The organism is Janthinobacterium breve, from assembly GCF_051380895.1.
Classification (GTDB): Bacteria; Pseudomonadota; Gammaproteobacteria; order Burkholderiales; family Burkholderiaceae_D; genus Janthinobacterium.
Genome location: NZ_JBNYXY010000004.1, coordinates 226,943 through 282,846, shown reverse-complemented (window position 1 = coordinate 282,846; position 55,904 = coordinate 226,943). Strand labels below are relative to the sequence as shown.

At 60.0% G+C, this 55,904-nt stretch carries 60 protein-coding genes and 1 pseudogene (2 of these 61 running past the window's edge); 8 read left to right on the top strand and 53 right to left on the bottom strand.

Annotation, left to right across the window (positions count from 1 at the left end):
* The 4 genes in view from ACQ4W0_RS09295 to ACQ4W0_RS09280 are tightly spaced (at most 19 nt apart) and all read left to right on the top strand, a layout consistent with a single transcriptional unit that may run on beyond the window.
* A protein-coding gene (locus tag ACQ4W0_RS09295; protein WP_436576467.1) for a dynamin family protein crosses the window boundary here: on the top strand, positions 1–260 show its final stretch. 1,642 nt of this gene lie to the left of the window's left edge; only the last 260 of its 1,902 coding nucleotides appear in the window; its start codon lies off the left edge, out of view; it ends in the stop codon at positions 258–260.
* 19 nt (positions 261–279) lie between these two features.
* Entirely contained in the window at positions 280–1,443 is a 1,164-nt protein-coding gene (mutY, locus tag ACQ4W0_RS09290; protein ID WP_436576466.1) for an A/G-specific adenine glycosylase, read from the top strand.
* The gene (locus ACQ4W0_RS09285; protein WP_436576465.1) at positions 1,443–3,236 is read left to right on the top strand and encodes a sensor histidine kinase; all 1,794 of its coding nucleotides are present in this window, start codon (positions 1,443–1,445) and stop codon (positions 3,234–3,236) included. Before mutY ends, ACQ4W0_RS09285 begins: the two co-directional genes overlap by 1 nt.
* Entirely contained in the window at positions 3,233–3,856 is a 624-nt protein-coding gene (locus ACQ4W0_RS09280; protein WP_436576464.1) for a response regulator transcription factor, read from the top strand. Before ACQ4W0_RS09285 ends, ACQ4W0_RS09280 begins: the two co-directional genes overlap by 4 nt.
* Positions 3,857–3,978: 122 nt before the next feature.
* Here the strand turns inward: ACQ4W0_RS09280 and ACQ4W0_RS09275 are convergent, their stop codons facing one another.
* The 10 genes and pseudogenes from ACQ4W0_RS09275 to pilM all read right to left on the bottom strand — a co-directional run bounded on the left by ACQ4W0_RS09275 (position 3,979) and on the right by pilM (position 17,955).
* The gene (locus ACQ4W0_RS09275) at positions 3,979–7,200 is read right to left on the bottom strand and encodes a molybdopterin-dependent oxidoreductase (protein ID WP_436576463.1); all 3,222 of its coding nucleotides are present in this window, start codon (positions 7,198–7,200) and stop codon (positions 3,979–3,981) included.
* Between the two features lie 10 nt (positions 7,201–7,210).
* On the bottom strand, positions 7,211–8,323 hold the full coding sequence (gene nrfD / locus ACQ4W0_RS09270) for an NrfD/PsrC family molybdoenzyme membrane anchor subunit (RefSeq protein ID WP_436576462.1): 1,113 nt from the start codon (positions 8,321–8,323) through the stop codon (positions 7,211–7,213).
* Positions 8,324–8,326: 3 nt separating this feature from the next.
* Positions 8,327–9,037, bottom strand: coding sequence for a sulfate reduction electron transfer complex DsrMKJOP subunit DsrO (dsrO, locus tag ACQ4W0_RS09265; RefSeq protein WP_071079747.1), 711 nt, complete (start codon positions 9,035–9,037; stop codon positions 8,327–8,329).
* A gap of 142 nt (positions 9,038–9,179) precedes the next feature.
* Positions 9,180–10,316, bottom strand: coding sequence for a deoxyguanosinetriphosphate triphosphohydrolase (locus tag ACQ4W0_RS09260; protein ID WP_436576461.1), 1,137 nt, complete (start codon positions 10,314–10,316; stop codon positions 9,180–9,182).
* Entirely contained in the window at positions 10,313–11,938 is a 1,626-nt protein-coding gene (aroKB, locus tag ACQ4W0_RS09255) for a bifunctional shikimate kinase/3-dehydroquinate synthase AroKB (protein WP_436576460.1), read from the bottom strand. Before aroKB ends, ACQ4W0_RS09260 begins: the two co-directional genes overlap by 4 nt.
* Positions 11,939–11,977: 39 nt before the next feature.
* Positions 11,978–14,224: an Ig-like domain-containing protein gene (locus ACQ4W0_RS09250; RefSeq protein WP_436576459.1), complete on the bottom strand. Its 2,247-nt coding sequence runs from the start codon at positions 14,222–14,224 to the stop codon at positions 11,978–11,980.
* 46 nt (positions 14,225–14,270) lie between these two features.
* A pseudogene (locus ACQ4W0_RS09245) lies at positions 14,271–15,596 on the bottom strand (type IV pilus secretin PilQ); the annotation flags it as partial.
* A gap of 98 nt (positions 15,597–15,694) precedes the next feature.
* The gene (locus ACQ4W0_RS09240; protein WP_436576458.1) at positions 15,695–16,729 is read right to left on the bottom strand and encodes a pilus assembly protein PilP; all 1,035 of its coding nucleotides are present in this window, start codon (positions 16,727–16,729) and stop codon (positions 15,695–15,697) included.
* A gap of 15 nt (positions 16,730–16,744) precedes the next feature.
* Positions 16,745–17,242, bottom strand: coding sequence for a PilN domain-containing protein (locus tag ACQ4W0_RS09235; protein ID WP_436576457.1), 498 nt, complete (start codon positions 17,240–17,242; stop codon positions 16,745–16,747).
* A gap of 71 nt (positions 17,243–17,313) precedes the next feature.
* Positions 17,314–17,955, bottom strand: a complete 642-nt coding sequence (gene pilM / locus ACQ4W0_RS09230; RefSeq protein ID WP_436576456.1) for a pilus assembly protein PilM — start codon at positions 17,953–17,955, stop codon at positions 17,314–17,316.
* Between the two features lie 292 nt (positions 17,956–18,247).
* On the opposite strand from pilM, the gene ACQ4W0_RS09225 reads away from it, so the two are divergent.
* Positions 18,248–20,593 (top strand): penicillin-binding protein 1A, encoded by a 2,346-nt coding sequence (locus ACQ4W0_RS09225; protein WP_436576455.1) that lies wholly within the window; start codon positions 18,248–18,250, stop codon positions 20,591–20,593.
* A gap of 66 nt (positions 20,594–20,659) precedes the next feature.
* Here ACQ4W0_RS09225 and cyaY read toward each other — a convergent pair whose 3' ends face one another.
* The gene (gene cyaY, locus ACQ4W0_RS09220) at positions 20,660–20,989 is read right to left on the bottom strand and encodes an iron donor protein CyaY (RefSeq protein ID WP_436576454.1); all 330 of its coding nucleotides are present in this window, start codon (positions 20,987–20,989) and stop codon (positions 20,660–20,662) included.
* A gap of 40 nt (positions 20,990–21,029) precedes the next feature.
* Here cyaY and lptM point away from each other — a divergent pair, with 40 nt between their 5' ends.
* Positions 21,030–21,212 carry an LPS translocon maturation chaperone LptM gene (lptM, locus tag ACQ4W0_RS09215; RefSeq protein WP_034778304.1) on the top strand — a complete coding sequence of 61 codons (183 nt, stop codon included), beginning with the start codon at positions 21,030–21,032 and terminating at the stop codon, positions 21,210–21,212.
* Here lptM and msrQ read toward each other — a convergent pair.
* The 5 genes from msrQ to ACQ4W0_RS09190 form a co-directional block, all read right to left on the bottom strand.
* Complete coding sequence (msrQ, locus tag ACQ4W0_RS09210) at positions 21,209–21,862, bottom strand: protein-methionine-sulfoxide reductase heme-binding subunit MsrQ (protein ID WP_436576453.1); 654 nt, start codon at positions 21,860–21,862, stop codon at positions 21,209–21,211. The two genes, lptM and msrQ, sit on opposite strands and share 4 nt — an antisense overlap.
* Before the next feature lie 9 nt (positions 21,863–21,871).
* Positions 21,872–22,849, bottom strand: coding sequence for a protein-methionine-sulfoxide reductase catalytic subunit MsrP (gene msrP / locus ACQ4W0_RS09205; protein WP_436576452.1), 978 nt, complete (start codon positions 22,847–22,849; stop codon positions 21,872–21,874).
* Positions 22,850–22,921: 72 nt separating this feature from the next.
* The gene (gene ccsB / locus ACQ4W0_RS09200) at positions 22,922–24,073 is read right to left on the bottom strand and encodes a c-type cytochrome biogenesis protein CcsB (protein WP_436576451.1); all 1,152 of its coding nucleotides are present in this window, start codon (positions 24,071–24,073) and stop codon (positions 22,922–22,924) included.
* A 48-nt stretch (positions 24,074–24,121) separates the two neighbouring features.
* Positions 24,122–26,218, bottom strand: coding sequence for a cytochrome c biogenesis protein ResB (locus tag ACQ4W0_RS09195; RefSeq protein WP_436576450.1), 2,097 nt, complete (start codon positions 26,216–26,218; stop codon positions 24,122–24,124).
* Positions 26,219–26,402: 184 nt separating this feature from the next.
* A complete protein-coding gene (locus ACQ4W0_RS09190; protein ID WP_436576449.1) occupies positions 26,403–27,074 on the bottom strand; it encodes a c-type cytochrome in 672 nt (223 codons plus the stop codon).
* A gap of 186 nt (positions 27,075–27,260) precedes the next feature.
* Here ACQ4W0_RS09190 and yihA point away from each other — a divergent pair, with 186 nt between their 5' ends.
* On the top strand, positions 27,261–28,004 hold the full coding sequence (yihA, locus tag ACQ4W0_RS09185; RefSeq protein ID WP_071079761.1) for a ribosome biogenesis GTP-binding protein YihA/YsxC: 744 nt from the start codon (positions 27,261–27,263) through the stop codon (positions 28,002–28,004).
* A gap of 70 nt (positions 28,005–28,074) precedes the next feature.
* On the opposite strand, the gene ACQ4W0_RS09180 is transcribed toward yihA, so the two are convergent.
* From ACQ4W0_RS09180 to ACQ4W0_RS09160, 5 genes are all read right to left on the bottom strand, one after another.
* A complete protein-coding gene (locus ACQ4W0_RS09180) occupies positions 28,075–28,881 on the bottom strand; it encodes a hypothetical protein (protein WP_436576448.1) in 807 nt (268 codons plus the stop codon).
* 353 nt (positions 28,882–29,234) lie between these two features.
* On the bottom strand, positions 29,235–32,345 hold the full coding sequence (locus ACQ4W0_RS09175; RefSeq protein ID WP_436576447.1) for an efflux RND transporter permease subunit: 3,111 nt from the start codon (positions 32,343–32,345) through the stop codon (positions 29,235–29,237).
* A complete protein-coding gene (locus tag ACQ4W0_RS09170; RefSeq protein WP_436576446.1) occupies positions 32,342–33,514 on the bottom strand; it encodes an efflux RND transporter periplasmic adaptor subunit in 1,173 nt (390 codons plus the stop codon). The genes ACQ4W0_RS09175 and ACQ4W0_RS09170 overlap by 4 nt, the downstream gene beginning before the upstream one ends.
* An 87-nt stretch (positions 33,515–33,601) precedes the next feature.
* Positions 33,602–34,960, bottom strand: coding sequence for an ATP-binding protein (locus ACQ4W0_RS09165; RefSeq protein ID WP_436576445.1), 1,359 nt, complete (start codon positions 34,958–34,960; stop codon positions 33,602–33,604).
* The gene (locus ACQ4W0_RS09160) at positions 34,957–35,685 is read right to left on the bottom strand and encodes a response regulator (protein WP_034753223.1); all 729 of its coding nucleotides are present in this window, start codon (positions 35,683–35,685) and stop codon (positions 34,957–34,959) included. The genes ACQ4W0_RS09165 and ACQ4W0_RS09160 overlap by 4 nt, the downstream gene beginning before the upstream one ends.
* Positions 35,686–35,872: 187 nt before the next feature.
* Between ACQ4W0_RS09160 and ACQ4W0_RS09155 the strand changes: the two genes are divergently transcribed.
* Complete coding sequence (locus tag ACQ4W0_RS09155; protein WP_436576444.1) at positions 35,873–36,394, top strand: Spy/CpxP family protein refolding chaperone; 522 nt, start codon at positions 35,873–35,875, stop codon at positions 36,392–36,394.
* A 72-nt stretch (positions 36,395–36,466) separates the two neighbouring features.
* Here ACQ4W0_RS09155 and dsbD read toward each other — a convergent pair whose 3' ends face one another.
* From dsbD to creC, 32 genes are all read right to left on the bottom strand, one after another.
* Positions 36,467–38,416 carry a protein-disulfide reductase DsbD gene (dsbD, locus tag ACQ4W0_RS09150; RefSeq protein ID WP_436576443.1) on the bottom strand — a complete coding sequence of 650 codons (1,950 nt, stop codon included), beginning with the start codon at positions 38,414–38,416 and terminating at the stop codon, positions 36,467–36,469.
* A 158-nt stretch (positions 38,417–38,574) separates the two neighbouring features.
* Positions 38,575–38,967 carry a 50S ribosomal protein L17 gene (rplQ, locus tag ACQ4W0_RS09145; RefSeq protein WP_010394482.1) on the bottom strand — a complete coding sequence of 131 codons (393 nt, stop codon included), beginning with the start codon at positions 38,965–38,967 and terminating at the stop codon, positions 38,575–38,577.
* 134 nt (positions 38,968–39,101) lie between these two features.
* Positions 39,102–40,079: a DNA-directed RNA polymerase subunit alpha gene (locus ACQ4W0_RS09140; protein ID WP_008444343.1), complete on the bottom strand. Its 978-nt coding sequence runs from the start codon at positions 40,077–40,079 to the stop codon at positions 39,102–39,104.
* Positions 40,080–40,190: 111 nt separating this feature from the next.
* A complete protein-coding gene (rpsD, locus tag ACQ4W0_RS09135) occupies positions 40,191–40,814 on the bottom strand; it encodes a 30S ribosomal protein S4 (RefSeq protein ID WP_010394478.1) in 624 nt (207 codons plus the stop codon).
* A gap of 256 nt (positions 40,815–41,070) precedes the next feature.
* Positions 41,071–41,475 (bottom strand): 30S ribosomal protein S11, encoded by a 405-nt coding sequence (rpsK, locus tag ACQ4W0_RS09130; protein ID WP_010394475.1) that lies wholly within the window; start codon positions 41,473–41,475, stop codon positions 41,071–41,073.
* 17 nt (positions 41,476–41,492) lie between these two features.
* A complete protein-coding gene (rpsM, locus tag ACQ4W0_RS09125; RefSeq protein WP_046681666.1) occupies positions 41,493–41,858 on the bottom strand; it encodes a 30S ribosomal protein S13 in 366 nt (121 codons plus the stop codon).
* 14 nt (positions 41,859–41,872) lie between these two features.
* Complete coding sequence (gene rpmJ, locus ACQ4W0_RS09120) at positions 41,873–41,986, bottom strand: 50S ribosomal protein L36 (protein ID WP_010394471.1); 114 nt, start codon at positions 41,984–41,986, stop codon at positions 41,873–41,875.
* A gap of 42 nt (positions 41,987–42,028) precedes the next feature.
* A complete protein-coding gene (gene infA, locus ACQ4W0_RS09115) occupies positions 42,029–42,247 on the bottom strand; it encodes a translation initiation factor IF-1 (protein ID WP_005663428.1) in 219 nt (72 codons plus the stop codon).
* An 18-nt stretch (positions 42,248–42,265) separates the two neighbouring features.
* On the bottom strand, positions 42,266–43,600 hold the full coding sequence (gene secY, locus ACQ4W0_RS09110; protein ID WP_010394438.1) for a preprotein translocase subunit SecY: 1,335 nt from the start codon (positions 43,598–43,600) through the stop codon (positions 42,266–42,268).
* Positions 43,601–43,632: 32 nt separating this feature from the next.
* Entirely contained in the window at positions 43,633–44,064 is a 432-nt protein-coding gene (rplO, locus tag ACQ4W0_RS09105) for a 50S ribosomal protein L15 (RefSeq protein WP_034753211.1), read from the bottom strand.
* Positions 44,065–44,094: 30 nt separating this feature from the next.
* Positions 44,095–44,274, bottom strand: a complete 180-nt coding sequence (gene rpmD / locus ACQ4W0_RS09100; protein ID WP_010394435.1) for a 50S ribosomal protein L30 — start codon at positions 44,272–44,274, stop codon at positions 44,095–44,097.
* Positions 44,275–44,284: 10 nt separating this feature from the next.
* Positions 44,285–44,803 (bottom strand): 30S ribosomal protein S5, encoded by a 519-nt coding sequence (rpsE, locus tag ACQ4W0_RS09095; protein WP_010394433.1) that lies wholly within the window; start codon positions 44,801–44,803, stop codon positions 44,285–44,287.
* 9 nt (positions 44,804–44,812) lie between these two features.
* On the bottom strand, positions 44,813–45,175 hold the full coding sequence (rplR, locus tag ACQ4W0_RS09090; RefSeq protein ID WP_071079767.1) for a 50S ribosomal protein L18: 363 nt from the start codon (positions 45,173–45,175) through the stop codon (positions 44,813–44,815).
* 13 nt (positions 45,176–45,188) lie between these two features.
* Positions 45,189–45,722: a 50S ribosomal protein L6 gene (rplF, locus tag ACQ4W0_RS09085; protein WP_034778281.1), complete on the bottom strand. Its 534-nt coding sequence runs from the start codon at positions 45,720–45,722 to the stop codon at positions 45,189–45,191.
* A 10-nt stretch (positions 45,723–45,732) separates the two neighbouring features.
* Positions 45,733–46,128, bottom strand: coding sequence for a 30S ribosomal protein S8 (gene rpsH, locus ACQ4W0_RS09080; RefSeq protein WP_010394425.1), 396 nt, complete (start codon positions 46,126–46,128; stop codon positions 45,733–45,735).
* A gap of 14 nt (positions 46,129–46,142) precedes the next feature.
* On the bottom strand, positions 46,143–46,448 hold the full coding sequence (gene rpsN, locus ACQ4W0_RS09075) for a 30S ribosomal protein S14 (protein WP_010394423.1): 306 nt from the start codon (positions 46,446–46,448) through the stop codon (positions 46,143–46,145).
* Between the two features lie 2 nt (positions 46,449–46,450).
* A complete protein-coding gene (rplE, locus tag ACQ4W0_RS09070) occupies positions 46,451–46,990 on the bottom strand; it encodes a 50S ribosomal protein L5 (protein WP_010394421.1) in 540 nt (179 codons plus the stop codon).
* A gap of 6 nt (positions 46,991–46,996) precedes the next feature.
* Complete coding sequence (rplX, locus tag ACQ4W0_RS09065) at positions 46,997–47,311, bottom strand: 50S ribosomal protein L24 (RefSeq protein ID WP_034753204.1); 315 nt, start codon at positions 47,309–47,311, stop codon at positions 46,997–46,999.
* Between the two features lie 9 nt (positions 47,312–47,320).
* On the bottom strand, positions 47,321–47,689 hold the full coding sequence (rplN, locus tag ACQ4W0_RS09060; RefSeq protein WP_008444317.1) for a 50S ribosomal protein L14: 369 nt from the start codon (positions 47,687–47,689) through the stop codon (positions 47,321–47,323).
* 253 nt (positions 47,690–47,942) lie between these two features.
* The gene (gene rpsQ, locus ACQ4W0_RS09055; protein WP_010394415.1) at positions 47,943–48,215 is read right to left on the bottom strand and encodes a 30S ribosomal protein S17; all 273 of its coding nucleotides are present in this window, start codon (positions 48,213–48,215) and stop codon (positions 47,943–47,945) included.
* Entirely contained in the window at positions 48,212–48,403 is a 192-nt protein-coding gene (gene rpmC / locus ACQ4W0_RS09050) for a 50S ribosomal protein L29 (protein ID WP_071079768.1), read from the bottom strand. The genes rpsQ and rpmC overlap by 4 nt, the downstream gene beginning before the upstream one ends.
* A gap of 12 nt (positions 48,404–48,415) precedes the next feature.
* Positions 48,416–48,835 carry a 50S ribosomal protein L16 gene (gene rplP, locus ACQ4W0_RS09045; protein ID WP_017877854.1) on the bottom strand — a complete coding sequence of 140 codons (420 nt, stop codon included), beginning with the start codon at positions 48,833–48,835 and terminating at the stop codon, positions 48,416–48,418.
* A gap of 2 nt (positions 48,836–48,837) precedes the next feature.
* Complete coding sequence (gene rpsC / locus ACQ4W0_RS09040; RefSeq protein WP_034753199.1) at positions 48,838–49,662, bottom strand: 30S ribosomal protein S3; 825 nt, start codon at positions 49,660–49,662, stop codon at positions 48,838–48,840.
* A gap of 9 nt (positions 49,663–49,671) precedes the next feature.
* Complete coding sequence (rplV, locus tag ACQ4W0_RS09035) at positions 49,672–50,004, bottom strand: 50S ribosomal protein L22 (RefSeq protein WP_170840583.1); 333 nt, start codon at positions 50,002–50,004, stop codon at positions 49,672–49,674.
* Positions 50,001–50,276, bottom strand: a complete 276-nt coding sequence (gene rpsS, locus ACQ4W0_RS09030; protein WP_008444295.1) for a 30S ribosomal protein S19 — start codon at positions 50,274–50,276, stop codon at positions 50,001–50,003. Before rpsS ends, rplV begins: the two co-directional genes overlap by 4 nt.
* Before the next feature lie 10 nt (positions 50,277–50,286).
* Positions 50,287–51,114, bottom strand: coding sequence for a 50S ribosomal protein L2 (gene rplB / locus ACQ4W0_RS09025; protein WP_010394400.1), 828 nt, complete (start codon positions 51,112–51,114; stop codon positions 50,287–50,289).
* On the bottom strand, positions 51,114–51,431 hold the full coding sequence (gene rplW / locus ACQ4W0_RS09020) for a 50S ribosomal protein L23 (protein WP_010394398.1): 318 nt from the start codon (positions 51,429–51,431) through the stop codon (positions 51,114–51,116). Before rplW ends, rplB begins: the two co-directional genes overlap by 1 nt.
* Positions 51,428–52,048: a 50S ribosomal protein L4 gene (gene rplD / locus ACQ4W0_RS09015; protein ID WP_101483583.1), complete on the bottom strand. Its 621-nt coding sequence runs from the start codon at positions 52,046–52,048 to the stop codon at positions 51,428–51,430. The genes rplW and rplD overlap by 4 nt, the downstream gene beginning before the upstream one ends.
* 3 nt (positions 52,049–52,051) lie before the next feature.
* On the bottom strand, positions 52,052–52,708 hold the full coding sequence (gene rplC, locus ACQ4W0_RS09010; protein WP_071079769.1) for a 50S ribosomal protein L3: 657 nt from the start codon (positions 52,706–52,708) through the stop codon (positions 52,052–52,054).
* 305 nt (positions 52,709–53,013) lie between these two features.
* Positions 53,014–53,208 (bottom strand): hypothetical protein, encoded by a 195-nt coding sequence (locus ACQ4W0_RS09005; RefSeq protein ID WP_436576442.1) that lies wholly within the window; start codon positions 53,206–53,208, stop codon positions 53,014–53,016.
* 222 nt (positions 53,209–53,430) lie between these two features.
* Entirely contained in the window at positions 53,431–54,822 is a 1,392-nt protein-coding gene (gene creD, locus ACQ4W0_RS09000) for a cell envelope integrity protein CreD (RefSeq protein WP_436576441.1), read from the bottom strand.
* A gap of 90 nt (positions 54,823–54,912) precedes the next feature.
* On the bottom strand, positions 54,913–55,904 hold the 3' portion of the coding sequence (gene creC / locus ACQ4W0_RS08995) for a two-component system sensor histidine kinase CreC (RefSeq protein ID WP_436576440.1). It continues 430 nt past the right edge of the window; only the last 992 of its 1,422 coding nucleotides appear in the window; the start codon falls outside the window, past its right edge — the gene reads right to left on this strand; it ends in the stop codon at positions 54,913–54,915.

The following is a 55,904-nucleotide window of genomic DNA, read 5'->3' as shown; positions in this document are numbered from 1 at the left end:
GCGTGCGCCGCAGTTTTAATGCCGCCAACGACGATGCCAGCGCCTGGCTGAAAGTCATCATGGCGCCACTCGAAGCGCAGATCGTCGAGTACAAGGAACAATTGAAACTGCGCTTTGCCTCGATCCAGCGCATCCACGACGCCACCGGCAGCCTGGAGCAGAAAATCGCCGGCTTCGAGGCCAGCCTGGCGGCGCTCGAACGCGACAAGGCGCAGCTGGCGCAATTGCTGGCCGCCTTGCGCACGGCCAGCGCAACATAACACCACACTGGAATCCTGCATGAAACGTCTGCTGCATCCGCTCTCGCCCGCTCCGGGCGTGGCACCCTTTGAAGACTATATCGACCCGACTTTTTCCGCCACCGTCATCGCCTGGCAAAAGCAGCATGGCCGCCATGCGCTGCCATGGCAAAACACGCGCGACGCCTACCTGATCTGGCTGTCCGAAATCATGCTGCAGCAAACGCAGGTGACGGCCGTGCTGGGCTATTACGCGCGCTTCCTCGAACGCTTCCCCACCCTGCGCGATTTGGCGGCAGCCCCGGTGGAAGACGTGATGGCGCAATGGAGCGGTCTCGGTTACTACACGCGGGCGCGCAACCTGCACAAGTGCGCGCAGCGCGTGGTCACCGAATATGACGGCGTCTTCCCCAGCGACCCGGCCCTGCTGGCCGAGCTGCCCGGCATCGGCCGCTCGACGGCCGCCGCCATCTCCGCGTTTTCCAGCGGCACGCGCGCTGCCATCATGGACGGCAACGTCAAGCGCGTCTTCGCGCGCACCTTCGGCATCGATGCCTATCCCGGTGAAAAGCGGGTTGAGGAAGCCATGTGGCGCCGCGCCGATGCCTTGCTCCCTGAGACAGGTATCGAAGCCTACACGCAGGGTTTGATGGACTTCGGCGCCACCCTGTGCACGCGCAGCAGCCCCGATTGCGGCCGCTGCCCCTTGCAACCGCGCTGCGTGGCTTACGCCACGGGCCGCACCAAGGATTTGCCGGTGCGCAAACCGAAGAAAGCCAGTCCGGAAAAACACGCGATCATGCTGGCCATCATCGACGACGGCCAGGTGCTGCTGGAGCAGCGCCCTGGCTCCGGCATCTGGGGTGGTTTGCTGTCGCTGCCCGAACTCGATGGCCATGTACTGGCCGGCGAGGACGTCCCGCGAGAGATAAACCAACAGGCGCTGGCGCGCGCCGTGGCGCCGTTCGGCGAGATCGAGACGCAGGAACGGCTGCTGCCCATCGTGCATGTGTTTACCCACTACAAACTGCACATCGTTCCCTGCCGCATCACCCTGGCGCGCCGCCTGGCGCTGGCCGGGGAAGCCACCCACGTCTGGTACGACGGCGCGAAAATTGCGGACGCGCCGCTGCCCGCGCCCATCAAGAAACTGCTGCTGGACCTGTTCGGCGATGCACGCGCGGCGCAGCGCAGCATGTTCTAGTGCGCAGGCTTGCCTTACTGGCGCTGGCGGCGCTGTGCCTGCACGGCGCGCAAGCGGCTAACGAGCTGCCAGAGGTGAGAATTGGCGTGCTGGCCTACAAGGGCGGCGACGCCGTGCAGCAGGACTGGTCGTACGTGACGCGCCACCTGCAAGCCAGCATTCCCGGCATCCGCTTCGTGCTGGCCGACTACGACCAGGCGGGATTGACGCGCGCCGTGCAGTCGCAATCGATCGCCTTCGTCATCACCAGCAGCGGTCATTACGTGGCGCTCGAGCACAGCGACGGCGCCAGCCGCATCGCCACGCTCGAATCGCCATGGACAGACTCGCCGCGCCAGGCCATCGGCTCGGCCATCGTCGTGCGCAATGCCTCGCCGCTGCACGACCTGGCCGACCTGGCGGGCAAGAACGTGATGGCCGTGGCGCCCGATGCGTTTGGCGGCTACCAGATCGCCGCGCGCGAACTGCTGGAAGCGGGCATCGATCCCGCGCACGATTTTGCCAGCCTGCGCTACAGCGGCTTTCCCTCGCAGCAGATCATCGAAGCCGTGCGGTCCGGACACATGGATGCCGGCATCGTGCGCACCTGCCTGCTGGAACAGATGGTGGCGCGCGGGGAAGTGCCGGCCGACGCACTGCGCGTGATCACCACGCGCCCGATTCCCGGTTTTCGCTGCGCCAGCTCGTCGCGCCTGTATCCGGACTGGCCCTTCGCGGCCCTGCGCCAGACGCCGCCCGCACTGGCGAAAAAAGTGGCGCAAGCCCTGCTGGCCATGCCGCGTACCGATGAAGGCTATAGCTGGACGGTGCCCAGCGATTACCAGATCGTCGATGAGCTGTTCCGCGATTTGCGCATCGGCCCCTACGCCTATTTGAACAAGCTGACGTTCGAGACAGCGCTGCGCCGCTACTGGGGCTGGATGCTGCTGGTGCTGGCCTTGCTGGTGGCCTGGGCCGTGCACACGGTGCGCGTGGAATACCTGGTCAACCGGCGCACGGAGCAATTGCGCGCCGCCCAGCACCAGCAGCGCGCACTGGAAGAACAGGCGCGCCAGCGCCAGGCCACGCTCGATCACACGGCGCGCCTGGCCATTCTGGGCGAGATGGCCAGCGCCATCGCACACGAATTGAATCAGCCGCTGGCGGCCATCGGCAATTTCGCGCGCGGCATGGCGCGCCGCATTGCGGCGGGCCGGCTGGACGCGGCGCCCCTGCTCGACGGAGCACAGGAAATCGCCACGCAAAGCGAACGCGCCGGCGCCATCATCCGTCACATCCGCGCGATGGCGCAAAAGCGTCCTGCGCACAGCACGGCCTTCGCTCTGGCCGACGCCGTGGAGCAGGCCGTGGCCCTGTTCCGCGCGGCCCATCCGCAAGCCAACATCAGCTGGCGCCACGACGCCGCCAGTCTTGAGGCGCACGTGCTGGTCGACCCGCAGCAAGTGCAGCAGGTGCTGCTCAATCTACTCAAGAATGCGCTCGATGCGCAGGTGGAAAACGACAATCCGCTGCATGCCATCGGCGTGCTGCTGCACCGGGAAAACGGCGCCTGCACGGTGGCCGTGCGCGACGCCGGCTGCGGCCTCGATGCGGCGCAGATGGCACGCCTGTTCGAGCCCTTCTTTACCACCAAGGCCGAAGGCCTGGGTCTGGGCATGTCGCTCAGCAAAAGCATCATCGAATCGTTCGGTGGCAGCCTGTCGGCGCACGCCAACGCCGACGCGCCGGGCTTGACGGTCTGGTTCCGCCTGCCCGAAGATACCGGCATAAATGCAAACAAGGAAGCACCATGAATGAAAGCGATGCGATTGTCTTTGTCGTCGATGACGACGCCGCCATGCGCCGCTCGCTGGCCTATCTGTTCGATTCGGCCGGCTGGCAAGTGAAGACGTTTGAATCGGCGCGCGATTTCCTGCAGCGCTACGATGGCCATGCGCCCGGCTGTTTGCTGCTTGACGTGCGCATGCCCTTGATGAGCGGACTGGAACTGCAACAGGAGTTGAATAATAAGACCGGGCACGCCATATCTCTGCCCGTGATTTTCCTCAGCGGCCATGGCGACCTGGCCATGGCCGTGCAGACAATGAAGGCCGGCGCCTGCGACTTCCTGGAAAAGCCGTGCAAGGACCAGGTATTGCTGGACGCCGTCACGCGGGCCGTGACCCGCAGCGTGGACGAGAGCCGCAACGCCGCCAGCACGAATACGGCGCAATCGGCGCTGGCCCGACTCACCGCGCGCGAGCGCGAAGTGGCGCTGCTGATGGCCGAAGGCAAAGCCTCGAAAGTCATCGCCCGCGAGCTGGGCATCAGCGACAAGACGGTGCAAGTGCACCGCCATAACACGATGGAAAAACTGGGCCTGCACTCAGCAGCCGAGGTGGCCCGGCTGCTAATGGCCTGCGGCGAAATTTAGAACGCCCAACCAAACCTACTGCGCGTCGTGATTTACGGCCTGCGATACTCACTGTGCATTCGCACAGCTGCGCTTCTCGACCGCACCTCCCTTCCGCTCGCTACGGTTTTGTTGGGCCTTCGTTAAGCACGAATGATACGCGCCGGCAGTCCCTGCCGCACCGATGTGCCCGAGACGGGATCGACAAACACGTTCTTGTCGCCGCGGCTCGGGTCCGTCAATCCCAGGTCGTTCAGGTTGATGCCCGCACCGATGCCCGGCTCGTCGGGCTGGCGCGACTTGCCGATGCGGTGGGCCCGCGCGCCATGCTCCTTGTGGCCGAAACCGTGTTCGATGGCGATCACTCCCCGCTGCACGCCATGGCGCAGCATCACCGTGGCCCTGGCCCTGCCGCCCGGCGTTTCCAGAAAAATTTCAGCGCCATTTTCCAGCTTCAAACGTGCCGCATCATCAGGATGCACGGCGACGGGATTGTCGGGATGGATGCCGCGCAAGCGCCGCGCGCCGATGCTGTAGGAGTTCTGCAGCGCCGATTTAAAACTGATCAACTCGAATGGCCACTCGCTGGCCGGATACGCCTTGCGCACGGGCGTGCCGTCGGCAAACGCCGCCACCCGCCAGGCGGGCGTGCCGGGGAAGCGTTTGCCGCTCAAGCTGTTCTTGCTCACGCCCAGGCCCTCGTTGTACAGCATCATCGGTTTCAGATAGCGGTGCGTGGACCAGTCCTGCGGATACGGCGTCTCGTCGGCCACCGGGGCGGGGGCCACCGGCGCCTTGGGATTCGCCGGCGGAGGCAGGCGCAGGCCGAACATCTCGCCATAGCTCTGGTAGCGCCCTCCCCGTGCCAGCATGAAGGCGACCTTGCGCCACTCTTCCGGCTTCAAGGTGCGCTCCAGTTCGGGGCGGATGCGCGCCACGCCGGACAGTTCGATGTCGTCGTCGCTCGCCTCCGGCACGGCCGTCTTGCCCTGCCAAGCGATGTTGGCGCCGCCGCGCAGATACCAGTCTTCCGCGCGCAGCAAGGGGAAGCGCTGGCCATCCATGTCCTGCAAGGCCTCCGGACCGAAGCCCGGCAAGGCCATCGTTTGGGCCAGCGCGATGAAGAACGATTCCATGCAAATGGTCTGGCCGTCCGGCGTTTTCTGCACCCGCGGTTCGACCACGGGCCAGCGCGCCGTGCTCATTTTGACGGGCATGCCACCCCAGGCGCCGGCCCAGCCCCAGCTTTCATACAACAAAGTATCGGGCAGCAGGTAGTCGGCAAACGCCGAGCTTTCATTGATGAAGGGGTCGATGGCGACGATCAGGGGAATCTTCTTCGGATCGGCCAGCTCCTTGCCGATCTGCGCGCGCAAGCCCGTGATGCCGTACACAGGATTGCAGCTCCACAGGATCAGCGCCTTGAGCGTGTAGGGATAGCCATTCATGGCGCTGGTGAGCCACTCGGTGGCCAGTGCGGGCGCGTTCGGATACCACGGCGCCCTGGCCGGATACGCCTTGCCCGCTTCCTTCTTCAGCTTGAATTCCGAGGTTTTTTCATAGGCCACATTGCGCCCGATCGGCATGCCCGCCGCCTTGATCTCGCCGTCGAAACTCTCGAGGTTATAGCGCGGACCGGGTCCCGCATCCTTGAAGCTGCCGCCATTGACCAGCGTGCCGCCCTTGCGGTTCAAATTGCCGATCAGGGTATTGAGCATGACCAGCGCATACGCGTTATAGAAACCGGCGCCCGACATCATGCCGCCATGCGCATTGACGGCCGCGCGCTTGCCATGGCTGGTGAGTTCCTGCGCCAGCCCTTCGATGATGTCGCGCGTGATGCCGCAGGCGGCTGCGTATTCATCCATGCTGTGGCGCTGCGCTTCTTCGTTCAACATCGTCATGGCCGTCTTCAGGTGCAGCGGCGCGCCTGCCACCTCCAGCGGGCCGTCGAAGAACAGCCGTCCCTCGCCCTTGGCGGCATTGTGCGGCACGATGGCTTGCGTGGCGGCGTCGATCACGCAAAATGCATCGCCATCCTTGTAGCGCTCTTCTTCCGCCAGCTCCACCGCGCCGATGTCCGACGCGCGCAGGTAGCGGCCGTCGCGCGGATGGCCTTTCTCGTTGATGATCAGATGCGTGGCGTTGCACCAGGCGGCCTCGCCCGCCGCTTCCGCCACCTTCAGGTTCGGCTGCGCGAGGAAGTGGCGGTCATAGCGTTCCTGTTCGATGATCCAGCGTATCATCGCCATGGCCAACGCGCCATCCGTGCCCGGCTTGATCGGTACCCAGCGGCTGCGGTCGCCCGCTGCCAGGCTGTCCGCATTCGTCAACACCGGGTCGACGACGACGTAGCTGAAATCGCGCTTGCCCGAGCGGGCCTTCGCAATCAGCGTGCCCTGGCGCTTGAACGGATTGCCCGCATTGCCCGGCGCCGTACCGACGAAGATGCAGAATTCCGTGTTTTCCAGGTCCACTTTCGCATGCGGCATTTTCTTCATGTCGCCGAACATGGCGCCCGAGCCGCTGCGGTAAGCGCCGCCGCAATACGAGCCGTGGTTGACCAGGTTCAAACTGCCGTACGACTGCTTGAAAAAGCGCGTGCCAAACGCCAGGCGGCCATCGTCGGTGCTGCACATCAGGCCTACCTGATTGACTTGCGGGCCCAATTCCGGCTGCGCCGGATCGATGGGCTTTTCCAGCTCGCGCAAGGCGCGCAAACCCTGCACATGGCCTTCGCCAAACAGGTCGCCGCCTTCCGTCACTTCCTTCACCAGCTGGTCGAAGGCGATCGGTTCCCACTGGCCGCCGCCGCGCGGTCCCACGCGCTTCATCGGTGCCAGCACGCGGAACGGCGACTCCATCTGCTCCAGCACGCCATTGCCGCGGCCGCAAGCGGTTGAGCGCCCTTTCAAGCCCTTTTCCTGGAAACGCGAGAGCGACACAAAACTGTCGCGTATCGAGGTCTGGTACGGCAGCGCCGGGTCGGCCGACATGGGGCTGTACGGATTGCCCGCCACGCGCAGCACCTTGCCGCTTTTCTTGTCGAGGCGCACGCGCACGCCGCAAAACGTGGTGCAGCCCATGCACATGGTGTAGCTGACCTGCTGGTCCGGATTGACCGTCAGCTTGCCCGTTGCCGTGTCGACGGAAAACTCGGGCGGCAGGGAGTTGCCGTGCAAGCGCTGTACGGGTTTGTCCTTACCCAGCGCATGGTCGACCATGCGGCCGGCCGTGGTGGAAAAGCTTGCGGCAAACGCGGCCAGGCCGCCGCCGATGGCGCCGTAGCGCAGCAGCTTGCGGCGCTTTTCGTTTTCGTCTTCAGGGACGTCGTTGTTTGCGTCGTTGTGTACTTGATCGTTCATCATTAACTCCTCAGTGCGTGGCCATGGCAGGACGGCTGCGTGTAGCGATCGCGCGTCCCGCCCATGGCAAAAATTCCAGCATCAGTAACAACAGCGCAATCCACAGGCCGGCCGTGCCGATAATCCCCAGCAAGCCGTCGTTCCCCATCGGCAGGTGGTAGTCGTACAGGCCCGCGCCCGTTTTCGGGATCGTCTGGCCACCGATGAAAATCGTCCAGCGCATCATCCAGGCGCTATGCAGTGCGATCAGGCCATTCACCAGGCCACTCGTGGCCGGGCGCCAGATGGCCAGCGCCATCGGCACGATGGCTGACAGCACGGCCCAGACAGCCGTGAACTGCCATTGCGGCATGCCGGCCACCTGGGTAAAGGCCATGCTATGGCTGGCGCTCACGCCAGAGAGACTGACGAACAGCCAGCCGCCGCCCAGGGCCAGCACCAGCGCCAGCGACAGGGCCAGCGCGCGGTTCAGCGACACTTCCAGCGCCTTGTCGCGGCCCGGCAGGAAGCGGTTGAACAGCAGCGCCAGGCCAATGGCCCCCAAAAAGGCCGTGGCGGCAAATTGCGCCGGCAGGAAAGGCGTGAACCACAGGGGACGGGCACGCACCACCATCACTTCCATGCCCGTGTACAGGCCCACGACAAAGGCGGCGAGCAAGGTGAAGGCGGCGGCAAAGCGGATGGCACGCAGGGAGGCGGCCCCACCGCGCCCGGCCAGGCGGCGCAGGAAGGCCAATCGGTCCTGGCCCTGGCCCCGCGTGGCGAAGTCCACGCGCAGCGCCAGCCATGCGTACAGCATCAGACAGCCCAGGTAGAGGGGAATGAAGAACGAGCCCCACGACATCCACGACTGCGGCTGGAAGTAAATATAGAAGTGATAGAAGCGGCCCGGCCCGTGCAGGTCGGCCAGCAGCGCCACAGGCGCCGTCATGCCGCAGACGAGGGACGCCAGCAGCGCGATGCGTCCCAGGCGCTCATACGCCTTGCGGCCGAAGACGAAGTACGGCAAGGTCAGCATGAAGCTGCCATAACTGAGGCCGATGAGGAAAAAATACTGCACCGCCCACGGCAGCCATGCCGCTTCGCGCGTGACGTTGAGAATTTCGGTGATGTGGCTGTCCATGGTTTATTTCCCGTGTTTGCTCGGTTGCCAAAGTGTCGCTTCGCCCTCGACGTGGCCGGCGAAGCGCGTGTCCAGTCCCAGATAAAACACATGGGGCTGGGTACCCTGTTCGGGCTTGAGCACTTTCACCTTGTTCTCGGTGAGCAGCTGATGCACCATGCTTTCCGGGTCATTCAGGTCGCCGAAGATGCGCGCGCCGCCGACGCAGGTTTCCACGCAGGCCGGCAGCAGGCCTTCGTCGACGCGGTGCGCGCAGAACGTGCATTTGTCGGCCTTGCCCGTTTCATGGTTGATGAAACGCGCGTCGTACGGGCAGGCCTGCACGCAGTAGGCGCAGCCCACGCAGCGGTCGCCGTCGACGACGACAACGCCATCCTTGCGCTGGAAGGTGGCGCCCACGGGACAGACGGGAATGCAGGGGGGATTGGCGCAGTGGTTGCACAGGCGCGGCAGCATGTAGGTGCCGCAGCGGTTCTCTTCCTTCACTTCATAGGTCGAGACGACGGTGCGGAAGCTGTTTTCCGGCACGGCGTTTTCCATGATGCAGGAGACCGTACACGCCTGGCAGCCGATACATTTCTGCACATCGACCACCATCGCCCAGCGCTGCCCGCCTTCACCCTTGGTGGCGGCCTTGCCGGGCAGCGGCGCGATGGCCGCCCCGATGGTGACGGCTGGCAAGGCGCGCAAGAAACTGCGGCGCGATTCAATCATGACACTCTCCTTGACTATGGGCGGCAAGCCCTTGTTGACTTGCTGCCATGATAGAAAAGAAGGTGCTACGGGGCTATTGGGGTGATAGTGCGGAAGCCTAGATGATCATGCCAATTGACAGGACCGGCAATGCGGAGTAGGTCTACAACTCATCCAGAGAATACAGACGACGGTGCTCGCGGATCGCGTAGCGGTCCGTCATGCCGGCGATGTAATCGGCGATCTTGCGTGCCTGCTGCGTCACGTCGCCATCCTTGAGTTGATAGTCGGGCGGCAGCAGGGCCGGTTCGGCCATGAAGCTGTCATACAGTTCACGCACGATGCGGCTCGCTTTCACGCGCATGCGGTTGACCTGGTAGTGGCGGTACAGGTTCGCCCTTAAAAAGCGTTTCAGGTCAGTCGCGTCCTTGCGCATGGCATCCGAAAAACGGATCAGCGGGGCACTGGCGCGCACTTCGCTGACGTCGCGCGGCGCCGCGTCAAGGATCAAGGCATTCGACGTGACGATCAAATCGTCGGCCAGCGCCGTGATCAGGCGGCGCAGGGTTTCGTAGATGGCGCGTCGGCCAGACAGGCCGGGAAACGCCTGCTGCACGTCGCGCCACAAACGGCCGAAGAATTCCACCTCTTCCAGCTGGGCGATGGTGATCAGGCCGGAGCGCAGGCCATCGTCGATATCGTGGCTGTTGTAGGCGATTTCATCGGCCAGGTTGGTCAGCTGCGCTTCCAGCGTCGGTTGCGTGCGGTCGATGAAACGCTGGGCCACGGGACCCAGTTCGCGCGCATGCGCCAGCGAGCAGTGTTTCAAAATACCTTCGCGCGTCTCGAACATCAGGTTCAAGCCGTCGAAGGCGCCGTAGTGCTCTTCTAGGGTATCGACCACGCGCAGGCTTTGCAGGTTGTGCTCGAAGCCGCCGTGCGCCTGCATGCATTCATTGAGCACGTCCTGGCCCACGTGGCCGAATGGCGTGTGGCCCAGGTCATGCGCGAGGGCGATCGCTTCGACCAGGTCTTCGTTCAGGCGCAGGTTGCGCGCGATGGAGCGGCCCACCTGCGCCACTTCCAGGCTGTGCGTCAGGCGCGTGCGGAACAGGTCTCCCTCGTGGTTGAGGAAAACCTGAGTCTTGTATTCGAGACGGCGGAAGGCCGAGGAATGGATGATGCGGTCGCGGTCGCGCTGGAACTGGCTGCGCGAGGCGTGTGCCGGTTCGGCAAAGCGACGTCCCTGCCCCTGTGCCGAGTGGGCCGCATACGGGGCGAGGAAGTCTTCGGGGGTCATGCTTGCTGTACTCCGGCGGCCAGGGTGGCCAGCACCAGTTCGTGCGGCGCAGACGTGATGCACGGGCTGCCCAGAGGTTTCAACAGGATGAACTTGATGGCGCCGCCCTCGTTCTTCTTGTCCACTTCCATCAGTTCCAGCCAGCGCTCGACACCCAGGTCCGGCGCCTTGACCGGCAAGCCGGCGGCGGCGACGAGCTTGCGCACGCGCTCCACGGCTGTCTGGTCGATATAGCCCATGCGGCAGGACAGGTCGGCCGCCATCACCATGCCGCAGCCGACGGCTTCGCCATGCAGCCAGTGGCCATAACCGAGGCCCGCCTCGATGGCGTGGCCGAAGGTGTGGCCGAAATTCAGGATGGCGCGCAAGCCGCCTTCGCGCTCGTCCTGGCGCACCACGTCGGCCTTGATTTCGCACGAACGGGCGATCGCATACGCGAGGGCGCCCTTGTCGCGCGCCATCAGCTTGGCCATGTTCGCCTCGATCCAGTCAAAGAAGGCAGCATCGATGATGGCGCCATGCTTGATCACTTCGGCAAGGCCGGCCGACAGCTCGCGCGCCGGCAGGGTTTCCAGGGTCGAGGTGTCGGCGATCACGGCGCGCGGCTGGTAGAAGGCGCCGATCATGTTCTTGCCCAGCGGGTGGTTGATGCCCGTCTTGCCGCCGACGGAGGAATCGACCTGCGCCAGCAAGGTGGTGGGCACCTGCACAAAGCCGATGCCGCGCATGTAGCTGGCCGCCGCATAGCCGGTCAGGTCGCCGATCACGCCGCCGCCCAGCGCCACCAGGGTGGTCTTGCGGTCGCATTTATTGGCCAGCAGCGCGTCGAAGATCTGCATCAGGCTGGCCCAGTTTTTATATTCTTCGCCGTCCGGCAGGACGATGCTGATCACTTCGCGGCCATCGCTGGCCAGCGCCGCCTGCAGTCGGCCCAGGTACAGAGGGGCGACGGTGGTATTGGTGACGATGGCCACCTTGTGGCCGCTGATATGGCGCAGCAGCGCATCGGCGTCGGCCAGCAGGCCGGGACCGATGGCGATCGGATAACTGCGCTCGTCGAGGTCTACGCTCAACAACATTTTGGATTGCTCGTTCATCGAAGGCTCTGCATGAATGACGCAGTTGGGCGAAGCCTCGCATTCGAGGCTGGCCAGCTGCATCAGGATGGTCTGAACCATCGATTGTACGTTAGGACGGCCCGTGTCGATCACAATGTCGGCCACTTCCATGTAGTGGGGCTCGCGCTGTGACGTCAATTCTTCCAGCTTGCGGCGCGGGTCGGCCGTCTGCAGCAGGGGGCGGTTCTTGTCGTGGCTGGTGCGCGCCAGGATGTTGCTGACGCTGGCGCGCAGGTACACGACCGTGCCCCGCTCCTTCAGGTAGGCGCGGCTGTCGGCGTTGAGGATGGCGCCGCCGCCCGTGGCCATGACGATGCCTTCCTGGGCGCTCAGGTCGCGGATGACTTCGGCCTCGCGCCGGCGAAAGCTCGCTTCCCCCTCGATTTCAAAGATCCACGGGATGGTCGCTCCCGTGCGTGCCTCGATTTCGTGGTCGGAATCGACAAAGCGCAAGCCCAGCTTGCGGGCCAGGATGCGCCCGATCGTGGTTTTGCCTGCGCCCATGAGGCCTACTAAAAACAGATTTTGCATTTGCTGCGACAGTTAATTTGGATTACGACATTCAGTGGCCTGCCCATATGGACTGACAACGCCAGGCGGTGCCGTATCCGGACGATTGAAGTCCGTATTGAGCCCCGGAAGCAAAGTGTAACCGACATAAGTTGCCTCCGTCCCGGAACTATTGCCACGAATCGTCAATTCGACGTCCAGCCAGTTGGCCCTGTCGCGCGGATAAGTCAGGGTGACGGTCGCCGTTCCCGAGCTGTCGGTCTTGCCGCCGGTCGACAGATTGAGCGGAATACCCGGGTCGAGACGGCCATTGAGGTTGATATCGTTATTCGGATTGAAGGCGCCACTGCGATCCCTGTCTTCATTCTCACACGCGTTCGCTGTCCTCACAACAATCCACGAAGTGGCAGCCAGCGAATATTGCAAATAACCCTTGTAATAATAGCGGGGCCAGGCGGCGGCCGTGATGATCACGTCAGGCACGGGGTTACCGGCGGCATCTGTCACAAACACGCTGTACGTCTTGCGATAGGTGCTGCTGTCGGAAGCGTCGAGCGCGTTGCCGCTGCCGGCACTGATAAACAGCGATTTTTTCGTCACCGTCAGCTTGACCGTAGCGGCACTGCTCGACACGCCCTGCAGTTGCGCCTTGACAACGACGCCATCGACACCGGTGGTGCCCTGCCCCGCGATATAGCTGACCGTGGCCACGCCATCGCTGTCGGTGGTGACCAGCGAAGGCGAACTCAGGGAACCATTGCTGGCATCGGCCTGGATGGAGAAGCTCACCTGTGCATTCTTGACCAGGTTATTTTCCACCGTGCCATCCCGTACGATGGCGCGCAAGGCGCTGCGCTGCGCCGTGCTGCCAGCAGTATTGGCGCCGATGACCGCCGGGTCGGCTTGCAGGCTGATTGTTGCCTGGGCGGTCAATGGCGCGACAAACTCCACTTCCGACTGCACCGAGACGCCGCTGCCTTCGTATTTTGCCGTGAGGGCGGTCAGGCCGGCACCACTGGCCTGTACGTAGGCGATGGCATTGCCGCCCACCAGCGTCAGCGGCCCCTGCAACGGCGTGCCGCAGGCGGCGTCCTGGTACATGGCGCCGCGCGAGGTGCTGAAACGCACACTGCCCGTTTGTGGCACGCCAGCCACATCGCTATGCACCATCACGCCATAACAGGTATTCGTATTCAGGCTAGTCAAGGCAACGTTGCCGCCCGACACGGCATTGATCGTGAAGTTCGATGCATTGATTGCAATAGGCAACACGACACTGTCACCCTGCGCCTTGACGCTGATGCTGTCGCTGCTGCCAGATTGGGCGTTGTAGCTCAACACCAGTTGGCCGTTATTGTCGGTCAACGCGGGACTGGCGCCGCCACCTTTGACCGTGAGGGCATTGCTCAGGGCGCTGAATGTCACGGGCTTGCCGATGAGGGGATTGCCGCTGGAATCGACCAGTTTGACCACCATGTCGGTACTCGTCTTCAGGTTCACCGTCGAAAAGGCACTGATAACCAGCCGGGTGCCGCTGACGCCGATGTCCGTACTGGCCGTCTGCGCACCTGCGCTGGCCGCGACCTTGATCGTGCGCAAACTGGCGTCGCCCCCCGTATTCAGGCTGACCAGCGCCTGTCCCTGCGCGTTGGTGCTGACCTTTGTCGCGCCCAGCGCGCCCGAATCGGCGCTGAATGTCACGCTGGCATTGGGTACGACGGCATTATTGGCATCTTTGACAAAAGCGATGATGTTAACAGCGGTGCCGCCCGACGAAGCCAGGGTGCCGCCGGAAGACGTCAGCAGCAAGGTGGCAATGCCGGAGGTGACGGGCACCACCTTCACCACCACGGGGGCCGATTCAACGCCGCCGCTGCTGGCCTTGAGGGTGATGTCGCGCAGGCTCGCATCGCCTTTCACGCTGAGTTTTTCCGTCACCGTGCCATTCGCATCGGTCACGCGGTTGGTATTGCTGATGGTGCCGGAACTGGCGGTGAAGGTCACCGTTTGTCCTGTCATGGCATTATTGCCAGGATTTTTCACCACTGCCGTCAGCACGACTTCCGTGCCGTCCGCGCCCGATGCAAGAATCGTTGTTGCGCCAGCAACCAGTACCACACTGCCGACACCGGCATTCGCGCCATCCTTGACGCCCAGGGTCGGATCGCCGCCACCACCGCCACACGCGGCCAGCAAGGTGCCCAGCGCCAGCAAGACCAGCCAATTCGATACTCGACACCAATAAGTGTAGCCAAAAAATACATGCTGTTTAGTCGCCATCAGTCCGCTTTCGTTTGTATTGTTACTTAAACGCAAAGATGTGACATTAACGTGTTGCTGGCCGATCTGCCACTATTTTCGGCGTAATAAACACCATCAGTTCGGTTTTTTCTTGACTACGGCCCGTGCTGCGGAAAAAAACACCGAGCACGGGGATGTCGCCAAGAATCGGCACCTTGCTGTCCGTGCCCCGTTCGGACTGCTGATAAATGCCGCCCAGCACCACCGTGCCACCATCTTCCACCATCACCTGCGTGCGCACGTGCTTGGTGTCGATGGCGAAACCGGAACGCGTTTCCTGGCCCACGCTATCCTTGTTGACATCCACTTCCAGCACCACGTTGCCGTCCGGCGTGATCTGCGGCGTGACTTCCAGGCGCAGGTTCGCCTTGCGGAACGTGATCGACGTGGCACCGCTACTGGTGGCTACCTGGTACGGCAGTTCGATGCCCTGCTCGATCAGCGCCAGCACCTTGTCGGCCGTTACTACGCGGGGGCTGGAAATGATCTTGCCTTTGCCGTCCGCCTCCAGCGCGGACAGTTCCAGGTTCAGAAAACGGTTGGCGGCCGCCGAAAACAGGCTCAGGGCGAAGCTGGCCGGCGGCAAGCCGTTGATGCTGGCGGCCGGCAAGTTGACGAATTGCGTGTTCGGCACGAAGGCGCCGGCACCGGCCACCGTTTGCCCCGTCGCCTCGCCCACACCCTGGTAGCTGCCGCCGATGGCCGCGCGGCGCCCGCTGCCGCCCAGGGAAAAACCAGGTACCTGGCCCGCTGCCAGGCGCTGGTCCGTAAAACCCAGGCGCGCGCCCAGGTTGCGGCTGAAACTGTCGTTCGCTTCGACAATGCGCGCCTCGATCATCACTTGCCGCGTTGGAATATCCGTCTTGGCGATCAGCTGACGGATCTGTTCCAGCCGCGCCGGCACGTCGGTCACGAACAACTGATTCGTGCGCGGCTCGATCAGCACGCTGCCACGGCGCGACAGCAAGCGGCTGCGCCCCTCGCCCGCGTCCAGGCCGAACACGGTGCGGAACGCTTCCGCCTTCTGGTAGTTGAGCTGGAAGATGGCCGACTGCAAAGGTTCGAGTTCCGCGATCTGCGCGCGCTGCTCCAGTTCCAGTTTCTCGCGCGCCAGCATTTCCTCGCGCGGCGCGATCCACAGCACGTTGCCATTGCGCCGCATGTCCAGGCCCTTCGCCTGCAGCAGCACGTCGAGCGCCTGGTCCCACGGCAAGTCGCGCAGGCGCAGGGTCAGGTTGCCCGCCACGCTGTCGCTGGCGATGATGTTTTGCCCCGACGCGTCGGCCAGGATGTGCAGGGCCGCGCGCACGCCCACGTTCTGGAAATCGACGGAAATCTTCTCGCCGGCATACAGGCGCGGCGCCGTCACCTGCACCACCGCCTCATCCCCGGCCAGGGCGGCGCCGTGCAGCAAGGTCCAATATATCGGGCACATCCACACAGACGGCTTCATGGCGTGGCCTCCGGCACGCCGACTTTGGCGTCACCCGTTTTTTGCAGGGACAGGCTGCCGTGCCGTTCGCGCCACCCGCCGCCCGCGTCCGGCAGCAACTCTTTGTACTGCAGCGCCTGTTCGCTGATCCGCGTGACCCGGCCATGGTCTGGCCCCAGATACTGACCCACCGCCACACGGTACACACGCTGGCCCGTCAGCAGCAGCGCGCTCAGGCGTCCGGCCTGTTGCACGCTACCGACCATGCTGATGGCCGGCAAGGCTACGCTCTCCAGCGGTTCGCGCGCACGCTGCGGGTCGGGCCCCGCCACGCTGCCACGTTGACCCGGCGCGCCGGCGGCCGGCAACGCATCAAAAGGATCGGCCAGGGCGGCGGCTTCGTAGGGAGAGGGCGCGACAGCGGCAAGCGGGCGCCATGCCGGTGCGGCGGCAGACGCGCCTGCCTTGGGCGACAAAGCCGCTTGCACCGCCCGTTCCCCCGCATCGGGCAAGCGATACGCCTGCAGCACGGCATCGAGCGTCAGCAAACGATCCTTGCCGAGGGTCAAGGCCAGCTCATGCACCGTGACGATGCGCGGCAAGCGCGCCAGATATGCCAGCAGCGCGCCCATGGCGTGATAGCCGCCGCGCAACTGTATGGAGATCGGCAAGGCGACATACTGCGCTTGCGGCCGGGCCGCCCCCGGCTTGAACAGTGAGAACTGCAGACCGCGCGACTGGCCTGCGGCGTTGATGTCCGTCAACAACACCGCCATCGCTTGCTGGTCGGGCAACTGCTGTTCCAGAAGAGCCAGCTCGGCGCCAGCCTGGCGCTGCTGCGCACGCCATTGCGGCATCAGGCTGGCCCTGGCCTGCGCCGACAGATACTGGGCGCGCAAGCGGCCTTCTTCCCTTTGCGCCGCCTGCACGGCAGCCATCATGCCATCCAGCCAGGCGGCATGCAGCAGGGCGGCCACCAGTATGGCAGACAGGGCAGCGCAAGCGAGGCGCACCGGTAGCGACCACTGCGACGCGGTCTTCAAGCTCAGCATGATCAACCTCCAGGGCTAGGGTACTCTGGCGCTGGCCAAAGCCAGCCGTATCGTCCATTCCACCGCGCCGTCGGCCGCGCCGCGCACTTCCAGCCGCACTTCCACCAATTCCGGCCGCGACCAGGGAGCGGCCTGCTCCAGCGCCTGCAGCAATGCCGCCACTTGTTCCTGCGAGACCGCGTGTCCTTGCAAGCGCACCATCGCCGATTCCTGGCGCACACTGTGCAAGGCCACACCGGCTGGCATCGCTCGCGCCAGCGCGTCCAGCATGCGCACCCAGGCATTGCGTTGTTCTTGCAAACTGGCAATGGCCTGCTGGCGCAGCACCAGCTCCGCCGTCTCGCCCTGCACCCGCTTGCCGGTGACAAGGATGGCATTGACTTGCTGCATGGCATTGCGCCAGCCCTCCTGACGGCGCAGCTGCGCGTCGAGTTGCTGTTGCAGCCAGGCGCCCGCCGCCAGCACCAGCAGCAAACCCAGCAGCGCCCCACCGGCCAGTTGCCACAGCAGCATCTGCATACGCCTGCGCCGCGCCGCCTGGCGATGCGGCAAGAGGTTAATGCATGGCACTTGCGCCACGCTCTTCATCGGGCGTACCGGTGCAAAGCCAGCCCCCAGGCCAGCTGAAATGCCAGGCCGCTGTCCGGCAAGGTTTGCCATCCCCCTTGTGCAACGGCCGCCTGGCGTGCCAGTGCCTCGCTATCCATGACGAAGGGCGTCAAGCCGGCCGCCGTAGCCGCATCGAGGCGGTGCTGCACGCTGGCGCGCCGCGCCGCCACCAGCAGCACTTCGATCTCCCGCTGCGTCTGGCCGGCAAGCAGTGGCGCCGGTCCCAGCTGGTAAAAATCCAGGCTGGCGTCTTCCAGCGCAAACGGCATGTATTGCGCCGCCTCCAGTTCCACCAGGATTTCCAGTTGTTCCTCGGGCAAGCCCGCTTGCAGACGGATCACATGCGCGATCAAGGCCGTGGCCGGCATGGCCAGCGCCACGCGGGTGCAGGCGCTGCCACTGTTGCGGCATGCCAGGCGCACGGCGGTGGTCAGGCCCGGCAGATCTTCGACATTGCCTTCAAGCATCACTCCTGCAGCCAGCGCGGCGCTGCCGCAATGCCGGCACGACAGTTTTCCCCGCCGGCGTCTCAACTCGACCACGCGCACGGCATCGTCCGCCATGTCGACGCCCAGCAAGCCGATGCCAAGAAAACTGCGGATGGACATGTTTTTCATAGAGAAACGTGACGGTGCGAGGGGTTCCTGCCATCCGAAAGCCTAGTCCTGGCAGCGCTGGCTTGTAAATGGATTTCACGCTGGTGTCTGCGGCGCGCGGCGCCTATCTGGCCCGGCCATGATCTGGCGCAGAATAATTGTTACCAAATCCTGGTTGCCAGCGGGCCAATACACGCTTATATAGAGTATCGACAAGTGTCGACACTCCCCCCGGCAAGCGCCACGGCGCGCTGCCACCCCGGCAAGCTCGCTTATAATTGACCGGCATAATTAACCGAAAGACATACGACGCATGACATCTTCAAACACCGCTGGCTCCGCTGGCTCGAAGCCGCCCACCAAGGGCAGCAAACCCAAACGTTTTCTGCTGATGGCGCTGGTATCGCTGCTGGGCCTGGGCATCGTCGGCGTCTTGCTGGTGGTTTTTGGCCTGGCCATGGCCTATCCGAACCTGCCGGCGCTCGATACCTTGACCGATTACAAGCCGAAAATGCCGCTGCGCGTGTTCACGTCCGACAGTGTGCTGATCGGCGAGTTCGGTGAAGAACGGCGCAACATGGTGCACATCAAGGATATTCCCGATGTCATGAAGAAAGCCGTGCTGGCCATCGAAGATGACCGCTTCTATGAACATGGCGGTGTCGACTATCTGGGCATCACCCGCGCGGCCCTGCACAACCTGACGGGCGGCGCCAAGCAAGGCGCCTCGACCATCACGCAGCAGGTGGCGCGCAACTTCTTCCTGTCCAGCGAACAGACCTTGAAGCGCAAGGCGTATGAAGTCTTGCTGGCCTGGAAAATCGAGAAAAACCTCAGCAAGGACCAGATTCTCGAGGTGTATATGAACCAGATTTATCTGGGACAGCGCGCCTACGGTTTCGCCTCGGCCGCGCAAATCTATTTCGGCAAGAATATCCAGGACCTCACCGTGGCCGAAGCGGCCATGCTGGCCGGCTTGCCAAAGGCGCCGTCGGCCTACAATCCCGTTGTCAATCCGAAACGCGCGCGCATGCGCCAGCAATACATCCTGCAGCGCATGGCGCAGCTGGGCTACATCACGCCGGCGCAGTACGAAGAAGCGAAAAATGAAGAGCTGAAAGTAAAAACCGACAGCAGCGCCTTTGGCGTGCACGCGGAATACGTATCGGAAATGGCGCGCCAGCTGGTCTACGAGCAATTCAAGGAAGATACCTACACGCGCGGCCTGAACGTCTACACCACCATCACCAAGGCCGACCAGGACGCTGCCTACATCGCCTTGCGCAAGGGCGTAATGGATTACGAGAAACGCCACGGCTACCGCGGCCCGGAAGCCTACATCGAGATTCCGAAAACCAAGGCTGAAGCGGACGACGCGATCGAAACGGAACTGGCCGACCACCCGGACAGCGACGACATCATCGCCGCCATGGTGCTGCAGGCGTCGCCAAAATCGTTGCAGGCCGTCACGTCGGCCGGCGAGGAAATCACGATCACGGGCCCCGGCCTGACCTTTGGCGCGGCCTGGCTGTCGGAAAAAGCGGCACCGAACCGCCGCATCAAGCGCGGCGCCGTGATCCGCGTCATGCAGGAAAACAACAGCTGGGTCCTGACGCAGATGCCGGAAGTGCAATCGGCGTTTGTGTCGGCCAGCACCAAGGACGGCGCCATCCGCGCCATGGTGGGCGGCTTCGATTACAACCGCAACAAGTTCAACCACGTCACCCAGGCGTGGCGCCAGCCCGGTTCGGCCTTCAAGCCCTTCATCTATTCCGCCTCGCTGGAACGGGGTCTGTCGCCAGCCACCATCATCAACGATGCGCCGATCTCGTTCGACGCGGGCCAGACGGGCGGCCAGGCGTGGGAACCAAAGAACTACGACAGCAAATACGATGGCCCGATGACCATGCGCAAGGGCTTGATGAAATCGAAGAACATGATTTCCATCCGTATCCTGCACAAGATCGGCGCCAAATATGGCCAGGAATACGCGACACGCTTCGGCTTTGATGCAGACAAGAACCCGCCGTACCTGACCCTGGCCCTGGGCGCCGGCAACGTGACGCCGCTGCAGATGGCGGGCGCGTACGCCGTCTTCGCCAACGGCGGCTACAAGATCAACCCGTATTTGATCGCCAAGGTGACCGATAGCGACGGCAATATCCTGTCGCAAGCCAAGCCGGACCTGGCGGGCGAGGAAGCCAACCGCGTCATCGACGAGCGCAATGCCTTCATGATGAACAGCATGCTCAACGACGTCGTGCGCTTCGGCACGGCAAATAAAGCCATGGCCTTGAAGCGTCCTGACCTGGCAGGCAAGACGGGCACCACCAACGATTCCATCGACGCCTGGTTCGCCGGTTACCAGGCCAAGCTGGTGGGCATCGCCTGGATCGGCTACGACCAGCCGCGCAACCTGGGTAACCGGGAAACGGGCGGCGGCCTGGCCTTGCCGATCTGGATCAGTTACATGGCGAAAGCCCTGAAAAGCATTCCCGTCGAGGAGCGCGCCGTGCCGGAAGGCCTGATCCACGTGGGCGACGAGTATTACTACGCGGAAAATCCACCTGGTACGGGCGTAGGCAGCCTGGAAGGCGCGGCGCGCGGCACGCCGGAGGAAGAGAAAGCCAAGGAAGCCGTCAAGAATGAACTCTTCTAAGTTCGTTTGACGCAAAAAGGGCAGCCTGAAGAGGCTGCCCTTTTTTATTGCGCGCGGCTAAAACAATTACTTCAGCACGACGGGCGCGCCCGCCTGCTCGCTGGCCATGGCCGACAGGGCGGCAAACAGTTCCGAGCCGTCGCGCGTGTTGAGCCACTCGTCGCCCACGCGCTTGTAATGAAAACCGCCCGAGCGCGCGGCCACCCACATTTCGCGCATGGGGGCCTGGCTGTTGACGATGATTTTCGTGCCGTTATCGATGAATTCGATTTCCAGCACATTGCCGCTGCGGCTGCATTCGACGTCGAGCACGTCTTCATCGTTCAGCCGGTCCAGCGCCGCCGCGATCTGGGTCAGGGTGGCTTCGGCCAGGGCCAGGAATTCCGATTCGCTCATGCTACACTCCAAAGATCTTAATCAAACCGTGATTCTAATCGTGAAGTCATCCTCAGCGTTTTATATCGGCACCGCCATTGTGGTTTCTAGCGTCCTGGCCGGCTGCGGCCAGCCCGGTCCCCTGTACCTGCCCAAGCCGCCCGCAGCCAAGGGCGCGCCAGCCAAAGGCCCGGTCGAGCCGGCACCGGTGCCACCGCCGCCCGTGATCGTGCCGGCCACCTAAGCCGAGCGCACCGGGGTGGTGGCATGCGCCGCCCCGGCGCTTTTCACACGCTTGTTCCAGGCAAAATAAACACGAATTAACAACAGTAGCGCGACGATACTGCCAAACAGTATCGGTTGCGCGAAATTGTGCTTGCCCGCCTTCATCCACCAGAAGTGCAAAATGCCCAGCGGCGCGATGACATAGATCAAGCGGTGCAGCCACTGCCAGCGCTTGCCCCCGAGGCGCTTGACCATGCCATTCGTGCTCGTCACGGCCAACGGAATCAGCAAGACGAAGGCGATGAAGCCCACCGTGATGAACGGGCGCTTGAGCACATCCTTCCACATTTCCTGCACATCAAAAAAGTGATCGAACCACAGGAAGGTGGTGAAGTGCAGTGTCGCGTAGAAAAACGCGAACAGGCCCAGCATGCGCCGCAGCTTGATCAGCCAATTCCATTGCGTGAAGCGCCGCAAGGGCGTCACCGCCAGGCTGATGCAGAGAAAATACAGGGTCCAGTCACCCGTGCCGCGCGTGATGAATTCCAGCGGCTCCACCAGTTGCCCCGTGTACGTCAGCCAGACCATGCGCGCAAACGGCAGCAGCGCCAGCAGAAAAACCAGGCTTTTGAATAGCGACAATTGTCTCGGCGTGGGGTTGAGGGCCATGGTTTTTCCTTAAAAGAACTTCTTCAGATCCATGCCCGCGTACAAGGAAGCGACATCGTTGTAGCCATTGAACATCAGGGTCTTGCGCTTGCGCGTGAGAAAGCCGTCTTCGCCGATGCGCCGCTCGGAAGCCTGCGACCAGCGCGGATGATCGACGTTCGGGTTCACATTCGAATAAAAACCGTATTCGGACGGGGCCGACAGGTTCCAGGAAGTGCGCGGCGGCTCCTTGACGAAACGGATCTTGACGATGGATTTGGCGGACTTGAAACCATACTTCCAAGGCAACACCATGCGGACGGGCGCGCCGTTCTGGTTCGGCAAGGTTTCCCCATACATGCCCAGGGTCAGCAGCGCCAGCGGATGATTCGCTTCATCGATGCGCAAGCCTTCCGTATAGGGCCACTGCAGCACGCGGCTGCCCACGCCCGGCATTTGCTTCTTGTCGGCCAGGGTGATGAATTCCACATACTTGGCATTGCCCGTCGGCTCGACCTTCTTGATGATTTCCGAGAAGGAATAACCAATCCACGGAATCACCATCGACCAGCCTTCCACGCAGCGCAGCCGGTACACGCGCTCTTCCAGCGGCGCCAGCTTCAGCAGCGCATCGAGATCGAGCGTCATCGGCTTTTTCACTTCGCCTTCGATGCTGACCGTCCACGGCCGCGTGCGCAAGGTGCCCGCGTTTTGTGCGGGTTCGCTCTTGTCCGTGCCGAATTCGTAGAAATTGTTGTAGGTGGTGGCGTCTTTATAGGCCGTCTGCTTTTCCAGCGCCGAGTAGGCAGGATTGAGCTTGGCTGCCAGTTTGGGATTGGTGCCTTGCGCGAACGCTTCGCGGCTGGCCATTTCCAGCAAGGCCGCACTGGACATCGAGCCCAGCGCCACTTGCTTGATGAAGCTGCGGCGCGATTCAAACACGGCGCGCGGCGTAATTTCGGAAGAATACGGCAACTCAATGCCGTTGGGACTGCGCTTGATCAACATGGCGGCTCCGGGAAAAGGTGATTATTTGTACCTTACACCAGTTTTCCCGGGCCGTTCATGACGCTTCTGTCATTAAAGTTTACCGTAAGAATGCAAACCGGAAAGGAACATGTTGACGCCTAAAAACGCAAACGTCGTCACCAGCAAGCCCACCAGCGCCCACCAGGCGGCGACACGGCCGCGCAAGCCCGTCATCAATCGCATGTGCAGCCAGGCTGCATAGTTGAGCCAGACGATCAGCGCCCAGGTTTCTTTCGGGTCCCACGACCAGTAACCGCCCCACGCTTCGGCCGCCCACAGGGCGCCCAGGATGGTCGCTACCGTGAAGAAAGCAAAGCCCACGGAAATGGCCTTGTACATGACGTCGTCGAGCACTTCCAGCGATGGCAGGCGGTCGACCAGGTAGCCGCTCGATTTGAGCAGATACGCCGCCGCCACCATGGCCGACAGGGCGAACGTGCCGTAGCCGATGAAGTTGGCCGGCACGTGGATCTTCATCCACCAGCTTTGCAGGGCCGGCACCAGCGGCTGGATTTCGGCCGCGTCGCGCGTGACCGTGTACCACATCAGGAACACCACGGCCGCCGAAATGACCAGCATGACAAAGGCGCCCAGTTGGCGCGTCGCATAATGCTGCTCGTAGTACAGGTAGAACATGGCCGTGATTAAGGAAAACAGGATGAATACTTCATACAGGTTCGACACGGGAATATGGCCCACGTCAGCGCCGATCAGGTAAGACTCGTACCAGCGCACCAGCATGCCCGTCAGGCCCAGCACCACGCCGGCCCAGCACAGCAGGGAGCCGACGGACGAGCCGAATTCCGAGCGCGCCACCAGGCCGATCCAGTAGAACAGCGTGGACAGCACGAACAGGGTGCCCATCCACAGGATGGCGGATTGGCTCGACAAGATGTATTTCAGGAAGAATTTCTGGTTCGCCATCTCCAGATGGCCGGCGTACAGCTCAATGGCGAACAGCGACAGCACGGCCGCCAGCGGGATCAGCCAGCGCACGGGCTTCCAGTACCAGCCCAGCCAAGCAAACGTGGGCGCCGCTGCCAGCAGGATAGCCTTTTCATAGATATCCATGAAGGCGCCAAAGCGCATCAGGCCGAACAGGGAGGCGGCCAGCAAGCCGGCGCCGTACAGCCAATCGATCAGGCTCAGGCGCTTGAAAAATCCTGGTTCCTGCGTATATATTTGCTTGTTTGCCAATTCCATATTTTCTCCATTCCCGGCGACGCGCAAGCGCCCCAGACACAGCGCAGCTTACGCCGATTGCGGCAGCTTTGCCTTCAAAGTCTCAAATTCTTTTTCAAAATCCAGCGTCTTGCGTTGCGTGCTCATGGCCATCAGGGCCTCGCTGCCGCCTTCGCCATCCTTGATCCACACCCACAGGCGGCGCTCGCGGATATAAAACATGGAAAACACGCCGATCACGAGGAACAGGCAACCGAGGTACACCACACTCTTGCCCGGCGAACGCGTCACTTGCAGCACGGACGCCTTGATTTCCGTGAACTCGTCCAGCTGCAGATACACGGGCGCGCCATAGAAGAAGCTGTCGGACAGCGCATTCGTGGCCAGCTGCAGGAAGCGGCCGTGCTTGTCATCGGCCTCGATGGCTTTCAAGCCATCCTGGGCGCGCGCCGCCTGCCACAAGTCCCACAGGCTGCCATTCAAGATTTTCATGAAGATATCGGCCGCTTTTTCTTGCTCGGCGGCAGGAATTTTCTCCAGGAAACGCGAAATGGCCAGGAAACCGCCCTCTTGCCCATTGCCGGCAAAAATGCCCAAGCTTTTCGCCGCCGATTCCTGCAACTGGCCGCGCAGGGCTTCCGCGCCCGGCTGGGGCATGGCGCGGGCCGCATAGCGCGCAGCGGCCTGCTGGCGCAGCGCCGGATCTTGCAGCGCGGCACGCAAACGCATCCACTCGGTCACGCTGTAATTGTCATCGACGGGAATGCGCAGATAGCTGAACGGGTCGCTGGGGTTGACGCGCATGCCGGCCAGGAACACCGTCGTACCGTCCACGGTGACAGGCTGCATGTAGTTCTGGTATTCGCGCGCCTGGCCCGTCTTGTCGCGCAATTTGTATTGCACCGAAGGACCCACGTTCTTGAGATCCTTGTTATTCGCATTCTTCGCGGCCGAGCCTAGGCGCTTGTCCAGGCCGACGGCAAATTTTTCGTTGAAACTTTCCGCCTTGCTGACGGCGCGCACATCCTGGCCGGCGCTGAGGTTTTCCACATTAAACGGACGGAAAGCCGACCATTCCACCGTGTAGGAATTGCCATCGCTGCGCTCGAGCGGCGTACTGCCACCCACTTCGCCACCGATATCGAAGCGTTTCGTCGTCTTGCCCGTCATGGGGAAACCCGTCAACTTGAGCTTGCTGCCGCCATCCTCAAAGCTGGACTGGTACAGGGCCAGGCCCTTGTAGAGCAGCGGCTGGTTGACTTTGATGGTTGCTGGGAAACTTTCACCCGTGACATGGTCGGTGATGACGACATCGCTGGCAAACAGCTTGGGCATGCCCGTGCTGTAGAAATCGATGTGGAATTTTTTCAGCAGGATGGTGATGGGCAGATCCTGGATCAGCACGCCATCGGCCTGGGGAATGATGGCCGTGTTGCTCGATGAGCCTTCCGGGATCATGGTGTTGCCGCGGAAAGTAGGATTCGACAGGCTCAAACGGTGCTGGGCAGGAATGTCGGCAATCACGCCGCTGCCGGAAAACGGCGTCTTGCCAAAGAACCATTGCTGTACGCGGATCGGCATTTCGGAGTCGAGCAAGCCGCCCACACAGATGATGACGATGGCGCCGTGGGCAAAGATATAGCCCCATTTATTGGCCGCGCCCCGCTTGGCCGCTACCAGGGTGGCGTTGTCCTTCTCGACCACCTTGGCCGCATAGCCGCTGTCTTTCAGGCGCATCACCATCTGCTGTGCCAGTACGGCGCGCGGCAGCGGCGCCTGCCATTCCATCTTGTGATGGAAATTGCGCAAGGATTGCTCGCGCACATTGTCGCGCCAGCTGCGCATGTCCTTGAGCATCTTCGGCGCATTGCGCACGATGCACAGCGAGGTCGAGGCGACCAGGAAACCCATGATCACCAGGAACCACCAGGCCGAATACACGGAATACAGGCTCAGCTTGTCGAAGACGGCGAACCAGAACGGACCGAACTGGTTCACATAATTGGGCATGGGTTCGTTCTGCTTGAGCACGGTGCCGATGATGGAGGCGACAGCGATCAGGGTCAGCAAGCTGATGGCAAAGCGCATCGACGAGACCAGCTCGACGAATTCAGCCAGGCTGCGGCGTTGGGTCTTTAACTCGATTCCGGTCGTGCCTGTGCTCATACGTTGATACTCATACTGGATATGCAATCTTGAGGAAAGTGGCAAGGAGCACAGGATATGTCTGCGCGCAAGGCGGCAGCATACTCCTGTTTGGCCCTGCCATGAAAAAGGGCAGCCTGTTTGAGACGGCCGCCCTTGTTCATGCGCGCTGGTGCGCCTGGCAATCTCTTGCCACTATGAAAACTTACTTCAGGCCGGCGATATAGTCGGCCACGGCGGCGATTTCGTCATCCGACATGCGGGCGGCGATGGTGTGCATTTGCGCACTGTTCTTGCGGGCGTCGGCCTTGGTGCTGCGGAACATGGCCAGCTGGGCCACCGTGTAATCCTGGTGCTGGCCGGCGATGCGCGGATACTGGACGGGAATGCCATTGCCCGTCGCGCCATGACAGCTGGCGCAGGCGGCGATTTGCTTGGAAGCAATGCCACCACGGTAGATTTTCTTGCCCAGGTCAATCGTATCCTTGTTTTTCGCGGCGCCCGGCTTGGACAGCTGCGCGCCCAGGTAGGCGGCAATATTCTTCTTGTCAGCGTCGCTGAGCATCTTGGCATAGGTCGTCATGACGGGCTGATTGCGCTCCGGCGTGGTGAAGTCGACCAGTTGCTTGTAAATATAGCTTTCGTGCTGGCCGGCCAGCTTCGGGTTGACCGTGATGGTCGAATTGCCGGCCGCGCCATGGCAAGACACGCAGGCAGGCAAGCCGCGCGCCATATCTCCATCGGCATACAGGGTGGCGCCCTTGGCGGCATCGGCCTTGACGGCCGGTTTCGGTGCTTCGACCGCGGAAGCAGTTGCCGATACAGCCAGCAAAGCGAGCAGCATGGATTGGACAAACGGTGAAAACGCACGATTCATTCAGGCACCCTGAGACAGTGAGAAATTAGTGGTGGACATTGCCGCGCTCCTGAGATTTTTGCTTTATTTTCAGGGCCGCAAGCCGCATCGCTGCTACGCCGGCAACAATTAACAATCCCTTATTGTACAATAGCTTCTTGGCGTTATCGCTCCCTTATCGCTCCATTTTGTTGCTTTACTACTCCCATGTCAAAACTCTGGCAAGCCCGCTTCTTTACGACCGTCAACCAATTGCGTGACCTGCCCGATACCACGGTGCCGGAAATCGCTTTTGCCGGCCGCTCCAATGCCGGTAAATCGACCGCCATCAACATCTTGTGTAATCAGAAAGGCTTGGCGTTCGCCTCCAAGACACCTGGCCGTACCCAGCACATCAACTACTTCTCCATCGGCGGCGCCCACGTGGCGCAGCACCGCAAGGATGCCACCATCGTCGAAGAGATCGAATGCCTGCTGGTCGACTTGCCCGGCTACGGCTACGCGGAAGTCTCGGGATCGGCCAAATTGCACTGGCAGCGCCTGCTGGGCGACTACGTGCAGCGCCGCGAGCAATTGGCAGGCCTGGTCCTGATCATGGATTCGCGCCGCCCGTTCACCGACCTGGACGTCCAGATGCTGGAATGGTTCGCCCCCACGGGGAAGCCTATCCACTGCATACTGACGAAAGTCGATAAGCTGAACCGCAATGAATCGGTCAACGCGCTGCGCCAGGCGAAAGCCAAGCTCGACAGCTATGTAGATGAAGACGGCGTCGGCTTCCCGTTCACCGTACAACTGTTCTCGGCTCTCAAGCGCGTCGGCATCGACGAAGCCAATGACAAGATCATGGAACTGGCCGGCATCAGCGAAGACGGCGCGGCCCAGATGGTCGAACTGATCGACATGGAAGACGACGTCGAACCGGAAGCGGGAACCGACAAACCGGCTTGATCAAGATCAACACTGCGTAAAAAGAGGCTGCCCGTTCACACGGTGCAGCCTTTTTTATTGCAGCGAGTTCCTAGCGCCGTCCCGGCCCTGGCCGCTTCTCCGAAAAGAATTCCTGGCGCAGGAAGGCAGTCAGCTCGGCCGTGTCTTCCACGCGGGCGCTGAGGTTGACGTTGCGCCCCAGGCGCCGCGATTCCCAGACGAAATCGCCCGGCTTTTCAGCACGGATCAGCTGGATCATCTTCTTGATGATGGCCGATTCGATATCCGGTTCATTGCCCAGTTCGACTTTTTCCTGCTTCAGCCAATTGCGCTTGAAGTTGCCATTCCAGCCCTTGAACTTGACTTCTGCACTGAAGGAGGTCTGGTTGACGATGGAAAACACGCCACCAGAATCCTCGCGGTCACTGCCGGAATTGCGTCCCTGCGCGCCGGCGATATTCGCCTTGGCCACGCGCATGGCGCGGTCGTTCTCGCTTTCCTCGGCCGGCGGCGCAGGATTTTGCGCCTGGCGCTGCTTGCGGCGCTGCTCGATCATCGAGCTCATGTCTTCGGCCGGCGGCGGCGGCAATGGCACTTTCGACACCAGCGGCGGCGTGTACGTCTCCAGTTTCGGCTTGTCGCGCGGCACGTCTTTTGTGACCACGCGCTTGCTCGGGGCCGGCGGCGGTTTTACCTTGGCCACTTTCGTGTCCTTCGGTTTCGGCGTTGGTTTCGGCTGCGGCTTCGGTTGCGGCTTGTCTTTCAGCGGCGCGATGTAGACCATCGCGCTTTCCTTCTTCGGCGGCGGAATCTTTTCAATCTTGTCGCTGCGCAACAGGGCATACGCCGCCAGCAGCACGTGCAGCAAGACGGACACGCCCAGCACAACCTTGCGCATGGTGCTGGTCCTGGACCCGTAGGCCGGTGGTGGCTGGATCACTTGCCCGCAGGTGGGGCAAACGTCGGAATCGGCAGCCAACAAATGGGTCGTGTCATGCAAAATGAATCGTGCTTTCTGTGTAGCGAAGAAATAACATTACAGGGCAGCCATAGTGCCAGAGTCCCTTGCTTTTGGGAACACTTCCTCGGCATTGCCTACCCGAAGCGTACAGGATAGCGACATTCCTTGCAGCGGTATCCAGAGTACCCGAGCCGCCCCTTGACGGTTGTTACCGTATGTATCACTGCCCATACAAAACCGGCGCCCCATTCACACAGGAAGGGGGCGCCGGCCACGGGTCACGCAAGCGCTCAAGCCTTGTTGTCGAGTGCTACCAGTTGCTCGTCCGTCACCGGCCCCGTGCCGCTGTACTTGTCCAGGAATAAATAGATGACGGGGGTGATGAACAGGGTAATGACTTGTGAAAACAATAATCCGCCGACCACGGCCAGGCCCAGCGGCTGGCGCAGCTCGGCGCCGGCGCCCAGGCCCAGGGCGATGGGCAAGGCGCCCATCAGGGCCGCCGCCGACGTCATCATGATGGGGCGGAAACGCAGGATGCAAGCCTGACGGATGGCTTCAGGCGGGCTCATACCCTCGTTACGCTGCGCATGCAGGGCAAAGTCGATCATCATGATGGCGTTTTTCTTGACGATACCGATCAGCATCAAAATACCGATGATGGCGATCATGGTCAGGTCCATGCCGAACAGGCGCAAGGTCAGCAAGGCGCCCACGGCCGCCGACGGCAAGCCGGCCAGGATGGTCAGCGGGTGGATGTAGCTTTCGTACAGGACACCGAGCAGCACATAGATCACGGCCAGCGCGGCGATGATGAGGATGATCTGGCTGGACTGCGAATCCTGGAATACGGCCGCATCGCCGCCGTAGCGCGTGATGATGGAGGCCGGCAAGCTCATTTCCTTGCCCATCACGTCAATCTTGCCCGTGGCGATGCCCAGCGGCACGTCCGGCGCCAGGTTGAAGGCAATCGTGACGGCCTGCAGCTGCCCCTGGTGATTGACGGCCGTGGGACCGATGGTGCGTTCCACATAGGCAATACTCGACAGTTTCACCAGCTCACCCGACTTGCTGCGCACGGACACGCGCGTGAGCGCATCGTCATACTGGCGGTCCGGCGTGGCCGCTTCCAGGATCACGTAATAGCTCGCTGCCGAGGAATAGATGGTCGACACTTGCCGCTCGCCAAAGGCGCTGTACAGGGCCGTGCGGATATCGGACATTTGCACGCCCAGCAGATTGGCCTTGTCGCGGTCGATCCGCAGGGACGCCTGCAAGCCCTTGATCTGCGAATCGCTGGTGACGTCGCGGAAAGCGGGATCGGCACGCATGCCCGCAATAAACTTTTCCGCCCAGTCATTCAAGACATCGGGACTGACGCTTTGCAAGGTGTACTGGTAGCGGCTCTTGCTCTGGCGCCCGCCCAGCTGCAAGTTTTGCACGGGACGGAAATACACGGCCATGCCGGGCACGGCGCTCGTCGCGCGGCGCAGGTTTTCCAGCACCACGGGCATTTTCGGCCGTTCGCTGCGCGGCTTCAGGACCATGAACATGCGGCCCGTGTTACCACCGCCGACGAACGAGGTCACATCCTGTACGCTGGGGTCCGCCTTGAGCACGGCCGCCACGCGGGCTTGCAAGTCCTGCAATGCCGCCGAGGAAATATCCTCCGACGCTTCCGTATTCACCTGGATCTGGCCCAGGTCTTCCTCGGGGAAGAAGCCTTTTGGAATGGTGGCGTACAGCAGCACCGTCAGCGCGAACGTGCACACGGCGATGAACAGGACCACGTTGCGGTGCGCCAGGGCCTTGTCGAGCAGATGCACGTAAGCATTGCGCAATTTCGTGAAACCCGCCTCGAAGTGGCGGCCGATGAAGGACTTTTCGCCATGCGTGGGGTCGCTGTCATTGTGTTCGCGCGTCTCGGCCGGCAGGAAGCGGCTGGCCAGCATCGGCACCAGGGTCAGCGACACGATGGCCGACACGAGGATGGACAGCGAGACGACGACGGCAAACTCGTGGAACAGCAAGCCGATCACGCCCGGCATGAAGAAGATGGGGATGAACACGGCCACCAGCGAGACGGAAATCGAAATGATGGTAAAGCCCATTTCCTTGGCGCCCACCAGGGCCGCCTGGATCGGCTTCTTGCCCATCTCGATATGGCGCACGATGTTTTCCAGCACCACGATGGCATCGTCGACCACCAGGCCCACGGCCAGGGTAATGCCCAGCAGGGAAACGTTGTCGAGGCTATAGCCGAGCCAGTACAGCAGGGCCAGCGCACCGAGCAGTGAAATCGGCATGGTGACGGCCGGAATGAAGGTGGCCGCCGCGCGGTGCAGGAACAGGAAAATCACCAGCACCACCAAGATCACCGTCAGGGCCAGGGTCAGGTTGACGTCGTGAATGGCTTCGCGAATCGAGACGGAACGGTCGTTGACCAGACTGATCTGGATGGAAGCAGGCAATTGCGCCTTGAAACCCGGCAAGAGCTTGCGCACGGCATCGACCACTTGCACCGTATTGGCATCCGGTTGGCGCTGCACCAGCAAGGTGATCGAGCGCTCGCCATTGAAACTGCCGGCCGTCTTGGTCGACTGGAAACTGTCTTCCACCTCGGCCACTTCCTTCAGGCGCACGGGTTGGCCATTGCGCGTGGCGACGATGAGTTCGGCAAAATCGGCCGCCTTCATCATCTGCGGGTTGCCCTGGATGGTCAACGTCTGGCTGGGACCGTCGAGGATGCCCAGCGGCGAATTCGTGTTCGACGCGCGCAGTGCGGTGGCCAGCTCGTCCATGGTCAGGTTGCGCGCGTTCATCAGGTCGGCACGGGCACGCACGCGCACGGCGAAGCGTTTCTGGCCATTCACGCTGACCTGGGCCACGCCAGGCAGGGTCGACAGGCTGGGCGCGATCAGGTTTTCCGCATAATCATTCAGATCCGACAAATTCAGCGATGGCGACGTCATCTGGATGAACAACACGGGCGCATCGGCCGGATTAACCTTGCGGTAGGATGGCAAATCCGTCATTTCCGTGGGCAACTGGCGCTGCGCGCGCAGCAGGGCCGCCTGCACGTCGACAGCGGCCTCGTTGACATTGATGCTGGCGTCAAACTCCAGGGTCAACGAAGTATTGCCCAGGGTACTCGTGGAGGTGATCAGGCTCAAGCCGGCGATGGTGGAAAACTGCTTTTCCAGCGGCAAGGCCACGGAGGAGGCCATGGTATCGGGGCTGGCGCCGGCCAGATCGGCGCTGACGTTGATGACGGGCGTGTTATAGCTCGGCAAAGCCGCCACGGGAATATGGCCATACGCCAGCACGCCGGCCAGGATGATGCTCAGGGACAACAGCACCACCATGACGGGGCGGCGAATGCTCAGTTCGGACAGGTTCATGCTGGCTTGCCTTGCGGTACGACGGCGCCATCGGCGGCCTTGTGTTTTTCCGCCAGGCGCACCTTGCCGCCCGGACGCAGGTTCTGCTTGCCATCGACGATGACTTTTTCATCGCCGTTCAATCCGGTGACGACGGCATTCGGGCCGAACGCATACACGCGGGCAATCTTGCGCACCTTGGCGGTGTTGTCCGCTTCCATCGAATACACGAAGATGCCCGTGGTATTGGTGATGATGGCGTTTTGCGGGATGACCAGCGCATCCTTGAGTGTGCGCACCGTCAGTTGCGTATTCACATACTGACCAGGCCACAGGTCGGTGCCAGCATTATTGAACCGGGCCTTGATCTTGATCACGCCCGTGGCGGGATCGACGGCATTGTCGATAAAGTTCAGTTTGCCATCGAGCTGCTTGCCACCGGCATCGGCCAGCAGCGCCTTGACCGCCACCTCGCCCGCCTTTTGCGCCGCCAGCAAGCCCGACAGACTGCTTTCCGGCAAGGTGAAGACCACATCGATCGGGTCGAGCTGGGTGATGCTGGTCAGGGACGTGGTCGGCTGCACCAGGCTGCCCGCGTAGACGCCGATGGCGCCCACGCGGCCCCCCTGCGGCGCACGCAGGATGGTGTAGCTGGAGTCGACCTGGGCGGCGCGCAAGGCGGCCTGGTCGGCGGCCAGCAAGGCGCGTGCCGCATCGAGCTGGCTTTGCAGGGTATCTACGGCGCCCTGGGCGATGAAGTTCTTGCTCAGCAAATCCTGGCTGCGCTTGAGTTGGCGTTCGAGGTCCAGCACCGAGGCGCGGTCGCGCAAGACTTGCGCCTGCGCCTTGTCGACGTTCGCGTGCTCGCTGCGGGCGTCCAGCGTGAACATCAGCTCGCCCTGTTTGACGAACTGGCCTTCGCGGATGTGCACCTTGGTAATCGTACTGGTCGTCTGCGGATGCAGGTCGACGCTGCTGATCGGCATCACGCTGCCATTGGCTTGCAACACCATCGGCACATCCTGGCGCAGCGGCGCGACCACGCTCACCGTCGTCGGTCCCTGCCCGCCCTTGCCCCCTTTGCCATCCTGCCCACCGGCCGCCACGCCGGACTGATGATTGAAATACCAGATACCGCCACCGATACACAGGGCCGCACCCACGAGGATTGCCAGGCTAGTCTTTTTCATTGTTCTGTCATGCTGTTGCAGCGCAGGGCTGCAGGTTGAATGTAGTTGCCAGGGGGAATAAAGCACAATATTGTCGCACGGAAATGCTCACTTTCCAGCGTAATACTCTGGCACGATCAGGGTAACTTCCAGTCCACCGTCGACATGATTGGCCAGCAAAACCGTGGCGCCATGCTGCTCGGCGATGTTGCGCGCGATGGTCAGACCCAGACCCGTGCCGCCCGATTCGCGCGAACGCGAGGTTTCGATGCGGTAAAACGGTTCGAATACCTTGGCCAGTTGATCTGGCGCAATACCCGGTCCGCCGTCGCGGATGAGGATACGGGCCGTGCCGGCGATGCGCTCGACGGTTACCTGCGCGTACAGACCATATTTGACGGCATTGTCGATCAAGTTCACCAGGCAGCGCCGCATGGCGATGGGACGGGCCATCAAAGCCATGCTGGCCTGCCCGGCCAGGGTCACATTCTGGCCGGCATCGGCCGCGTCCGAACAGACGCTGTCGAGCAGGGAGTCGAGATCGAGTGCCTGCATCGCCTCCGTGCTATCCATCGAGCGGGCCAGGTCCAGCCCTTCCTTGACCATGCTCTGCATGGCCGACAGGTCACCCACCAGGCGCTCATACAACTCTGTATCGGCCACTTTTTCCAGGCGCAGGCGCAAGCGTGTCAGCGGCGTTTGCAAATCATGCGTGATGGCAGCCAGCATTTGTGTACGTTGGGAAATGTGCTGACGTATGCGCGCCTGCATGGCATTGAAGGCGGCGCTGGCCTGGCGGATCTCGCTGGCCCCCGACAAGGTCAGCGGCGGATGGTTGATGTCGTTACCCAGGTCTTTCGCCGCCTGCGCCAATTGCTTGAGCGGGCGCATGGTCATGCGCGTGACCAGGTAAGCGAGGATGGCGATGCTGATCAGGAAAGGCAGCAGCGTCATCCAGTCGTTATGTTCATTGAACGGCGGTTGCTGGCGTGGCGGCAAGACCATCAGGCGCAGCACGTGGCCGTCCTGCATGCGCACGTCGAGGTTTTCACAGGTACCGCCCCATGGCTTGGCGCCGAACATGCCCGGCGACTGGCGCGGCTGGATGCAGGCGGCCGGGCGTTCAGCCAGCGCGCTGACCTTGAAACCCTCGCCCAGCTTGGCTTGCAGGGCGCTGGAAAATTCCGTCGGCGCGCCGGGTGCGTGCTCCGTCGCGGGACGCAGTTCCAGGCGCACACTCCCCTTGTTGGCCACTTTCAGGTAAGCGGCGCGCGAGGCCAGCGGCACCACGTCGGCCGCCATCACCAGCTGCTCGGCCCGCTCGACGGCGTGGTAGTCGCGGTATTGCTCGATGGCACGCTGGCGTTCGCCCACGGCCAGCCACTGCGTCAGCGCGGCCGAAGCGACGATGCCGATCAGCAGAAACATGAATACGCGGCCCGTCATCGACCCCAGAAAGGCCTTCACGCGTGCGGCTCCACATTGACCTGGCCGGCCAGCACGTAGCCGCCATTGCGCACAGTCTTGATGATTTGCGGCAAACGGGCATCTTCACCGAGTTTTTGCCGCAGGCGGCTGATCTGGATATCGATCGAACGGTCGAACGGGTCGGCGTCGCGTCCCTGCGTCAGGTTCAGCAACTGGTCGCGGTTGAGCACGCGGTTCGGGTGTTCCAGGAACACGCGCAGCAAACGGAATTCCGCGCCCGACAGCATGATCACCAGGCCGCTGGGATTGAGCAGGTGGCGCGCCGTCAAGTCCAGGGTCCAGCCGGAAAAGCGGATTTGCTGCGCCTTGTCCGACGGCACGTTCGACGGCATGGCATGGCTGCGGCGCAACACGCTGCGTATGCGCGCCAGCAGTTCACGGGGCTCGAACGGTTTCGGTAAATAATCGTCGGCGCCCATTTCCAGGCCCAGGATGCGGTCCAGCGGTTCATTGCGCGCCGTCAACATAATCACCGGCACCGTCGATTGGGCACGCAGTTTGCGGCACAAGGTCAGGCCGTCGTCGCCAGGCAGGTTCAAATCGAGCACGATCAGGTCGGGCCGCGTTTCATCGAGAATTTTCCACATGGCCGTGCCATCTGCCGCGCCCAGGGTGCGGTAGGCGTTCGTTTCCAGGTAGTCCGCCAGCAAGCTGCGGATGTCGCGGTCATCGTCGACGATGAGAATTGTAGAAGTGGGTTCCATGGTACGAATTATCCCCACTTCCCCCACCCTTGCACAGCGCATTTGTATCGTCTTGTATATAGGAGACCCGAAGAAACATATAGATACAAACTGCCGGGCAGCGGACACTTCGGGGAAACATGGCACGTCCAACATGGATTCATGTGCAGCAACATGTACATCCCTCATCTTTTACAAAGGAATCCAGATGAACGCCTCAATGACAACCTTGCGCAAGAATCTGATCATCGCCATGAGCGTACTCGGCATGGGTGCGGCATCGCTGACCGTCCACGCCCAGGAAGCGGCCGCCAGCGCGCCTGCCGCCAGCAGCAAGATGCAACATGATGGCCACCGCGGCGGCAACCCTGCCGAGCGCATGGCCAAATACCAGGCCCGTCTGCACGACAAGCTGAAGCTGACAGCCGCGCAGGAACCGGCCTGGGCCACTTTCACGGCCGCCAATGCGCCGAAAAAACCGATGGGCGACTGGAAGGCCAAGCGCGAAGCGATGGCCAAGCTGTCGGCGCCGGAACGCATGGAACAATGGATCGCCATGTCGAAGGAACGCATCGCCGGACAGGAAAGCCGTTTGGCCTCGCTGAAAACCTTCTATGCCGTGCTGACGCCGGAGCAAAAAAAAGTGTTTGACGACAGCGTGCCTGGCGGCAAGCACGGTGGCCACCGCGGTGCTCACCACGGCATGCAGGAGCATCCCAAAGCGGGTTAAGTCTTAGCGGTACGCAAGAAGTGAAAAAGCCTGCAATGCAGGCTTTTTCTTATTGACGAGACAAGTAAACGCTTACTGTCCCTCGAGCTTGCGCAATGACGTCAAGAAAGTTGATGCATTCTGGAAACCGATCACGCGCGACTGGGCAATCTCCTGCCCCTGCGGGTTGAACATGATGATGCCAGGCGGGCCGAACAGCTGGAAACGCTTCAGCATGGCCTTGTCGTCGGCGTCATTGGCCGTCACGTCCACTTGCAGCAACACGGCTTGCCCCATCTTCTCGCGCACGGCGGGATCGACAAAGGTCAGCTTTTCCATTTCGATGCAAGACACGCACCAGTCCGCATAAAAGTCCAGCAAGGCCGGCTTGCCATTGAGCCGCGCCAGCGCCGCGTCGAGCTGCGCCACGGTTTTCACGCGCGTAAACGGCTGCGCGTGTACCTGGCCACCGCCCAGGTGCGCCAGCGGCGCCAGCGGGTCGCGGCCACCGCTGGCCACGCCGACCAGTTGCAGCACGCCCAGCACGGCAAACACCAGGCCGAAGGCCTTGGCCACCCAGGCGTTCTTCGCGCCACTCTTGCCCACCAGCAGATACATGCCGTAACCGACGAACAGCACCGTCCAACCCAGCATCTGCACGGCACCCGGCAGCACGGGCGAAACCAGCCACCAGGCCACGCCCAGTTGCAGCACGCCAAAGAAGCGCTTGACGGCGTCCATCCAGGCACCGGCACGGGGCAGCAAGGTGCCGGCCGAAACACCCACCAACAGCAAGGGCACGCTCATGCCCACGGCCATGGCGAACAGTGCGCTGCCGCCGATGACGACGTCGCGCGTCTGGCTGATGTACAGCAAGGCGCCGGCCAGCGGCGCGGCCACGCATGGCCCCACGATCAGGGCGGAAATGGCGCCCATGACGAACACGCCCGCCAGGCGGCCCGAAGACTGCTGGTTCGACACGGACGTCAGCTTGCCTTGCAGGAAAGCCGGCACTTGCAACTCATAAAAGCCGAACATCGACAGCGCGAGACCCGCCATCAGCAAGGCGAAAAAGCCCAGCACCCACGGATTTTGCAGCTTGGCCGCCAGGCCTTCGCCCGCCAGGCCGGCCGCTACGCCCAGCGCCGTGTAGACGATGGCCATGCCCAGCGCGTACGTCAGCGACAACAGCAAGCCACGCGAGCGGCTGACCTTGGCGCCATCGCCGATGATGATCGACGACAAAATCGGCACCATCGGCAGCACGCACGGGGTGAACGCCAGCCCCAGGCCCAGCAACATGAACAGGGGCACGATGACCAGCAGCTTGCCGCCCTTCAGGGCCGATTCGATCTTGCCCAGCTCGTTTTGCGCCGGCGCAGGAGCCACCACCACGGGCGCCACCGCCACCGGGTCGGGCGTGGCCGTGATATCGGGATTGGCGATACTCATCACGGACACCCCAGGCGACGCTTGCGCCTGCGGGCCGTTGACGGCCGCCGTGTCGACTGCTGGCGCGGCCGGCAAGGCGAACTTCGATGCCACGCCGCCAGGCGCCATGCTCTGGCCGCCGCCACCACCCACCAGCTGGGCCGTGGCATCCTGCGGCGCATAGCACAGGCCCTTGTCAGAACAACCCTGTCCCGTCGCCTTCAGGGTGAAGGCGCCAGCGGCCTGCACGGGAATCGTGATGGTGAGGGTCTTGCGGAACGTTTCCACGTCCTTCTGGAAGGTCTCGTCGAACTTGACCTTGCCGGCCGGATACACGGGCGTGCCCAGCTTGGCACCCACGGCGTCGAACTTGAAGCGCTCGTGGTACATATAGTAACCATCGGCAATCACATAGGTGACGGCAATGGTGGACGGGTCCTGCATGCGGGCGGAAAACTTGAACGCCAGTTCGGGATCGAGGAATTCATCGTCGGCACGGGCATGGCCGGCGCCAAAAACGGCGACCAACAGGAAGAAACAGGCAGCAAACCAAATAAGCAATGGATGGCGTGGCGCGGCGCGCGCAGTGGCGCTGGAGGGGAAACGGGACATGAACTACCTTTTCGACCATTCGACAGAGGACGCGCGGAGCAGGCAGCGCTTGTGCCGGGCCGGCGCGAAAGGAGAATAGTACACTGCGGTAGGAATGGCTGCAGCAGAAAACAAAAAAGCCAGGCTAGGCCTGGCTTTCTCAGATGCAATTACTGGGATTACTCGCCAGCGATTTCAACTGCTTCGGTCGTATCTGGACGATCCATCAGTTCAACGAACGCCATAGGAGCGTTGTCGCCGACGCGGAAACCCATTTTCAGGATACGCACATAGCCGCCATTACGGTTGGCGTAACGTGGGCCCAGTTCAGCGAACAGCTTCAAGACCATTTCACGATCGCGCAGGCGGTTGAAGGCCAGACGCTTGTTTGCCAGGCAGTCAGTTTTGCCCAGGGTCAGAATTGGCTCGACAACGCGGCGCAGTTCTTTTGCTTTTGGCAGGGTGGTTTTGATCGCTTCGTGACGCAGCAGCGATACTGTCATGTTGCGCAGCATTGCCAGACGGTGGGACGAGGTACGATTCAGTTTACGGAGGCCGTGACCGTGACGCATGATAAATCCTTTCGGTGAGTGTTTAAATTCCAGCTCTTCGATCGATGAAGCTAGTGCAACATCGCGGGCCGGTTTGTTACTTCAAAAATAAAAGCCTGAGACACCTGTCCCAGGCAGTTTGCTACAACTACGAATTACTTTTCCAGGCCTGCAGGCGGCCAGTTTTCCAGCTTCATGCCCAAGGTCAAGCCGCGCGATGCCAGCACTTCCTTGATTTCGTTCAGGGACTTGCGGCCCAGGTTTGGCGTTTTCAGCAGTTCGTTTTCCGAACGTTGGATCAGGTCGCCGATGTAGTAGATGTTTTCCGCTTTCAGGCAGTTCGCCGAACGCACGGTCAACTCCAGGTCGTCGACTGGACGCAACAGGATAGGATCGACCAGCGGAGCGCGCGATGGCGCTTCGGCGGCAGCTTCCGTGCCTTCCAGGGCAGCGAACACATTCAACTGATCCACCAGGACGCGGGCCGACTGGCGGATCGCTTCTTCCGGCGAGATCACGCCGTTGGTTTCGATGTTGATGATCAGCTTGTCCAGGTCGGTACGTTGTTCGACGCGAGCCGATTCAACGAAGTACGATACACGGCGCACTGGCGAGAACGACGCATCCAGGATGATGCGGCCGATGGTCTTGTTCGTGTCTTCCGACAGGCGACGCACGTTACCAGGAACGTAGCCGCGGCCTTTTTCAACCTTGATCTGCATGTCCAGCTTGCCACCAGCGGTCAGGTGGGCGATCACGTGGTCAGGGTTGATCAGTTCGACGTCATGCGGCAGGTCGATGTCGGAGGCCAGGATCGCGCCTTCGCCTTCTTTTTTCAGGGTCAGGGTTACCGAATCGCGGTTATGGACTTTGAAAACCACACCCTTCAAGTTCAGCAACAAATCGACGACGTCTTCTTGCACGCCATCGAGGGAGGAATATTCGTGGACGACGCCAGCGATCGTCACTTCGGTCGGCGCGTAGCCTACCATCGACGACAGCAGAACGCGGCGCAACGCGTTACCCAATGTGTGGCCATAGCCGCGCTCGAACGGTTCCATCACGACTTTGGCGTGACCTGCACCGAGAGCTTCAACATCGATAATACGTGGCTTCAACAAACTGTTTTGCATGAAATGTCCTTTTCAATACCCTCGGCTCATTACACCGATAAGGCTGATGGCATTAGTGAAACGCCCACTTCACAAAAGCAAAGTGGGCGGAGATCTTGCTACTGACTACTATTAACGCGAGTACAGCTCGACGATCAGCGATTCGTTGACGTCGTTAGCGATTTCGTTACGCTCTGGCAGGGACTTGAAGGTGCCTTCCATTTTCTTGGCATCAACCGAAACCCAGCTAGGCATACCAACTTGTTCAGCCAGCGACAGTGCTTCAACGATACGCACTTGCTTTTTCGATTTTTCACGAACAGCAACGATGTCGCCAACTTTGACCGCGTACGAAGCGATGTTGACAACGATACCGTTCACGGTGAACGCTTTGTGGCTGACCAATTGACGCGCTTCAGCGCGGGTCGAGCCAAAGCCCATGCGGTAGCAAACGTTGTCCAGACGCGTTTCCAGCAACTTCAACAGCGTTTCGCCGGTGTTGCCTTTACGACGGTCTGCTTCAGCAAAGTAGCGGCGGAATTGACGTTCCAGCACGCCGTACATGCGTTTTACTTTTTGCTTTTCGCGCAGTTGGTTACCGTAGTCCGAGGTGCGGGCGCCGGATTTGACACCGTGCTGGCCTGGTTTGACATCCAGTTTGCACTTGCTGTCCAGCGAGCGACGTGCGCTCTTCAGGAACAGGTCAGTACCTTCACGGCGGGAGAGTTTTGCTTTAGGTCCGATATAACGTGCCACGATACTTCCTTTTTTTAATGATAACGCCCCAGCCACATGCATGATCAAACACGCTGCTGCGGTTAGGCGCTAGTCTGACTCAGCTTCAATCAGACGGTGGCTGAAAACGAAAAACCCGCCAAATTGAATTTGACAGGCAAGAACAGCCGGGCAGTATAACCGTTTCCGGCTCCCTGCTCCAGCAATTTCACATAACTGTACTTAATACAACAGACAGAAAAGCAGCTGGCGCCGAAGCGCCCTCTGCAACACTATCTTAGATACGACGACGTTTCGGTGGACGGCAACCGTTGTGCGGTACCGGCGTCACGTCCTGGATCTCGGTGATCTTGATGCCCAGGTTGTTCAGCGCGCGAACGGCGGATTCACGACCAGGACCTGGGCCCTTGATACGTACTTCCAGGTTCTTGACGCCACACTCAACAGCCACTTTACCAGCGGCTTCCGCGGCGACCTGCGCTGCGAATGGGGTCGATTTACGCGAACCCTTGAAGCCTGCACCGCCGGAGGTAGCCCACGACAAGGCATTGCCTTGACGATCGGTGATGGTAATGATGGTGTTATTGAACGAAGCGTGGACATGTGCAATGCCTTCAGCGACGTTCTTTTTAACTTTTTTACGCACGCGTGCTGATGCGGCGTTATTTTGCGACTTAGCCATAATTATTCCCTAGCGGATTATTTTTTCAGCGATTGAGCGGCTTTACGCGGTCCCTTGCGGGTACGTGCGTTCGTACGCGTACGCTGGCCACGGCAAGGCAAACCCTTACGATGACGCATGCCGCGGTAGCAACCCAGATCCATCAAACGCTTGATGTTCATGGACAATTCACGACGCAGATCGCCTTCGACGATGAATTTACCTACTTCATCGCGCAGTTTTTCCAGTTCGCTGTCATCCAGATCTTTGATCTTTTTGTTGGTTGCTACACCGGTCGATGCACAGATTTTCTCTGCGCGTGGACGGCCCACACCGTAGATGGCCGTCAGGCCGATAACGGTATGCTGATGATTTGGGATATTAACCCCTGCAATACGTGCCATTTGTTATTCCTCGATTAACCTTGACGCTGCTTGTGACGTGGTTCCACGCAGATTACGCGGACTACGCCTTTGCGCTTGATGATCTTGCAGTTGCGGCAGATCCGCTTGACTGATGCGAGAACTTTCATTTTGGGGCTCTTTCTTTCGCTTCTTTGGTTTGATTCAGTGTGTTACTTAGTACGGAACACAATGCGGGCTCGGCTCAGGTCGTACGGCGTCAACTCCACCGTCACCTTGTCTCCAGGGAGAATGCGAATATAGTTCATCCGCATTTTACCCGAAATATGCCCGAGCACCACGTGTCCGTTCTCCAGCTTCACTCGAAATGTTGCATTTGGGAGATTCTCAAGAATCTCGCCCTGCATCTGTATGACGTCGTCTTTTGCCATTCGGTATGTTTACCGCGCTTAACGCGTCGGAATTCCGCCCTTGAAATTTGCTTTGCGCAGCAGCGAATCATATTGCTGCGACATCACGTAGTTCTGTACTTGCGCCATGAAATCCATGGTGACAACTACAATAATCAATAAAGAAGTACCGCCGAAATAGAATGGTACTTTCCACTGGGCTTGCATAAATTCCGGCAATAAACACACCAGGGTGATGTAGACTGCGCCGGCAAGTGTCAAGCGTGTCAGGATCTTGTCGATGTAACGGGCTGTCTGCTCGCCTGGACGAATCCCGGGAATGAACGCACCGCTTTTCTTCAAGTTATCTGCTGTTTCCTTGCTGTTAAAGACCAGCGCTGTATAGAAGAAACAGAAAAACACGATCGCCACTGCGTACAACAGCGCATGGATAGGCTCACCAGGCCCCATCGATGCTGCCAAATCTTTCAAGAACCGCACCGCAGGGTTAGCGTTGTCGGCGCCCTTTGAAAACCAGTCCACGATAGTGGCCGGAAACAAGATGATCGAAGAAGCAAAGATCGGCGGGATCACGCCGGCCATGTTCAGCTTCAACGGCAAATGGCTGGTTTGACCGCCATAAATCTTGTTGCCTACCTGGCGCTTCGCGTAATTGACCAATATTTTGCGCTGACCACGTTCGACGAATACGACGAAGTACGTTACCAGTGCTACCAGGATCACGATGAAAATCGCGCTGAAGCTACCGATCGAACCATTCGACACCTGAGTGAACAAGCCACCCAACGCCGACGGCAGACCTGCTGCAATCCCGGCAAAAATGATGATCGAGATGCCATTACCCAAACCACGCTCGGTAATTTGCTCACCCAACCACATCAAAAACATTGTTCCGGTCAACAAAGTGACGACCGTCACGAAGCGGAATGCAAGACCAGGTTCCAACACCAGACCAGCTTGCGACTCCAGTGCGACTGCAATGCCTAACGCTTGGAACAGTGCCAGGGCAACCGTGAAATACCGGGTGTACTGGGTGATCTTGCGACGACCTGCTTCGCCTTCTTTTTTCAACGCTTCCATCTGCGGTGACACGATCGACAGCAATTGCATGATGATCGAGGCCGAGATATAAGGCATGATACCCAGCGCAAACACTGTAAAACGAGACAAGGCACCGCCCGAGAACATGTTGAACATGCCCAGGACGCCGCCTTCGTGCTCCTTGAACAGCGAGGCTAATTGTGTCGGGTCAATCCCGGGAACCGGGACGTGAGCACCGATACGATAAACCACCAATGCGCCAAGCAAAAACCAGAGCCGTCCCCAAGGGAAACCGGCCGCTGCACTTTTAGCAAGTTGTGGATTAGTCGCCAATTTTCGCTCCGATCAAGCTGTTAGCGGTCAACTCAGGCTACCGAGCCGCCGGCTGCTTCGATGGCTGCTTTCGCGCCAGCGGACACTTTCAAGCCCTTCAAATTCACCGCTTTGGTGATTTCGCCGGACAAGATCACGCGCACGTCACGGGCCAACACGCCCAGAACGCCAGCTTGCTTCAAGACCAGAATGTCGACATCGCCAACCGCCAGGTTGTTCAGATCGGACAGGCGCACTTCAGCTTTGAAGGTTGCGTGCATCGATTTGAAACCGCGCTTAGGCAGACGGCGTTGCAGAGGCATCTGACCGCCTTCGAAACCGACTTTATGAAAGCCGCCCGAACGCGATTTCTGACCTTTGTGACCACGACCCGAGGTTTTACCCAGGCCGGAGCCGATACCGCGACCGACGCGACGCTTGTAATGCTTAGCGCCTTCGGCTGGTGCAATAGTATTCAATTCCATGATTTGCTCCGTTCGTGTAAGCCCGAAGGCTTACCCGACAACTTTAACGAGATACGATACTTTATTGATCATGCCGCGTACGGATGGGGTGTCTTGCAATTCGGAAACCGAATTTACACGACGCAGACCCAGACCGCGCACGGTAGCGCGATGCGATTCGCGCGTACCGATCAAGCCCTTGACCAATTGCACTTTGACTGTGTTTGTCATTTTGTCCACCTTAAGCCAGAATGTCTTCGACCGACTTGCCGCGTTTGGCAGCGATATCGGAAGCAGTGCTCATTTTCGACAGGCCGTCCAGCGTAGCGCGTACCAGGTTGTATGGGTTGTTCGAACCGGTGGATTTCGCCACCACGTCCGTCACGCCCATCACTTCGAAGATAGCGCGCATGGCGCCACCAGCGATAACGCCAGTACCAGGCTTAGCTGGGTTCATCAGGACCTTGGAGGCGCCGTGACGACCAACAACCGTGTGATGCAAGGTACCGTTTTTGAGCGGCACTTTGATCAGGTTGCGACGAGCTTCTTCCATTGCCTTCTGCACGCCAACTGGCACTTCTTTCGATTTGCCCTTGCCCATGCCGACGCGGCCATCGCCATCACCAACTACGGTCAGCGCGGCGAAACCCATGATACGACCACCCTTGACCACTTTGGTCACGCGGTTGATCGCGATCATTTTTTCGCGCATGCCATCATCCGGCTTGTCGCTTTGCATTTTTGCTTGCATTTTTGCCATGATTGATCCTTAGAACTTCAGACCGGCTTCGCGTGCGGCTTCTGCCAACGCTTTCACACGGCCGTGGTAACGGAAACCGGAGCGGTCAAACGCAACTTCGGTAATCCCTGCTTTCAACGCTTTTTCAGCGACGCGCTTGCCGATCAAGGCTGCAGCAGCGGCATTGCCGCCTTTGCCGGATTGGCCTGCCAGTTCAGCGCGAACTTCCGCTTCAGCCGTCGAGGCCGAAACCAGGATTTTTGCATCCGGGCTGATCAGGTTGGCGTAAATGTGCAGGTTGGTGCGATGCACCGACAAGCGATTTACTTTCAATTCCGCAATCTTGATGCGGGTTTGGCGTCCGCGGCGAAGCCGTGATTCTTTCTTATCCATCGTCAGCCCCTAATTACTTCTTCTTGGTTTCTTTAAGCTTAACCACTTCGTCCGCATAGCGAACGCCCTTGCCTTTATAAGGCTCAGGAGCGCGGTAAGCACGAACTTCAGCGGCTACCTGGCCAACCTGTTGACGGTCGATACCTTTAATCAGGATCTCGGTCGGGGTTGGTGTTGCGCAGGTAACGCCAGCTGGCATGTCATGTACTACAGGGTGCGAGAAACCCAGGGACAGATTCAACTTGTCGCCTTGAGCTTGCGCCTTGTAACCCACGCCTACCAGGTTCAGCTTTTTCTCGAAACCCTTGGTGACGCCAACAACCATGTTGTTGACCAGTGCGCGCAGCGTGCCGGACATGGCATTGGCTTCGCGGCTGTCGTTCGCCACGTCGAAACTCAGGGTTCCTGCATTGTTTTCTACTTTGACCTGGCCGGTGAGGGCCTGGGAAAGTACGCCCAGCGGGCCTTTTACGGTGATCGCTTGTGCGGAGATGGCGACTTCGGCGCCAGCTGGCACTACGATAGGCATTTTAGCTACTCGAGACATGTGTAACTCCTTAAGCCACGTAGCAAATAACTTCGCCGCCGACACCGGTAGCGCGTGCTTTGCGGTCAGTCATGACGCCTTGCGGAGTCGACACGATCGCCACACCCAAGCCATTCATCACAACAGGGATCTCGTCTTTACCCTTGTAGACGCGCAGACCCGGACGGGACACGCGCTCCAAGCGCTCAATAACGGGACGGCCAACATAATACTTCAAACCGATTTTCAGTTCCGCTTTACCACCAGCTTCGGTAACAGCGAAATCTTCAATGTAACCCTCGTCCTTCAGGACGCTGGCAATCGCAATTTTGACTTTCGACGATGGCATGGCCACGGTCGTCTTTTGCACGCCTTGTGCATTGCGAATGCGGGTCAGCATATCGGCGATAGGATCGCTCATACTCATTGCATATTCTCCTATTACCAGCTTGCTTTTGTCATACCCGGAATTTCACCACGCATGGCGAATTCACGGAGCTTGATACGACCCAGACCGAATTTACGGAATGTGCCGCGCGGACGACCGGTGATGGCGCAACGATTACGTTGACGCGTCGGGTTCGAGTTACGTGGCAGCGCCTGCAATTTCAGGCGAGCTTCGTAGCGCTCTTCTTCCGATTTCGATTGATCATCGACGATGGCCTTGAGAGCTTCGCGCTTAGGGGCGAATTTCGCCACCAGGTCAGCACGCTTGATCTCACGATTAATCAGTGACAGTTTGGCCATGATCAGTTCCTGAAAGGGAATTTAAAGGCGGCGAGCAAAGCTTTGGCTTCGTCATCGGTCTTAGCGGTTGTCGTGATGCTGATATTCATACCGCGCAACGCGTCAATCTTGTCGTATTCGATTTCAGGGAAAATGATCTGTTCCTTGACACCGATGTTGTAGTTACCACGACCATCAAATGCACGGCCGTTCACACCACGGAAATCGCGTACGCGCGGCAGAGCCACGGTAATGAAGCGATCCAGGAACTCGTACATGCGAGCGCCGCGCAGGGTGACCATCGTACCGATCGGATAACCTTCACGGATTTTGAAGCCTGCGATCGCTTTGCGGGACTTGGTGGTCACTGGCTTCTGGCCGGCGATCTTGGTCAAGTCAGCAACTGCGTGCTCGAGAACTTTTTTATCCGCGATTGCCTCACCAACACCCATGTTCAGGGTGATTTTGGTCAGGCGTGGAACTTCCATTACCGACTTGTAACCAAACTTGCTGGTCAGGTCGGCAACGACTTTTTCTTTATAGAATTCTTGGAGACGTGCCATGATTTCTTAAGCCTTCACTACTTCGCCGGAGGATTTAAAGATGCGAACTTTCTTGCCGTCCACTTCTTTGAAACCCACGCGATCTGCCTTGCCAGTCGCTGCATTAAACAATGCAACGTTGGACACGTGAATTGGCATGGTCTTATCGACGATACCACCAGTTACGCCAGTCATCGGGTTTGGCTTAGTCGCTTTTTTAGCGATGTTAATGCCGTCAACCACGATATGTTCAGCATCGATACGCTGCTGTACCACACCACGTTTGCCCTTGTCTTTCCCGGTCAGAACGATGACTTCGTCGTTTTTACGAATCTTATCCATTACGACTCCTTACAGGACTTCCGGTGCCAGGGACACGATTTTCATGAACTTCTCAGTACGCAGTTCGCGTGTGACAGGTCCAAAAATACGGGTACCGATCGGTTCCAGCTTGGCGTTCAACAGTACGGCGGCATTGCCGTCGAACTTCACCAGGGAACCGTCTTGGCGGCGAACACCTTTAGCGGTGCGCACAACCACGGCGTTATAAATTTCACCTTTTTTGACACGGCCACGTGGCGCAGCAACCTTAACGGTCACCTTGATCACATCGCCAATGCCAGCATAACGGCGCTTGGAGCCGCCCAATACCTTGATGCACATTACTTCTTTGGCACCGGTATTGTCAGCCACTTCGAGCCGGCTTTCAGTTTGAATCATAGTATTCTCTTTCCCAACTTAAGCCGAAGAATCCACACAATGTAGACCCACGGTCAGTCTTGGTCCCGCCAGAGCCGCCCTGCTGGGCTTCACTGTTTGGGTGCATGACCTTCATACATCAACTGACCGCGAATGCTATTGTCTGTGACCAGACACTTTGCGGCGTTACATGAACGAAGCCCGCAAGTATTACATACAATTTGCGGGCCTGCAAGTACTAATTAAAACCCACCGCCGAAACGGTGGTTTTTATTTAAACGGTTGGTGCGGCTTGAACCACACGTGTCACCGTCCATGCCTTCGTTTTGGAGATCGGGCGACCTTCCTGGATCTCGACCGTATCACCGGCTTTGACCTGGTTGGTCTCGTCATGCGCATGATACTTGTTCGAGCGCATGATGATCTTGCCATACAAAGGATGTTTTACGTGGCGCTCGATCAGAACGGTAACGGTCTTGTCCATCTTGTCCGAAACCACTTTACCGATCAGCGTGCGCTTGAGCGACTGTTTCACTGGTTCGTTCATTTGGCTTCCTTCAGATTCATTACCGTCTTCACACGCGCGATATCGCGGCGTACCTTCTTGAGCTGCGAAGTGTTGCTCAGCTGTTGCGTAGCGATTTGCATACGCAGGCCGAACTGTGCCTTCAACAAGTCATTCAGCTCTTTTTGCAGAGCTGGCTGGTCTTTGCCGCGGAGTTCAGTTGCTTTCATATTCAACTCCAATTATTGGCCGACTTGACGTACGACAAACGTCGTAGCCAGTGGCAGTTTAGAGGCGGCAAGACGGAAAGCTTCCCGTGCCAGCGCTTCATCAACGCCATCCATTTCGTACAGTACTTTGCCTGGCTGAATTTCAGCGACGTAGTACTCAGGATTACCTTTACCGTTACCCATACGGACTTCAGCCGGTTTGTTCGAAATCGGTTTGTCCGGGAAGATACGGATCCAGATACGGCCACCGCGCTTGATGTGACGCGTCATTGCACGACGCGCCGCTTCAATTTGACGCGCAGTGATACGACCGCGCGCAACTGCCTTCAGACCGAATTCGCCAAACGACACGGCGGTGCCGCGGCTGTGCGAAATACCGGTATTACGGCCTTTCTGCTCTTTACGATACTTTCTGCGTGCTGGTTGCAGCATGATTATTCTCCTGCTTTCTCAGCTGGTGCTGCTGCGGCGGCCGGTTTAGCGGCGGTACGCACACGTGCACCTGGTGCTGTGGATGGTTTCGCACCGGCACCGGCTGGACGTGGACGGCCAGCTGGCTTGCCATCGTCACGGCGTGGGCCGCGGCTTTTCTTCTCGTCAGCTGGGGTATCGATGACTGGTGCATCGCCGTTAGGCGCGCGGTCACCCTTGTATACCCACACCTTGACACCGATGATGCCGTAGGTGGTCGACGCTTCGCTGGTACCGTAGTCGATATCGGCGCGCAGGGTATGCAGAGGCACGCGGCCTTCGCGGTACCACTCTTTACGCGCGATTTCGATACCGTTCAGACGGCCGGACGACATGATCTTGATACCGAGAGCACCCAGGCGCATTGCATTTTGCATTGCACGCTTCATGGCGCGGCGGAACATGATCCGTTTTTCCAGCTGCTGAGCGATCGAATCGGCGATCAGTTGCGAGTCGATTTCTGGCTTACGAATTTCTTCGATGTTCACGTGAACAGGTACGCCCATGATCTTGGTCAGCGCGGACTTCAGTACTTCGATGTCTTCGCCTTTTTTACCAATGACCACGCCTGGACGCGAGCTGTAGATCGTGAAGCGCGCGTTCTTGGCTGGACGCTCGATAACGATGCGGCCAACGGAAGCGTTCTTCAGTTTCTTTTTCAGGTAAGCACGTGCTTTCAAGTCTTCGTTCAGCATGGCAGCGAAATTACCGTTGCCTGCATACCAGCGCGAAGCCCAGTTACGGGTGACCGCCAGACGGAAACCGGTTGGATGAATTTTCTGACCCATCGTGGCTCCTTAGTTACCGACAGTCACGTAAACGTGACAGGATTGTTTCGAAATACGGTCGCCACGGCCTTTTGCACGCGCGGTGAAGCGCTTCAGGACCGGGCCCTTTTCGACGTAGATCGTTTTCACGAACAATTCGTCGATGTCCGCGCCATCATTGTGCTCAGCATTCGCAATAGCGGATTCCAAAACACGTTTGATGATCGCAGCACCTTTTTTCGGGCTGAATTGCAAGATGTTGAGTGCAGCGTCAACTTTCTTGCCACGGATCAGGTCAGCAACCAGGCGGCCCTTTTGGTCCGACAGGCGCACACCTTTGAGGATAGCTTTAGTTTCCATTATTTCTTAGCCTTTTTGTCAGCTGCATGGCCCTTGAACGTACGGGTCAGTGCGAATTCGCCGAGCTTGTGACCAACCATGTTTTCGGAAACATAAACCGGCACGTGCAGCTTGCCGTTATGAACCGCGATCGTCAGGCCGATAAAGTCAGGCATGATTGTCGAACGACGCGACCAGGTTTTGATTGGCTTTTTGTCTTTGGCTGCTTGCGCGGCTTCAACTTTTTTCACCAGGTGGGCGTCACAGAACGGCCCTTTTTTCAATGAACGTGTCATGTGCTACCCCTTATTTCTTGCCGCGGCGCGAGACGATCATGGAAGTCGTACGCTTGTTGCTGCGTGTTTTCTTACCCTTGGTCTGTTGGCCCCATGGCGAAACTGGATGACGACCAGCTGCTGTTTTACCTTCACCACCACCGTGCGGGTGATCGACCGGGTTCATGACCACACCGCGAACGGTAGGACGAACACCGCGCCAGCGCATCGCGCCAGCTTTACCGATTTTACGCAGGCTGTGCTCGGCGTTACCGACTTCACCAACCGTAGCACGGCACTCGATGTGCACGCGACGTACTTCACCCGAGCGCAGACGCACTTGAGCGTAGGTACCTTCACGCGCCATCAGCACAACGCCAGCGCCAGCGGTACGTGCCATTTGGGCACCTTTACCTGGCAGCATCTCGACGCAATGCATCACGGTGCCGACTGGAATGTTACGGATTGGCAAGCAGTTACCCGATTTGATCGGCGCTTCCGAACCATTCATCACGCTATCGCCAACGGCCATGCCTTTGGTTGCGATGATGTAGTGGCGTTCGCCATCGGCGTAGCACAACAGAGCGATATTCGCGGTGCGGTTTGGATCGTATTCGATACGTTCCACTTTCGCTGGAATACCATCTTTGGTGCGCTTGAAGTCGATCAAGCGATAGTGTTGCTTATGACCACCACCGATATGACGGGTGGTGATGTGACCGTTGTTGTTACGACCAGCGGTCTTGGATTTCTTTTCAACCAGAGCAGCGAACGGACGACCTTTGTACAGGTCTGGGTTCACCACCTTTACCATGCCGCGACGGCCTGGCGAGGTTGGTTTCATCTTAACGAGTGCCATTATGCAGCCTCCTCGGAGAAGTTGATTTCCTGGCCAGGCTTCAGGCACACGAAAGCACGCTTGGTATGGTTACGACGACCGTTGAACTTGCCGGTGCGCTTTTGCTTACCTTCGCGGTTTGCAGTTTGCACGGACAGAACTTCAACCTTGAACAGCAGTTCGACCGCTGCCTTGATTTCAGGCTTGGTTGCATCCGGCAGTACGCGGAATACAATTTGCTCGTTCTTTTCCGCGACCATGGTGGCCTTTTCGGAAATGACCGGCGCCAACAGCACCTTCATCAAGCGTTCTTCGCTATGTTTCAAAATCGCGCTCATGCCAGCATCTCCTCAATCTTAGCCAATGCAGCTTTGGTGACCAAGATCTTCTTGTAGAACACCAGGGACATCGGGTCTGCGTGACGTGGCTCAACGACGAGTACGTTAGGCAGGTTGCGCGATGCCAATTCCAGGTTTTCGTTCAGAACGTCGGTGATGATCAGAACCGAATCAAAGCCCAGGCCGCTCAATTTTTGCGACAGCAGCTTGGTTTTTGGCGCGTCGATCGTCAGATCGTCGATGACGATCAGGCGCTCTTCGCGAGCCAGCTGCGACAGAATCGAGCAGATACCTGCGCGATACATTTTTTTGTTCACTTTGTGGGTGAAGTTTTCGTCAGGCGAGTTCGGGAAAATCCGACCACCGCCGCGCCACAGTGGCGACGACGACATACCAGCACGAGCGCGGCCGGTACCTTTTTGGCGCCATGGCTTTTTCGTCGTGTGGTGAACTTCTTCACGGTCTTTTTGCTTGCGGTTACCACTACGTGCATTCGCTTGATAAGCGATGACGACTTGGTGGATCAGCGCTTCATTGTAGTCACGGCCGAAAATCGTATCGGCTGCAGCAACGTTCGAGGCGGCTTGACCTTGCGCATTCAGAAGCTTGAGTTCCATCGTTTAAGCTCCCTTCTTGGCTTTGGTTTTGATGGCTGGCGAGACAACTACCTGGCCATTTTTCGCACCTGGAATCGCGCCTTTGACCAGCAACAGCTGACGGTCGGCATCGATACGGGCGATCACGAGGTTCTGGATCGTACGGTTAACGTCACCCAGATGACCGGTCATGCGCTTACCAGGGAAAACACGACCTGGATCTTGCGCCATACCGATGGAACCCGGAACGTTGTGCGAACGCGAGTTACCGTGCGTAGCACGACCCGAAGAGAAGTGGTAACGTTTGATAACGCCTGCATAGCCTTTACCGATGGTAACGCCTTGCACGTCGATCTTTTGACCGACTTCGAACAGGGAAGCAGCGACAACATCGCCAGCTTTCAGTTCAGCGGCTTTAGCAGCATCGACACGGAACTCTTTCAACAGAGTACCGGCTTCAACACCAGCTTTAGCGTGATGACCAGCAACAGCTTTGGTCACGCGGGAAGCGCGACGTTGACCGAATGCGACCTGAACAGCGGAGTAACCATCTGTTTCAGGGGTTTTGATTTGCGCAACACGGTTGTTCGATACGTCCAACACGGTGACCGGGATCGAATCCCCTTCATCCGTGAAAATGCGCATCATACCAACCTTGCGACCGAGAAGGCCTAGGCTCATTTTTTCTCCATTCCCACCTGCGATTGGGCGGGGCTTGTTTAACTACAAAGTAACGTAGGACTCAAAAAAAGACGAATCCATACCGAAGCCGGCTAGTATATAGCACAAAAACCCTTGACGCAACAAGTTAACACGAGGTATGTCAAAGTGTTGCGCGACGCCCCTGCGGGAGTTGTTCAGCGTTGTCCAAAACCACCCGCGCCCCAGCGCAAAGCGGCCATTCATGCGCCTTGGCGCCACAAAAAGAAAGGCGCGGACCGGGCTTGTCGCCCTGTCCGCGCCCATGCGCCACGCCAGTCGCTGGTCTAGCGGTTGCAGCGCTCCAGGCAATGCTGCATCAGATCACGGCAAATCGGGCTGCCGCCGAGCGAATTGGTGCAGCCGACATCACTGCTGTCGCAGCGCGAACGGCATTGCGAAACATCCTCTCTCGTTGCGGCATAAGCGTAGCCGGCGCTCAGTTCGCAAACGAAGAGAAAAAAAGCCAGTTTCTTGATCATGATGCTGTCTTCAGATTTTTATGCCGGGATAAAAGGAACTGTCCGGTGGCGGCAAGCCATCCTTCCTGCCGCCCCCCCCTACTACTCTGCTACGCCACTGCACGCAATTCCGGGCTTTGCGGAAATCAATACCAAAGAGCACCGCAAACAATAGCAACTTAAAACCACTTATTTAGCAATCGTCAACCTTTTCTGTGCGTGGCTGGCGCAGCCACCTGGAGCTTACTGCCCTCCCCTGCCCACCTGATACCAATCCACCTTGCGCGTCGCCGCCATGATGGCGGCCAGCACGGCGAACAGCAGGATGCTGCCCATCACCAGCGCATTGTTTTCCGAGCTGAGCAGTCCGTACAGGGCACCATACAGCAGCGTCAGCGCCACGCCGAAGCCGATGGCGCGCCTGGCGTTGTGCAGCACGTGCACCAGATAAAAGCTGGTCAGCGCGATGCAGGCGGCGCTGGCGATCAGATAGGCAGCGAGGAAGGCGATGTGCTCGGCCAGGCCCACCAGCAGCAGGAAGAAGATCACCAGCGACAAGCCCACCAGCAAATACTGCACCGGGTGGATTGGCAGGCTCTTCAAAATTTCAAAGATGAAGAAGGCGGCAAAGGTCAGTGCCACGAACAGCAAGCCATATTTGGTGGCCCGGTCCGATTGCGAATACACATTCACCGGCTCGATGAAGCCCACGCTGAAGCGGTCCACCTGGCCCAGCGGCGCACTGTCGGGCACCTTGAATTCACCCTCGATCGTGCTCAGCTGCGTTTGTGCATTCGTGGCCAGCGACGAGATATTCCACTCGACTTGAAAGCCATCGGCGTTGATCTGGCGGTTTTTCGGCGATGGCAGGAAGCGCCCGCCAAACTGCGGATGGGGCCAGTTCGACTTGATCAGGATCTGGCTGTTCTTGGCCACCGGCACGAAGTGCTGGCGTTCGATGCCGTCCAGTCCCAGGTCAAAGCTGAATTTCACCTGTTGCGCTTGCGCCAGCGGCATGGCGCCCAGCGGCGCATGCAACCCGCTGCGGAAGGCAAACAGGTCGGTGCCCTGTTCGAACTCGATCTGGCGCCCGCCCCAGTCGATTTTCGGGATATTGCGGATGCCGCGCACGTCCTCGATGGACAAGGCCACGAAAGGCTCGCCCAAGGTGACGCGCGAGTCCGGCGACTTGCGCGGCAACTGCGTGCTGGCCGGCATGGTGAAGTCGCCCTTGAACGCATGCTGGCCGCTGTACACCAGCACCTGGTGGATGCCACGGTAGCGGCGGTCGGTCTCGATGGTGCCTTCCTGCAGCAAAAAGTTCGGGTACACCAGCAAGCGGCGCTGCACCGTGCGGCGCAGCAACTCCGTGCGCACAGGCACACTCACTGCCGGTGTCTTGTCATCGCCCTTGGCCACCTCCACGCGCTCTTCATACTGCTCCGTGTAAGGAATCACCAGGATGGGACCGATGACGGTTTGTTCGCGCACCGAATCGGCGGCGATGCTGTTGACGGCTTCCTGGCGGAATTCCATCCGCTCCTTGATTGCTTCCTGAATCATCAGCAAAGGCAGGCCGATCAGCAGCATCAGGCCGAACACAATCAACGCTTTGACGAGTAAAGTTTTTTGCATGGCGCATCCTTGAAGTAAGGTGGCCAGTGTAAAAAAACTGTATGCGCTGACGATGCAGCCTGTGTGAAGCCGGCAAATAAAAAAAGACGCTCACGCCAGCGGCATACACAGGCGCGCGCAGGCGCCACCCTCCGCATGATTGAACACCTCGACCGTGCCACCATGCAGGGAAGCGACCTCGCGCACGAAGGGCAGGCCCAGCCCTGTGCTCTTGCCGGCGCCGGGGCGCGGCAGGGAATAAAAGCGCTCGAAGACGCGCTCCAGCGCATACGCGGGAATGCCTGCGCCCCGGTCGCGCACGGTAATTTCCACCTGCATGCCCTGGCACCGGGCCGTCAAGTCGATGCAGCTACCCGGCGGCGCAAAGCCGGCCGCATTGTCGAGCAGGTTACCCAACGCCTGACGCAGCAGCAGAGTATCGCCCGCCACGCTCGCCTCGTCGGCCTGCAGTTGCAGGTGCACGCCACGCGCCGCCAGAGTGGCCGCGCCATCCTGCGCCACTTGCTCCAGCAATGGCCCCAGCGCGATACGCTCGGGATGCTCCAGGCGCTGCTGCTTTTCCACGCGCACCAGAGCCAGCAGCTTGTCGATCAGTTGCCGCTGGCGCGCATTCTGCTCCAGGATACTGGCAAGAAACTGGCGCCGTTCGGCCGGCGGCATGTCTTCCTGCAACAGTTCAGCCGACGCCTGGATGGCGGCGATCGGGCTTTTCAGCTCATGCGCCAGCGTGTGCATCAGCTGCTCCACATATTCCTTGCCTTCCAGGCGCGTGCGCATCACCTCCAACGCCCTCCCCAAAGTGCCGATCTCGTTCTTGCCCAGCGCCGGCAGCGCCACCTTGCGACCCGCATCCACGTCGCCGATGTAACGCATCAGCTTGCCCAGCGCATGGTGCAACCACCAGGCGAATGCCAGGCCGATCAGTAGCGACAGCAGCAACAGCACGGCGCCACGCTGCAGGATCTTGCGCTGGCTGCGCTCGACAAACGCTTGCACGCTGGCATTCGGCTTGGCCACCGTCAGCACGCCGATCACCTCATTGCCGTCGCGAATCGGCGCGGCCACGTGCATCACCGTCGACA

Coding starts and splice junctions, on each gene's coding strand:
- ACQ4W0_RS09195 (WP_436576450.1), bottom strand. CDS start 26,218: ATGAGCACAGGCACGACCGGAATCGAGTTAAAGACCCAACGCCGCAGC.
- ACQ4W0_RS09260 (WP_436576461.1), bottom strand. CDS start 10,316: ATGACCCCCGAAGACTTCCTCGCCCCGTATGCGGCCCACTCGGCACAG.
- rplN (WP_008444317.1), bottom strand. CDS start 47,689: ATGATTCAAACTGAAAGCCGGCTCGAAGTGGCTGACAATACCGGTGCC.
- ACQ4W0_RS09175 (WP_436576447.1), bottom strand. CDS start 32,345: ATGAACCTGTCCGAACTGAGCATTCGCCGCCCCGTCATGGTGGTGCTG.
- rplC (WP_071079769.1), bottom strand. CDS start 52,708: ATGAGCCTAGGCCTTCTCGGTCGCAAGGTTGGTATGATGCGCATTTTC.
- rpsM (WP_046681666.1), bottom strand. CDS start 41,858: ATGGCACGTATTGCAGGGGTTAATATCCCAAATCATCAGCATACCGTT.
- msrP (WP_436576452.1), bottom strand. CDS start 22,849: ATGTTGATCAAGCGCAGTCCCAACGGCATTGAGTTGCCGTATTCTTCC.
- rplW (WP_010394398.1), bottom strand. CDS start 51,431: ATGAGCGCGATTTTGAAACATAGCGAAGAACGCTTGATGAAGGTGCTG.
- rplE (WP_010394421.1), bottom strand. CDS start 46,990: ATGGCACGTCTCCAAGAATTCTATAAAGAAAAAGTCGTTGCCGACCTG.
- ACQ4W0_RS09190 (WP_436576449.1), bottom strand. CDS start 27,074: ATGAATCGTGCGTTTTCACCGTTTGTCCAATCCATGCTGCTCGCTTTG.
- rpsK (WP_010394475.1), bottom strand. CDS start 41,475: ATGGCTAAGTCGCAAAATAACGCCGCATCAGCACGCGTGCGTAAAAAA.
- mutY (WP_436576466.1), top strand. CDS start 280: ATGAAACGTCTGCTGCATCCGCTCTCGCCCGCTCCGGGCGTGGCACCC.
- ccsB (WP_436576451.1), bottom strand. CDS start 24,073: ATGGAATTGGCAAACAAGCAAATATATACGCAGGAACCAGGATTTTTC.
- rpsH (WP_010394425.1), bottom strand. CDS start 46,128: ATGAGTATGAGCGATCCTATCGCCGATATGCTGACCCGCATTCGCAAT.
- ACQ4W0_RS09155 (WP_436576444.1), top strand. CDS start 35,873: ATGAACGCCTCAATGACAACCTTGCGCAAGAATCTGATCATCGCCATG.
- dsrO (WP_071079747.1), bottom strand. CDS start 9,037: ATGATTGAATCGCGCCGCAGTTTCTTGCGCGCCTTGCCAGCCGTCACC.
- ACQ4W0_RS09280 (WP_436576464.1), top strand. CDS start 3,233: ATGAATGAAAGCGATGCGATTGTCTTTGTCGTCGATGACGACGCCGCC.
- rpmJ (WP_010394471.1), bottom strand. CDS start 41,986: ATGAAAGTTCTCGCATCAGTCAAGCGGATCTGCCGCAACTGCAAGATC.
- ACQ4W0_RS09275 (WP_436576463.1), bottom strand. CDS start 7,200: ATGAACGATCAAGTACACAACGACGCAAACAACGACGTCCCTGAAGAC.
- rplQ (WP_010394482.1), bottom strand. CDS start 38,967: ATGCGTCACGGTCACGGCCTCCGTAAACTGAATCGTACCTCGTCCCAC.
- yihA (WP_071079761.1), top strand. CDS start 27,261: ATGTCAAAACTCTGGCAAGCCCGCTTCTTTACGACCGTCAACCAATTG.
- nrfD (WP_436576462.1), bottom strand. CDS start 8,323: ATGGACAGCCACATCACCGAAATTCTCAACGTCACGCGCGAAGCGGCA.
- ACQ4W0_RS09140 (WP_008444343.1), bottom strand. CDS start 40,079: ATGCAAAACAGTTTGTTGAAGCCACGTATTATCGATGTTGAAGCTCTC.
- rplD (WP_101483583.1), bottom strand. CDS start 52,048: ATGGAACTCAAGCTTCTGAATGCGCAAGGTCAAGCCGCCTCGAACGTT.
- rpsE (WP_010394433.1), bottom strand. CDS start 44,803: ATGGCAAAAATGCAAGCAAAAATGCAAAGCGACAAGCCGGATGATGGC.
- rplO (WP_034753211.1), bottom strand. CDS start 44,064: ATGGAATTGAATACTATTGCACCAGCCGAAGGCGCTAAGCATTACAAG.
- ACQ4W0_RS09240 (WP_436576458.1), bottom strand. CDS start 16,729: ATGCTGAGCTTGAAGACCGCGTCGCAGTGGTCGCTACCGGTGCGCCTC.
- rplX (WP_034753204.1), bottom strand. CDS start 47,311: ATGGATAAGATTCGTAAAAACGACGAAGTCATCGTTCTGACCGGGAAA.
- rpmD (WP_010394435.1), bottom strand. CDS start 44,274: ATGACAAACACAGTCAAAGTGCAATTGGTCAAGGGCTTGATCGGTACG.
- rpmC (WP_071079768.1), bottom strand. CDS start 48,403: ATGAAAGCAACTGAACTCCGCGGCAAAGACCAGCCAGCTCTGCAAAAA.
- rplB (WP_010394400.1), bottom strand. CDS start 51,114: ATGGCACTCGTTAAGATGAAACCAACCTCGCCAGGCCGTCGCGGCATG.
- rpsC (WP_034753199.1), bottom strand. CDS start 49,662: ATGGGTCAGAAAATTCATCCAACCGGTTTCCGTCTGGCGGTCACCCGT.
- ACQ4W0_RS09005 (WP_436576442.1), bottom strand. CDS start 53,208: ATGATCAAGAAACTGGCTTTTTTTCTCTTCGTTTGCGAACTGAGCGCC.
- ACQ4W0_RS09160 (WP_034753223.1), bottom strand. CDS start 35,685: ATGGAACCCACTTCTACAATTCTCATCGTCGACGATGACCGCGACATC.
- rplF (WP_034778281.1), bottom strand. CDS start 45,722: ATGTCTCGAGTAGCTAAAATGCCTATCGTAGTGCCAGCTGGCGCCGAA.
- aroKB (WP_436576460.1), bottom strand. CDS start 11,938: ATGGGCGCAGGCAAAACCACGATCGGGCGCATCCTGGCCCGCAAGCTG.
- rplP (WP_017877854.1), bottom strand. CDS start 48,835: ATGCTGCAACCAGCACGCAGAAAGTATCGTAAAGAGCAGAAAGGCCGT.
- ACQ4W0_RS09250 (WP_436576459.1), bottom strand. CDS start 14,224: ATGGCGACTAAACAGCATGTATTTTTTGGCTACACTTATTGGTGTCGA.
- cyaY (WP_436576454.1), bottom strand. CDS start 20,989: ATGAGCGAATCGGAATTCCTGGCCCTGGCCGAAGCCACCCTGACCCAG.
- ACQ4W0_RS09170 (WP_436576446.1), bottom strand. CDS start 33,514: ATGAAAAAGACTAGCCTGGCAATCCTCGTGGGTGCGGCCCTGTGTATC.
- msrQ (WP_436576453.1), bottom strand. CDS start 21,862: ATGGCCCTCAACCCCACGCCGAGACAATTGTCGCTATTCAAAAGCCTG.
- dsbD (WP_436576443.1), bottom strand. CDS start 38,416: ATGTCCCGTTTCCCCTCCAGCGCCACTGCGCGCGCCGCGCCACGCCAT.
- ACQ4W0_RS09180 (WP_436576448.1), bottom strand. CDS start 28,881: ATGCGCAAGGTTGTGCTGGGCGTGTCCGTCTTGCTGCACGTGCTGCTG.
- rplR (WP_071079767.1), bottom strand. CDS start 45,175: ATGGATAAGAAAGAATCACGGCTTCGCCGCGGACGCCAAACCCGCATC.
- pilM (WP_436576456.1), bottom strand. CDS start 17,955: ATGAAAAACATGTCCATCCGCAGTTTTCTTGGCATCGGCTTGCTGGGC.
- rpsQ (WP_010394415.1), bottom strand. CDS start 48,215: ATGAACGAACCAGTGAAACAGTCGCTCAAGCGCACGCTGATCGGTAAA.
- ACQ4W0_RS09235 (WP_436576457.1), bottom strand. CDS start 17,242: ATGCTGCTGTGGCAACTGGCCGGTGGGGCGCTGCTGGGTTTGCTGCTG.
- rpsS (WP_008444295.1), bottom strand. CDS start 50,276: ATGACACGTTCATTGAAAAAAGGGCCGTTCTGTGACGCCCACCTGGTG.
- infA (WP_005663428.1), bottom strand. CDS start 42,247: ATGGCAAAAGACGACGTCATACAGATGCAGGGCGAGATTCTTGAGAAT.
- ACQ4W0_RS09225 (WP_436576455.1), top strand. CDS start 18,248: ATGACATCTTCAAACACCGCTGGCTCCGCTGGCTCGAAGCCGCCCACC.
- rpsN (WP_010394423.1), bottom strand. CDS start 46,448: ATGGCCAAACTGTCACTGATTAATCGTGAGATCAAGCGTGCTGACCTG.
- creD (WP_436576441.1), bottom strand. CDS start 54,822: ATGCAAAAAACTTTACTCGTCAAAGCGTTGATTGTGTTCGGCCTGATG.